Origin of the sequence: Methylobacterium carpenticola (assembly GCF_042748905.1) — a bacterium.
In the GTDB taxonomy this organism is placed as follows: Bacteria; Pseudomonadota; Alphaproteobacteria; order Rhizobiales; family Beijerinckiaceae; genus Methylobacterium; species Methylobacterium carpenticola.
Window position 1 is genome coordinate 1,014,664 of the sequence record NZ_JBHZEO010000001.1, and the last position, 52,185, is coordinate 1,066,848.

68 protein-coding genes and 1 pseudogene (1 of these 69 only partly in view) are annotated in these 52,185 nt (G+C 69.6%); 25 read left to right on the forward strand and 44 right to left on the reverse strand.

All coding sequences use genetic code 11. The annotated features are described in order from the left end of the window. Positions 1-85: 85 nt before the first annotated feature. The 6 genes from ACE101_RS04865 to ACE101_RS04890 form a co-directional block, all read right to left on the reverse strand. Positions 86-946, reverse strand: coding sequence for an N-acetylmuramidase family protein (locus ACE101_RS04865; RefSeq protein ID WP_379126431.1), 861 nt, complete (start codon positions 944-946; stop codon positions 86-88). A 76-nt stretch (positions 947-1,022) separates the two neighbouring features. After that, on the reverse strand, positions 1,023-3,683 hold the full coding sequence (locus tag ACE101_RS04870; protein WP_379126432.1) for a pectate lyase family protein: 2,661 nt from the start codon (positions 3,681-3,683) through the stop codon (positions 1,023-1,025). Between the two features lie 115 nt (positions 3,684-3,798). Beyond that, a complete protein-coding gene (locus ACE101_RS04875; protein ID WP_379126433.1) occupies positions 3,799-4,005 on the reverse strand; it encodes a hypothetical protein in 207 nt (68 codons plus the stop codon). Continuing rightward, positions 3,998-4,234, reverse strand: coding sequence for a hypothetical protein (locus ACE101_RS04880; protein WP_379126434.1), 237 nt, complete (start codon positions 4,232-4,234; stop codon positions 3,998-4,000). Before ACE101_RS04880 ends, ACE101_RS04875 begins: the two co-directional genes overlap by 8 nt. Then, entirely contained in the window at positions 4,234-4,752 is a 519-nt protein-coding gene (locus ACE101_RS04885) for a hypothetical protein (protein WP_379126435.1), read from the reverse strand. Before ACE101_RS04885 ends, ACE101_RS04880 begins: the two co-directional genes overlap by 1 nt. Further along, a complete protein-coding gene (locus ACE101_RS04890) occupies positions 4,749-9,188 on the reverse strand; it encodes a host specificity factor TipJ family phage tail protein (protein WP_379126436.1) in 4,440 nt (1,479 codons plus the stop codon). Before ACE101_RS04890 ends, ACE101_RS04885 begins: the two co-directional genes overlap by 4 nt. 100 nt (positions 9,189-9,288) lie before the next feature. Here ACE101_RS04890 and ACE101_RS04895 point away from each other — a divergent pair, with 100 nt between their 5' ends. Continuing rightward, positions 9,289-9,564, forward strand: a complete 276-nt coding sequence (locus tag ACE101_RS04895) for a hypothetical protein (protein ID WP_379126437.1) — start codon at positions 9,289-9,291, stop codon at positions 9,562-9,564. Positions 9,565-9,632: 68 nt separating this feature from the next. Here the strand turns inward: ACE101_RS04895 and ACE101_RS04900 are convergent, their stop codons facing one another. The 20 genes from ACE101_RS04900 to ACE101_RS04995 form a co-directional block, all read right to left on the reverse strand. Beyond that, a complete protein-coding gene (locus ACE101_RS04900; protein WP_379126438.1) occupies positions 9,633-10,037 on the reverse strand; it encodes a glycoside hydrolase in 405 nt (134 codons plus the stop codon). Beyond that, the gene (locus ACE101_RS04905; RefSeq protein ID WP_379126439.1) at positions 10,034-10,582 is read right to left on the reverse strand and encodes a DUF1833 family protein; all 549 of its coding nucleotides are present in this window, start codon (positions 10,580-10,582) and stop codon (positions 10,034-10,036) included. The genes ACE101_RS04900 and ACE101_RS04905 overlap by 4 nt, the downstream gene beginning before the upstream one ends. Before the next feature lie 3 nt (positions 10,583-10,585). Then, a complete protein-coding gene (locus tag ACE101_RS04910; RefSeq protein WP_379126440.1) occupies positions 10,586-10,963 on the reverse strand; it encodes a hypothetical protein in 378 nt (125 codons plus the stop codon). Further along, positions 10,963-14,400 carry a phage tail length tape measure family protein gene (locus tag ACE101_RS04915; RefSeq protein ID WP_379126441.1) on the reverse strand — a complete coding sequence of 1,146 codons (3,438 nt, stop codon included), beginning with the start codon at positions 14,398-14,400 and terminating at the stop codon, positions 10,963-10,965. The genes ACE101_RS04910 and ACE101_RS04915 overlap by 1 nt, the downstream gene beginning before the upstream one ends. Positions 14,401-14,687: 287 nt before the next feature. Continuing rightward, positions 14,688-14,999 (reverse strand): phage tail assembly chaperone, encoded by a 312-nt coding sequence (locus ACE101_RS04920; protein ID WP_379126442.1) that lies wholly within the window; start codon positions 14,997-14,999, stop codon positions 14,688-14,690. Positions 15,000-15,079: 80 nt separating this feature from the next. Next, the gene (locus tag ACE101_RS04925; protein WP_379126443.1) at positions 15,080-15,469 is read right to left on the reverse strand and encodes a hypothetical protein; all 390 of its coding nucleotides are present in this window, start codon (positions 15,467-15,469) and stop codon (positions 15,080-15,082) included. Between the two features lie 35 nt (positions 15,470-15,504). Then, positions 15,505-15,990 (reverse strand): hypothetical protein, encoded by a 486-nt coding sequence (locus tag ACE101_RS04930; protein WP_379126444.1) that lies wholly within the window; start codon positions 15,988-15,990, stop codon positions 15,505-15,507. Positions 15,991-16,066: 76 nt separating this feature from the next. After that, positions 16,067-16,501 (reverse strand): phage tail terminator-like protein, encoded by a 435-nt coding sequence (locus ACE101_RS04935; RefSeq protein WP_379126445.1) that lies wholly within the window; start codon positions 16,499-16,501, stop codon positions 16,067-16,069. A gap of 2 nt (positions 16,502-16,503) precedes the next feature. Next, positions 16,504-16,953: an HK97 gp10 family phage protein gene (locus ACE101_RS04940; protein ID WP_379126446.1), complete on the reverse strand. Its 450-nt coding sequence runs from the start codon at positions 16,951-16,953 to the stop codon at positions 16,504-16,506. Beyond that, positions 16,953-17,960: a phage minor head protein gene (locus tag ACE101_RS04945; RefSeq protein WP_379126447.1), complete on the reverse strand. Its 1,008-nt coding sequence runs from the start codon at positions 17,958-17,960 to the stop codon at positions 16,953-16,955. Before ACE101_RS04945 ends, ACE101_RS04940 begins: the two co-directional genes overlap by 1 nt. A gap of 4 nt (positions 17,961-17,964) precedes the next feature. Then, positions 17,965-18,150, reverse strand: a complete 186-nt coding sequence (locus ACE101_RS04950) for a hypothetical protein (protein ID WP_379126448.1) — start codon at positions 18,148-18,150, stop codon at positions 17,965-17,967. A gap of 80 nt (positions 18,151-18,230) precedes the next feature. Beyond that, positions 18,231-18,602, reverse strand: a complete 372-nt coding sequence (locus ACE101_RS04955; RefSeq protein ID WP_379126449.1) for a hypothetical protein — start codon at positions 18,600-18,602, stop codon at positions 18,231-18,233. After that, positions 18,602-18,985: a DUF4054 domain-containing protein gene (locus ACE101_RS04960; protein ID WP_379126450.1), complete on the reverse strand. Its 384-nt coding sequence runs from the start codon at positions 18,983-18,985 to the stop codon at positions 18,602-18,604. Before ACE101_RS04960 ends, ACE101_RS04955 begins: the two co-directional genes overlap by 1 nt. Positions 18,986-18,988: 3 nt before the next feature. After that, a complete protein-coding gene (locus tag ACE101_RS04965) occupies positions 18,989-19,372 on the reverse strand; it encodes a hypothetical protein (RefSeq protein WP_379126451.1) in 384 nt (127 codons plus the stop codon). Positions 19,373-19,422: 50 nt separating this feature from the next. Then, positions 19,423-20,370, reverse strand: coding sequence for a DUF2184 domain-containing protein (locus ACE101_RS04970; protein WP_379126452.1), 948 nt, complete (start codon positions 20,368-20,370; stop codon positions 19,423-19,425). A 58-nt stretch (positions 20,371-20,428) separates the two neighbouring features. Further along, a complete protein-coding gene (locus ACE101_RS04975; protein ID WP_379126453.1) occupies positions 20,429-20,875 on the reverse strand; it encodes a DUF2190 family protein in 447 nt (148 codons plus the stop codon). A gap of 69 nt (positions 20,876-20,944) precedes the next feature. Next, positions 20,945-22,162, reverse strand: a complete 1,218-nt coding sequence (locus ACE101_RS04980; protein WP_379126454.1) for a DUF2213 domain-containing protein — start codon at positions 22,160-22,162, stop codon at positions 20,945-20,947. A gap of 100 nt (positions 22,163-22,262) precedes the next feature. After that, positions 22,263-23,648 carry an SGNH/GDSL hydrolase family protein gene (locus ACE101_RS04985; protein ID WP_379126455.1) on the reverse strand — a complete coding sequence of 462 codons (1,386 nt, stop codon included), beginning with the start codon at positions 23,646-23,648 and terminating at the stop codon, positions 22,263-22,265. Positions 23,649-23,661: 13 nt separating this feature from the next. Further along, positions 23,662-23,994, reverse strand: coding sequence for a hypothetical protein (locus ACE101_RS04990; protein ID WP_379126456.1), 333 nt, complete (start codon positions 23,992-23,994; stop codon positions 23,662-23,664). A gap of 61 nt (positions 23,995-24,055) precedes the next feature. Then, on the reverse strand, positions 24,056-24,187 hold the full coding sequence (locus tag ACE101_RS04995; protein ID WP_379126457.1) for a hypothetical protein: 132 nt from the start codon (positions 24,185-24,187) through the stop codon (positions 24,056-24,058). Positions 24,188-24,452: 265 nt separating this feature from the next. Between ACE101_RS04995 and ACE101_RS05000 the strand changes: the two genes are divergently transcribed. Next, complete coding sequence (locus tag ACE101_RS05000) at positions 24,453-24,770, forward strand: translation initiation factor 2 (RefSeq protein WP_379126458.1); 318 nt, start codon at positions 24,453-24,455, stop codon at positions 24,768-24,770. A gap of 3 nt (positions 24,771-24,773) precedes the next feature. Here the strand turns inward: ACE101_RS05000 and ACE101_RS05005 are convergent, their stop codons facing one another. The 17 genes from ACE101_RS05005 to ACE101_RS05085 all read right to left on the reverse strand — a co-directional run bounded on the left by ACE101_RS05005 (position 24,774) and on the right by ACE101_RS05085 (position 38,812). Further along, positions 24,774-25,028 (reverse strand): Acb2/Tad1 domain-containing protein, encoded by a 255-nt coding sequence (locus ACE101_RS05005; RefSeq protein WP_379126459.1) that lies wholly within the window; start codon positions 25,026-25,028, stop codon positions 24,774-24,776. A gap of 124 nt (positions 25,029-25,152) precedes the next feature. Next, on the reverse strand, positions 25,153-28,413 hold the full coding sequence (locus ACE101_RS05010; RefSeq protein ID WP_379126460.1) for an anti-CBASS protein Acb1 family protein: 3,261 nt from the start codon (positions 28,411-28,413) through the stop codon (positions 25,153-25,155). 1 nt (position 28,414) lies between these two features. Further along, entirely contained in the window at positions 28,415-29,887 is a 1,473-nt protein-coding gene (terL, locus tag ACE101_RS05015) for a phage terminase large subunit (protein ID WP_379138482.1), read from the reverse strand. Further along, entirely contained in the window at positions 29,844-30,224 is a 381-nt protein-coding gene (locus tag ACE101_RS05020; RefSeq protein WP_379126461.1) for a hypothetical protein, read from the reverse strand. The genes terL and ACE101_RS05020 overlap by 44 nt, the downstream gene beginning before the upstream one ends. A gap of 153 nt (positions 30,225-30,377) precedes the next feature. Beyond that, positions 30,378-30,968 (reverse strand): transcription termination/antitermination protein NusG, encoded by a 591-nt coding sequence (gene nusG, locus ACE101_RS05025; RefSeq protein ID WP_379126462.1) that lies wholly within the window; start codon positions 30,966-30,968, stop codon positions 30,378-30,380. 54 nt (positions 30,969-31,022) lie between these two features. Further along, a complete protein-coding gene (locus ACE101_RS05030; protein ID WP_379126463.1) occupies positions 31,023-31,445 on the reverse strand; it encodes a Ros/MucR family transcriptional regulator in 423 nt (140 codons plus the stop codon). A gap of 63 nt (positions 31,446-31,508) precedes the next feature. Continuing rightward, positions 31,509-32,672: a DUF1376 domain-containing protein gene (locus ACE101_RS05035; RefSeq protein WP_379126464.1), complete on the reverse strand. Its 1,164-nt coding sequence runs from the start codon at positions 32,670-32,672 to the stop codon at positions 31,509-31,511. Then, positions 32,669-35,077, reverse strand: coding sequence for a DnaB-like helicase C-terminal domain-containing protein (locus ACE101_RS05040; RefSeq protein ID WP_379126465.1), 2,409 nt, complete (start codon positions 35,075-35,077; stop codon positions 32,669-32,671). The genes ACE101_RS05035 and ACE101_RS05040 overlap by 4 nt, the downstream gene beginning before the upstream one ends. Before the next feature lie 56 nt (positions 35,078-35,133). Then, the gene (locus ACE101_RS05045; protein WP_379126466.1) at positions 35,134-35,322 is read right to left on the reverse strand and encodes a hypothetical protein; all 189 of its coding nucleotides are present in this window, start codon (positions 35,320-35,322) and stop codon (positions 35,134-35,136) included. 4 nt (positions 35,323-35,326) lie between these two features. Continuing rightward, a complete protein-coding gene (locus tag ACE101_RS05050) occupies positions 35,327-35,995 on the reverse strand; it encodes a hypothetical protein (protein WP_379126467.1) in 669 nt (222 codons plus the stop codon). Further along, positions 35,992-36,516, reverse strand: coding sequence for a hypothetical protein (locus ACE101_RS05055; protein WP_379126468.1), 525 nt, complete (start codon positions 36,514-36,516; stop codon positions 35,992-35,994). Before ACE101_RS05055 ends, ACE101_RS05050 begins: the two co-directional genes overlap by 4 nt. 3 nt (positions 36,517-36,519) lie before the next feature. Further along, positions 36,520-36,906: a hypothetical protein gene (locus ACE101_RS05060; protein ID WP_379126469.1), complete on the reverse strand. Its 387-nt coding sequence runs from the start codon at positions 36,904-36,906 to the stop codon at positions 36,520-36,522. Positions 36,907-37,018: 112 nt separating this feature from the next. After that, positions 37,019-37,462, reverse strand: a complete 444-nt coding sequence (locus tag ACE101_RS05065; protein WP_379126470.1) for a hypothetical protein — start codon at positions 37,460-37,462, stop codon at positions 37,019-37,021. Between the two features lie 346 nt (positions 37,463-37,808). Then, complete coding sequence (locus ACE101_RS05070; protein ID WP_379126471.1) at positions 37,809-38,138, reverse strand: sigma-70 RNA polymerase sigma factor region 4 domain-containing protein; 330 nt, start codon at positions 38,136-38,138, stop codon at positions 37,809-37,811. After that, complete coding sequence (locus ACE101_RS05075; protein WP_379126472.1) at positions 38,135-38,287, reverse strand: hypothetical protein; 153 nt, start codon at positions 38,285-38,287, stop codon at positions 38,135-38,137. The genes ACE101_RS05070 and ACE101_RS05075 overlap by 4 nt, the downstream gene beginning before the upstream one ends. Before the next feature lies 1 nt (position 38,288). After that, positions 38,289-38,573, reverse strand: coding sequence for a hypothetical protein (locus ACE101_RS05080; protein ID WP_379126473.1), 285 nt, complete (start codon positions 38,571-38,573; stop codon positions 38,289-38,291). After that, a complete protein-coding gene (locus ACE101_RS05085) occupies positions 38,570-38,812 on the reverse strand; it encodes a helix-turn-helix domain-containing protein (RefSeq protein WP_379126474.1) in 243 nt (80 codons plus the stop codon). Before ACE101_RS05085 ends, ACE101_RS05080 begins: the two co-directional genes overlap by 4 nt. Between ACE101_RS05085 and ACE101_RS05090 the strand changes: the two genes are divergently transcribed. The 16 genes from ACE101_RS05090 to ACE101_RS05165 all read left to right on the forward strand — a co-directional run bounded on the left by ACE101_RS05090 (position 38,811) and on the right by ACE101_RS05165 (position 47,893). Then, positions 38,811-39,602 (forward strand): helix-turn-helix domain-containing protein, encoded by a 792-nt coding sequence (locus tag ACE101_RS05090; protein WP_379126475.1) that lies wholly within the window; start codon positions 38,811-38,813, stop codon positions 39,600-39,602. The two genes, ACE101_RS05085 and ACE101_RS05090, sit on opposite strands and share 2 nt — an antisense overlap. Positions 39,603-39,722: 120 nt before the next feature. After that, positions 39,723-40,004, forward strand: a complete 282-nt coding sequence (locus tag ACE101_RS05095) for a hypothetical protein (RefSeq protein ID WP_379126476.1) — start codon at positions 39,723-39,725, stop codon at positions 40,002-40,004. A 63-nt stretch (positions 40,005-40,067) separates the two neighbouring features. Further along, a complete protein-coding gene (locus ACE101_RS05100) occupies positions 40,068-40,283 on the forward strand; it encodes a hypothetical protein (RefSeq protein ID WP_379126477.1) in 216 nt (71 codons plus the stop codon). Further along, positions 40,283-40,684, forward strand: a complete 402-nt coding sequence (locus ACE101_RS05105; RefSeq protein WP_379126478.1) for a hypothetical protein — start codon at positions 40,283-40,285, stop codon at positions 40,682-40,684. Before ACE101_RS05100 ends, ACE101_RS05105 begins: the two co-directional genes overlap by 1 nt. Beyond that, positions 40,684-40,965 carry a hypothetical protein gene (locus tag ACE101_RS05110; RefSeq protein ID WP_379126479.1) on the forward strand — a complete coding sequence of 94 codons (282 nt, stop codon included), beginning with the start codon at positions 40,684-40,686 and terminating at the stop codon, positions 40,963-40,965. The genes ACE101_RS05105 and ACE101_RS05110 overlap by 1 nt, the downstream gene beginning before the upstream one ends. Further along, positions 40,962-41,279: a hypothetical protein gene (locus ACE101_RS05115; RefSeq protein ID WP_379126480.1), complete on the forward strand. Its 318-nt coding sequence runs from the start codon at positions 40,962-40,964 to the stop codon at positions 41,277-41,279. Before ACE101_RS05110 ends, ACE101_RS05115 begins: the two co-directional genes overlap by 4 nt. Before the next feature lie 5 nt (positions 41,280-41,284). Beyond that, complete coding sequence (locus tag ACE101_RS05120; protein WP_379126481.1) at positions 41,285-41,692, forward strand: hypothetical protein; 408 nt, start codon at positions 41,285-41,287, stop codon at positions 41,690-41,692. Then, a complete protein-coding gene (locus ACE101_RS05125) occupies positions 41,689-42,621 on the forward strand; it encodes a PD-(D/E)XK nuclease-like domain-containing protein (protein WP_379126482.1) in 933 nt (310 codons plus the stop codon). The genes ACE101_RS05120 and ACE101_RS05125 overlap by 4 nt, the downstream gene beginning before the upstream one ends. A 20-nt stretch (positions 42,622-42,641) precedes the next feature. Continuing rightward, the gene (locus ACE101_RS05130; protein ID WP_379126483.1) at positions 42,642-43,571 is read left to right on the forward strand and encodes a recombinase RecT; all 930 of its coding nucleotides are present in this window, start codon (positions 42,642-42,644) and stop codon (positions 43,569-43,571) included. A gap of 3 nt (positions 43,572-43,574) precedes the next feature. Further along, positions 43,575-44,039 carry a hypothetical protein gene (locus tag ACE101_RS05135; protein ID WP_379126484.1) on the forward strand — a complete coding sequence of 155 codons (465 nt, stop codon included), beginning with the start codon at positions 43,575-43,577 and terminating at the stop codon, positions 44,037-44,039. An 11-nt stretch (positions 44,040-44,050) separates the two neighbouring features. After that, a complete protein-coding gene (locus tag ACE101_RS05140) occupies positions 44,051-44,497 on the forward strand; it encodes a hypothetical protein (protein ID WP_379126485.1) in 447 nt (148 codons plus the stop codon). Between the two features lie 26 nt (positions 44,498-44,523). Then, positions 44,524-44,904, forward strand: a complete 381-nt coding sequence (locus ACE101_RS05145; protein WP_379126487.1) for a hypothetical protein — start codon at positions 44,524-44,526, stop codon at positions 44,902-44,904. Then, positions 44,904-45,131 (forward strand): hypothetical protein, encoded by a 228-nt coding sequence (locus ACE101_RS05150; RefSeq protein WP_379126489.1) that lies wholly within the window; start codon positions 44,904-44,906, stop codon positions 45,129-45,131. The genes ACE101_RS05145 and ACE101_RS05150 overlap by 1 nt, the downstream gene beginning before the upstream one ends. Next, positions 45,131-45,349 carry a hypothetical protein gene (locus ACE101_RS05155; RefSeq protein WP_379126491.1) on the forward strand — a complete coding sequence of 73 codons (219 nt, stop codon included), beginning with the start codon at positions 45,131-45,133 and terminating at the stop codon, positions 45,347-45,349. Before ACE101_RS05150 ends, ACE101_RS05155 begins: the two co-directional genes overlap by 1 nt. Continuing rightward, positions 45,346-45,654 carry a hypothetical protein gene (locus ACE101_RS05160; RefSeq protein ID WP_379126493.1) on the forward strand — a complete coding sequence of 103 codons (309 nt, stop codon included), beginning with the start codon at positions 45,346-45,348 and terminating at the stop codon, positions 45,652-45,654. The genes ACE101_RS05155 and ACE101_RS05160 overlap by 4 nt, the downstream gene beginning before the upstream one ends. Before the next feature lie 214 nt (positions 45,655-45,868). After that, complete coding sequence (locus tag ACE101_RS05165; RefSeq protein WP_379138484.1) at positions 45,869-47,893, forward strand: DNA cytosine methyltransferase; 2,025 nt, start codon at positions 45,869-45,871, stop codon at positions 47,891-47,893. Between the two features lie 70 nt (positions 47,894-47,963). Here ACE101_RS05165 and ACE101_RS05170 read toward each other — a convergent pair whose 3' ends face one another. Beyond that, the gene (locus ACE101_RS05170; protein WP_379126495.1) at positions 47,964-48,215 is read right to left on the reverse strand and encodes a hypothetical protein; all 252 of its coding nucleotides are present in this window, start codon (positions 48,213-48,215) and stop codon (positions 47,964-47,966) included. A 77-nt stretch (positions 48,216-48,292) separates the two neighbouring features. Between ACE101_RS05170 and ACE101_RS05175 the strand changes: the two genes are divergently transcribed. The 7 genes and pseudogenes from ACE101_RS05175 to ACE101_RS05205 all read left to right on the forward strand — a co-directional run. Next, the gene (locus tag ACE101_RS05175) at positions 48,293-49,615 is read left to right on the forward strand and encodes an adenine nucleotide alpha hydrolase family protein (protein ID WP_379126497.1); all 1,323 of its coding nucleotides are present in this window, start codon (positions 48,293-48,295) and stop codon (positions 49,613-49,615) included. 90 nt (positions 49,616-49,705) lie between these two features. Continuing rightward, positions 49,706-50,137, forward strand: coding sequence for a hypothetical protein (locus ACE101_RS05180; protein WP_379126499.1), 432 nt, complete (start codon positions 49,706-49,708; stop codon positions 50,135-50,137). A gap of 4 nt (positions 50,138-50,141) precedes the next feature. Further along, positions 50,142-51,029, forward strand: coding sequence for a phage Gp37/Gp68 family protein (locus ACE101_RS05185; protein ID WP_379126501.1), 888 nt, complete (start codon positions 50,142-50,144; stop codon positions 51,027-51,029). Continuing rightward, positions 51,019-51,351, forward strand: a complete 333-nt coding sequence (locus ACE101_RS05190) for a hypothetical protein (RefSeq protein WP_379126503.1) — start codon at positions 51,019-51,021, stop codon at positions 51,349-51,351. The genes ACE101_RS05185 and ACE101_RS05190 overlap by 11 nt, the downstream gene beginning before the upstream one ends. Next, entirely contained in the window at positions 51,348-51,509 is a 162-nt protein-coding gene (locus ACE101_RS05195) for a hypothetical protein (RefSeq protein ID WP_379126505.1), read from the forward strand. The genes ACE101_RS05190 and ACE101_RS05195 overlap by 4 nt, the downstream gene beginning before the upstream one ends. 38 nt (positions 51,510-51,547) lie before the next feature. Then, positions 51,548-51,661, forward strand: a pseudogene (locus ACE101_RS05200) (hypothetical protein); the annotation flags it as partial. 14 nt (positions 51,662-51,675) lie between these two features. Further along, positions 51,676-52,185 carry the start of a tyrosine-type recombinase/integrase gene (locus tag ACE101_RS05205; RefSeq protein WP_379126507.1) on the forward strand. 519 nt of this gene lie beyond the right edge of the window, so only the first 510 of its 1,029 coding nucleotides appear in the window; its start codon is at positions 51,676-51,678; its stop codon lies off the right edge, out of view.

Sequence of the window (52,185 nt, forward strand, 5' to 3'; positions counted from 1 at the left end):
TCCTTGTCTTGGATGGTGCGAGCGCTGGCTTGGATGGTGGCGCCGCTATCTTGGATGCGCGGCGGGCCCGGCCGGCGCGGGAAGGTCAGCCGAACAGGCGCGTCCAGCTGGAGAGCCACGCCCGCCAGCCGGTCTCGGCGGTGGGCCGCGGGGCGGGAGCGGGTACCGGCTCAGCCGGAGCCGGCGGCTTGGCGGCCGCAGGCGCCGTCGGCGAGAGGGCGGCCGGAGGAGGTAGCGGCTCCACGGCGACAGGCGGCGTCGGGATCGGCCCCGTCACCGTCTCCTCGCTCGGCGGGGACCAGGGCGTGTCCTTGATCTTCGCCCACTTCGCGTAGGCGGCGGCCAGCTTCGTATCGTAGCTGTTGGCCTTGTACTGCGCGCCGTTGTAGCCGCGAGCGAAGGCCGCCCAGTTGTGGGCGCGGAGTTCGTCGTCCAGATGGTTCGCCTTGATGAAGCGCACCATCGCCTGGAGGTGCTCGCTCTCCCCGCCATCGACGAAGGCCACCACCATGTGCTGCGGGCTGTCGTAGCCGGCGGAGACGTAGTTCTCGCCGAGGATCTGCCCGAGCCCCCAGGAGCATGCCTTCAGGGCAGCGGTCTCGTTGATCGCCATCGCGCGCAGCAGCTTCGGGTACTGCTCGCTCTCGGCCCCATAGGCGCCGGCCTTCCAGGCCTTGTAGGCGAGGCCCGCCTGCACGGCCCGGTCCCGCTCAGCGCCCACCAAGTTGCGGTAGAAGACGTGCGGCTCGAACAGGATCTTCGGGCGCTTCTGTGGGTCGAACCCGCCGCCGCGGGTCTCGACGTCGAGCACCGCGTGCATCTCGTCCTCACCGACGCCAATGAGGTAGCCGGCCGCGGGCAGGTCGATGTCTGCAAGCCGGACGGCGCGGCCGACAAAGCCGGCGGTGCGCACGCGCGCGAACGCGCCCGCGACAGAGGCGGTCATAAGTGTCTCCGATTATCGAGGAAATGAGGTCCGTCGTGAGAAAATCCAGCCGCGGCATGCGGCGGATCCCTTTAGTTTACTTGGCAACCCAGCCAGTATTCCAAGTGCCGCTAGCTTTGACATAGAGTGTCGTGTTCGATTCTCCATCCTCTCGCATGTAGATCGATCCGGGAGGTGCGGCCACAACCCCCTCGGGCGACCCTGTGCCGGAGGTCAGAAGCCGCCCGCCGCCGAACCGCATGTTGATGGCGTTGAGGTTGCGAAAGCGTCGATCGCTGAAGCCAAGGTCCTGGCCGCCATTGGTGACCGGGAAAATGTGACCGGCCTGCGTGATCGTCAGCCGCTCAACTGGCGCGGTGCCCTCATCAGCAGTCGAGATCACTATCTCGCCGCTGATCTTTCCATCGGCCGCCGTGCGGGCGCGCAGGGTGATCCACGCAGCGTCTCTCAGGTTGCCGTCCGAAGCCATGCCTACGCCGCGCAGCAGGAGGAGCGTGCCGTAGTCGCCGACCCGAGCAGGCGCCGATAGCGTCCCGCTAAAGCCGTAACCCGCGAAGGCGCCACCAGATGGCGACATGACGCCGAGGAGCGCTTGCGTGCCCGCATCCTCCGCCACCGTCATCCGGCGCGCGCCGGTGAGTGACGCGGGGAGCTTGATCGGCGAGAGCTGGGTCCGCCGCTTGTCACGGACCACGGTGGGATAGACGGTCCGAGGACAGGCCACCGTGCCCGTGAGGTACATCTCGCCCGAGCCGCCGCCCATGGTGACGACGCGATCGAGCGTCGCCGTCGCCGCTTCGCCCGCGAGGGACAGATCGCCGACCATCACCCGGCCGGTCGTATGGTGATTTTCGCCGTACACAAAGGCTTGTCCGTTATTCGCCAGTCCCGTCGCGTGCGGGATGCCCAGCACGGCCAACGTCGAACACGTGTAGATCTTGCCGAGATCGTTGATCGACGTCCCCTCGAAATCACCGTATGCGTAGCCGTAGCACCCGGCGAAGATGCCCCCGAACATGCTCGATTGATTGTTCGTTACGTTGTTCTGGCAATGCAGCTTCAGCTCGGGTAAGTAGAGGTTTTGGCACGGCTCGACGACAAGACCAGTCCCGCGCAGTTCCTCGATGTGGAGATTTTGCCAGACGATGTCGTTGCTTCCGCCGCCATCTATGAAGATTTCGACGGCAGGGGAGAAGACCACGTATTGGTCCGTCACGCCGGCATTAGTGGCCCGATCCAGGGTCGCGACGGCGCCGCTTGCATCGACGGCGGTGATCGTGGCCCGATGCGGGCGGCGGGGATTGCCGGGGTAGAAGCCGGATGCTGAGCTGTCCCGGGCGTTAAGCACGTAGACCACGCGGCCGACGTCCGCCTGCGTCAGCACGGGGGCATTGAGCGTCAGCGTCGTGGATCCGCTGGCGATCGTCCCGCGCACGCCCTCGAAGGTCAGGTTGACATTCGTGAACGTCGAGTAAGCAATCTCCGTCGTCGTGACGTTGCGTGCGTCAATCACGCTCTCGATCTTGAAGATCTGTCCGCCATTGATCGTCTGAGCGTAGATCGTCTTCCCGACGTCGTTTCCGTCGAACACATCGGCATTCGCAACGAGCGCCGTCGATCCGAACGTGCCGCTGATCTTGGCGCTGGTTTGCTTGTAGACGCGCTGGCAGCCTCCGCCCCAGACGATCCCCTTGTCCATTTTGCAATTGAACATGTCGCTGAAGCGAATGACCGTGTTGTTCCCGTAATGGCTCAGAAACCACGGGCCGTTCATCGCGAAATCTGATGCGCTGCGCAGTTCGATGAACACGGGTCCCGCCTGTCCCGCTGGGACGCCCGCGTGCATGCCGATCCACGGACGATCGAGGCAGACCGCCTGACCGCGCGTCGCGGGGTTGGTCGGGTGAGTGAACCGAAAGATGACCTTCTCGACGCCGAGGGTATCGACGTAGACGCGGGCTCCCTCCTCCCACCGGAGGGTCAACCGGACCGTTGCATAGGCTTCGATGCCCTTGGTGACGCGGTAGCCCTTGCCCTTTTTGAAGGTGAGCATCCCGCCGGTTGGCAGGGTGCGAAGATAATTGATGGCGGCCTGGATCGCGTCGGTATCATCGGCGAGGCGGTCGTTTTTCGCCCCGAAGTCTTCCGGCGCTACCTCAATCCGATCGAGCACACCTTGGACGCGGCTGGCGCCATCCGTCGCCGTGACCGCGGCAGCGCTCGCCGTGCTTGCAGACGACATGGCGGTGTCGCGCGCCTGCACGGCGGTGTCGCGCGCGCTGGTGGCAGTCGCCGCCGCCGCAATGGCCTCCACGGTGCTGTCGGCCTTATTGTAGATGGCCTGCCCCGGAGACCAGTCCGCGGCCGTATTTGTGTTGGCGAGCTTGGTGTAGAGCGTCCAGGGCGCCGGGCTCGTCGCAAGGAAGATGAAGCCGACCGGCTGCCCATTGTACTGGTCGCGCTGCGCGAGCGTACCAGCCGCATCCGCCTTGATCGGACCGGCCTCGAACTTGTTGATGAGGTCGGTGACGCGCTTGTTGACGAGCGCGGGCGAGTTCAGTGCCGGACCTGAATTCTGAATGACCCACCCAGTCGCGCCGTCGAGATCCGGCCCCGGCCAGGGCTGCTTTAGGCGTAATTCGCTGGTCGAGATCATCTTATCGATGACGACGACCTTCCCATCATACAAAAACAGGTCGTACTCACCCGCCACGAACTGCGTCAGGTAGCCGGTCACGACGAGAGACCCCGTCGCCACGGCGACGGAGTTAGCAGGATTAGCCATGCGGGGGTCTAAGCTCCGGAGACGGGGTCTCGACGGGGGCGCGGGCGGCGCAGGGCTGCCCGGGAGGTCAGGCGGTCGGAGAGGCGGCGGGCGCCGCGTCCGCGGTCTCGTAGGCGAATTCGACGTTCGCGATGGTGATGGAGCAGTTCATCTGCCCGGGAGCGACGATCGGGCCAGCGAGTAGGACCGGGATCGCTTCGCTGCCACCGATTTTCACCGCGACCGTCTGCCCAGCCGCGTTCTGAACCAGGGTCACTACCGTCTTCTCAGCCATTGCTCTCTCCTACGGTGGTGGCGCCGGGCTGCTGCTCCGGCTTCGGGAACTGGGCCTTCACGGCCTCGCATCGCTCCACCCACGCCATCGTCTCGGCGGGGATCGGGTGGCCCGCGTCCGCCAGGGCGCGCAGGCCCTTCTGGATCGCGTCCAAGGCATCGCCGGGAACCGGGTAGGCTGCGACGCGGTGCGCCGCGTAGGACGTCTCGTGGCGGATGACGGTCGGCATCAGGGCACCTCGATCGTCCATTCGCCGGGCGTATGCGGGGCGCTCAGCACGCGCACCCGGTAGGTGCCGGAATGGGAGAACTGCAGCTCGATCTCAGCGTCGTCGGCCGCGTAGACCGTCAGGCCGTTGACCGGATCTGAGATCTCCACCCGGCAGGGCTGGGGCGCGTTGCGGAGGGTGAAGCCGTCCAAGGTGGCTGGGCAGCGCGACTTGACCCGCTTGCGCGGGCCGCCCTCGGCGCCGCGGTCGACGTAGTGGGTGTCCCACTTGCCGGTCTCAGGCAGGATCCGGTCGCCCTGAATGCGAAGGGCCTGGATGTGGCCGATCGCCATCTCGCCGGTTGCCACGATCGAGCCCTGCTCGTCGTAGCGAATGAAGGGCGAGATCGCGAACAGCCGGGCGTCACCGCCCTGCCGCTCGCGCTGGAGATCCAGGGCTTCGCGCAGGATCCTGAGGTTCCCCTTACGGATCGCCTCGGGGTCCTTGTTGATGACCGGAAAGTCGTGAAAGCCCTTCATTTGTCGTACACCACCGCCTTCAAAGTCGCCCCGCCAACGACAGCCTGAGTGTTGTTGTAATCGTAAGTGAATGTTCCGAGGCCGGGGCTATCCTCGCCGTTCGGATTGAGACCATTGAAGAACTGGTTCTGCCCATCCATCGAGATGAGGTTGTTGACGGAGATGACCGTGGGTCCATTCCGGCGAGCGACGGTGATGGCCCCGATGGTGAAGACGCGTGGATGCGAGGTGCCGCCTGTCCCGAGGTACTGAACGAAGATCTCCACCCTGGCGGTCGGCGAACGGGTAGTGACCGTGATTGATCCGGTCGCATTGCCGGGCGCGATGTCCGTCTTCACTCGCTGCGTCACGCTGTCGTCGGCGAGGTTGCCGGTGCCGACGACGAGCGAGCCGATCTGCGCGCTGCTGACGATGAGGTTGGTCGCCGCCAGCGCCCGGCTGGTGACCGAACCATCCACGAACAGGTCGCCGCTGATGCGGACGCTGTAGGAGACCGACCCGTCGAGGCGGCGGATGCCCTGGAAGATGAAGCCGCCGGTCTGGCCGTCGATCTCTCCCGTGACGCCGAACTGGACGCTGAGGCCGTTGATGGATGCGCCATAGGTGGTGAGTGTCGAGGTGTGACCGCCGACCGTCGTGGAGAGCGCCTGCGTGGTGCTCGCGACCGCGTTAAGCCCCGTCTCGGTGTTGAAGACGCGCGTTTCCAGAGCCGCCGCGGTCGTAGCGACGGCGGTGATATCCCCTTGCAGGTTGGTGGCTTGGCTGCTCAGGAAGCTGATGTCCTGCGCATGGGAGAGGATAGCCTGATCCTGCACCTGCGTCAGGGTCTCCAGATTGGAAACGGCCTGAGAAGTCAGGTTGATCTGACCGCTCTGCGTGGACGTCGTGCTCTCCAGGGCGGTCAGGCGTCCGGCCTGAGACGTGTTCTCGGTCTCGGTCGAGCCGACGCGCACGGTGAGCTGGTCAAGGGCCGTCGCGGTACCGGTGATCTGCCCACCCTGGATCGACAGAGTGGCGCTGAGCGCAGAGATGTCCCGCCCCTGGCTCAGGATCGCGCTATCATGCACCTCGGTGAGCGTTTCGAGCAGGTTGATCGCGGTGGCGTTGGCTTGGATGCTGCCGCCCTGCGCCTGCACCGTGCTCTGCAGGGCCGTCAGCGCCGTCGAGATGGCAGAGACGTTGCCCTCGGTGACGGCGACCCGGGTGTCGAGCTGCTGGATCGCGGTCGCCTGCCCGGACAGGGACAGGTCGTTGGCGTCGATGCGCGAGCCGAGCGTGGTGATCGCCTGCGAGTGCGCGTCGATCGTCCCCTCGGCCGCGGTGACCCGCGTGCTCACGCCCTGGATCGCGGTCGCGTTGCCGACGATGTCGCCCTCGGCGAGGGTGAGCCGAGAGGCGAGAGAGGTGGTGATCGCAGCGTATGCCTCACCCTGCGCGATGCGGGCCACCGTCTCGCGCTCTATCGCCGCGAAGTTGGCGCTGGTGCCGACCTTGATCAGCTCGCGCTGCTCATAGGCGTCGGCCGCCGTCGTCGCAGCCTCGTTGGCGAGCAGGTCTAGCGCAGCCTGCAACTGCCGCATCCCGCCGCGCACGGTGTCGTGGGCGAGGTCGATCGCGCGGCGGGCATCCTCCAACGCCTCGCCCTGGATCTGATTGCCGTAGGCGAGCAGGCCGCGGCCGATGTCGTTCTGCGCCGTGATCTCCTTCTGCAACTGGGCGGACATCTTCGCGATCGTGAGCGAGAGGTCGTCAACCAAGGAGCCGTCCACGACCGGCGCGACCGTCGTGAAGGTGGTGGGGATCCACTCGCCATGCAGGCCGGTGCGCCCGTAGGCCCGCGCCCGCACCGTGACCGGCTGCTCGGACTGCCGCATCGGCGCGCGGCCGCTCGATGCCGGGCCCGTCGGCGAGATCGTCTCCCAGGTCACTCCGCCGTCATAGGACAGCTCGACCTCGTAGGTGCGCGCGCCGCGGGTGGGCGAGACGCCCCAGGCCACCTCGATCCCGGTCTCGATCCGGTAGCAGCGCGCGTGCAGCACCGAGATCTGCGGCACCAGCGGCTCGGCGAGGCTGTCCGCGTTGACCGGCGCGGGCGCGATCACGTCCTCGTCCAGCAGCTGCCAGACCCGGGCGTCGTCCCGCACCATCTCGATCCGCACGTGGTCGGCGTCGGAGGGGATCGCCGAGCGGGCGACGTAGGTCTCCTGCAACTCCACGAGGTCGCCCAGCACCACCGTGGTCGGATCCTGGGTGTCGCGCGCCAGCACGGCGGAGAGTTGCTTCCCGCTCTGCGCAGCCGCCGCGATCACGTCGTCCGGATGCAGCTCCAGCCCGCGGGCGCCCTGGCCGCGCATGCGCAGGATGCCCCATTCCCGGCCGGCCCGGGTCCGGATGGAGCCGTAGCCCCAATCGGCGGGCACGTTGGCGTCGACGTCGAGGGTGAGCAGGTTGCCGGCGGCGCTCGCCACCCCGTAGACCTGCTTGCCCTGGAGAAACCACAGGTCCGAGAGGATGTGGTCGCCCGGGTAGACGAGGCGCCCGTCCCACTCCGTCGTGACCGCGCGCTCGGCGCCGCGGAACACAGCCACGGCCGCGAGCCACTTCGCGTGCTTGAGGGCGTGCACGCCATCCGTGATGCCGGCGACGCGGTAGCGCTTCGGGGTGCGCGAGGGTGGGCCGTAGCTGTAGCGGACCTCGTCCGGCCGGCGCGGATCGCCGTCGCGGTCGAACTCCACGATGACGTCGCCGCCCTCGACCTTGGTCTTGTAGGTCGCGCTCGCGCTGTCGCGCACGATCTGGCGGCGGGTGAGCACGTGGCGGGGCTCGGCCCGGCTCTCGTCGCGCACGAAGCTGTGCACCGCCCCGACCTTGATGGCATCGGCCCGCATCGGCAGCAGCAGCTGGCCCGCCGCCTCCCAGAACGAGGACACCTCCGGCAGGGCGCCGTCGTAGGTGTCGTTCGCGGTCAGCAGGTTGGCGTAATAGAGCGCCTTGTCGGCATCGACGCCCGAGGGGGCGGCAAGGCCGTAGCTCGCCCGCACGAGGTCGCAGTAGGCCCACACCGCCTTACGGGTCGGCTGCTCCGTCCACGTCGAGCCGTCCCACACCGGCAGGATCCGGGTCGCCTGAACGGTGATGTCCGAGTAGGCGGTGATGGTCAGGCCCGGGCCGGCCCGCACCCGGATCACCACCTCCGTCGTGAGCGGGCGGACCCTGATATCGTCCTCGAACGCCATCAGCGTGTCCCAGGTCACGTCGTTGACCTGGTTGATGTTGACGTTGGCGGGGTGGAGGTTCTGGGCGCGCACCTCATAGGCGCCCTGCTCGGGCCAGCGGACGAGCGCGCTGCGCCGGAGCGGCGTGGTGGCGAGGACGAGGCCTTCGTCCTGGCGCACGATGTCGAAGGGCTCGCCGATCGGGTTGCCGGTGATCGGATCGATCCGGCGGGCCTGGAACACGGCACCGGCCGCGCCGGGCACCTGCCGGCCGGCCGAGGACTGCCGCTCGACCCGCGGGAAGGTCCAGTTGACCTGCACTTGGTCGGTGGTCACGCCCTGAGGCTGGGCGCGGAACCAGGGCGTCCACTCGGGATTGCCGCCCGGGCGCGGCAGCTGCTGGCCCGCCACCGCGTCGCTCGACACGACGTCGCCCGAAGCGAGCGTCGACGGCTGTTCGTACAGGATCTCGACGGCGGTGCCCGCCGGGCCGCTCGTCGTGGTGCTGAAGGGCGGCTGGATCCCGCCCTCCGCGGTCCAGAACAGCGCGTCGCCTACCTTGATCTGATGCACTTGGTACTTGCCCAGGCCAAGCGTCATGCGCTTGACCAGCACCATCGTGTCGCCGTCGTAGCCGATGTAATCCTTCTGCGAGAGCGGCGGGGCGGTCCAGCAGCGGCCGTAGAGCAGCGGCTTGCGCGCGCCCGGGCGCGGGACGTTGCCGCCGCCGGTGAGGCTGTAGACCTCGCGCTCCTTGCGCGTCTTGGCGGCCGAGGAGGCCTGCGCGGCGATCGAGAGGCCGATGCCGCCGAGGACCATGCCGGCCTGGATCGCGAAGGACAGGGTGCCGGTGGCCGCGCCCGACAGGCCGAGGGCCGCGCCGGCCAGTGCGGGGGCAGCGTAGGGCGCGAGCGCAATCAGCGCGATCGAGGCGATGGCGAGGCCGATCGAGGCGAAGCCCTTGCCCATCGGCACGGTGGTGATCAGCACCACGTCGCCCGGCCCGACAAGCGTGTGCTTCCACTGCGCGCGCAGCCGCACGGTGCGGTCGTTCGGCTGGTAGACGTCCGTGCCGCCGCGGTGGACCGACACGATGAAGCGCCGCCCGTCCGCCGGCTTGTGACGGGCCACGATCGTCGATAGCCGGCGCCGCCGGTTGGGGAGCCGAACCGGGGTGTCGCGGACCTGCCCGACGATGTTGGCGGTGACGACGAGGGTCATGCGCAACCGTGCGAAGTGGAAGGAGTGAGCCGGGCAACCTTGTGTAGATCACCCGGCCCGTTCACCATCGGAGGCGCCAACCGAACCGATGGGAAGCAAAATGAATGAAGTCGAGAAAGACCTGTTCAAGCTCGGAACGATGCTTTCCGCAACCGAGATTGCACTTAGAGCATCACTCAAGCGGCTCGCCGAGGCGTCAGGGCCACAATCGAAGCAGGCGCTTGATGATTTCGAGAGGGCGTGTGTAACCGGCATCAAGAATATGACGCCGACGCCCAATGTGCCCGACGCCGTCATGCAGTCGAGCGTCGAGGCTGCCCTTCAGTTGGTTCAGGGCGCTTTCGCGAAAGTCAGAGGGGACCTCGGCTTCCGGTAGTAGCCTCAAAGTGCCTTCGGCCACCTCGAAGCCTCCGAGGTGGCCGTCTATGCAGCCATACATGCGCATCACCGCTCTCCCACGGGAACAAGGTAGGTGAGCCGCCACCGCCGGGCCTGGACGATCTCCAGGGGCGGATCGAGCACGACACCGTGCGGCTCGTCGGTGTGCAGGATCAGGCCGCCGTCATCGGCCAGCCACGTCCCGCAGTGCTCCTCCTTGCCGGGCCCGCGGCCCATCAGGACCAGGGCGCCGTCGACCGGCGCGGCGATCTCGCGCCAGTTCGCCCGCTCGGGGTGGGTAGCGAGCACCCGCACCCGCTCGCGCACATCCGCCACCAGCGCGGGGTCGGCGACCGGCAGCACGCGCCCGAACAGCGTCCACTGCGTGAGGCTCGCCAGCTGCCAGCAGTTCAGGGCGTCGCGGTCGTAGGGCTTGCCCCGGACCGCCCGCAGGAAGTCCGCCCGCGTCACGAGAACAGGCTCGGGTACTCGTCGCGGTCGAAGAAGGCGTGCGGCCCGGTCGGCACGTTCTGCTGCCGGCCGTCCGGCCAGGACAGCGTGCCCTCGGCCTGCGCGGCGGTGACCTCGAACTGGGTGAGTTCTAGCCCCGACAGCGTGTCGTCGTCGGGCCCGGTTACGTCGTCCAGATGGCCCGGGAGCACCCGGTAGGCCCGGAATGTCACCAGCACCTCGGCATCATAGCCGACGGCGTTCTTGAGCAGGTCGTGCAGCAGGTCCGACGCGTTGTCGATCTGGAGCTTGCCGTCCGTGGGGCCGTCCTCGTCGGCGCCGGGCCGGATCACCCCGAAGGCGCAGAGCAGGTGCGGCACCTTGGGGCCACCTTCCACGATCGGCAGCCCGATGGTGTCGCCCGGGTCGCCCAACGCGCTGTCGATGTTGCACGCGAGGTAGATCGGGGCATCGAGCGAGGGATGGTCGATCTGCACCGTGTCGATGATCACGCCTTCCTCGTCACCCGAGGCGTAGGCTTCCTGGAGCGCCAGTTTCAGCGTCACGGATCACCAATCCTGGACCAGCAGGGTGAAGGAGACGAGCGGCCTGGTTGGCGTCCAGGCGGACCACGCGACCGCGCCTGTGATCCGGCACAGCCGGGTGCCGACCGTCTGGAAGTCCGGCAGCAGCACCGGGGCGTTGAAGCGCCGGGCGCCGCGATTGAGGTCGGCGAGGTAGAAGTTCTTGAACGTCACGAACTGGCTCCCGGTCATGGGAATCGCCAGCGAGAGCGGGGTCTCGTTGAACAGCGAGCGACGGCGGGCGCGGTTCGGCCCGTCGTCGAACTGCGTCTCCTGCGGCGCCGGAAAGAGCTCCCGGCTGCCGGCGTTGGGGGCGAGCCCGCGCAGCTTCGGCAGGGTGGTGGGCCATGCGGGGACTGCCATCAGCCGACCCTCGACCACGGGCCGGCGGCGGCTTGCCGGAGCGGGCCCTTGCCGGCCGCCGCGCGGGCGCCGAGGCCGCGCTCGACGGTCCGCAGCGCCTGATCAATGGAGCCGTCGGCGCGCCGCTGCGGCGGCCCGTCCGCCTCCAACTGCACGCCCGGGGGCGAGATGAAGTTGATGGCGGGCATGGCCGAGCCGTTCGCGTTCGCCGCGCCGCGCGGCGGGCTCGGGTAGCTCCCGGGCCCGACATAGCCGCCGTCCGCGTAGCCCTTCAGCTGCCCGTGCAGCGCCGACAGGGCGCCGACGCCGATCCGGTTCACCGAGGCCGCGTCGAACACGTACTCGCCGCGGTGGACGATGCCGGCGGGCTCCATGCGGCCGCCCCAGCCGGTATAGCCGCCGCTCGCGAAGCCGAAGAACTTGCCGAAGCCGGAGAACAGGCTACCGAGGCCGCCGCCAGCCCCGCCCTTGCTGTCAAAGAATGCGGACACGAAGCTGTCGATGGCCTTGTTGGTGAGCCGGTCGATGACGCGGCCCAGCGCGTTCTGGAGGGCCTCGGTCGCCGAGGCGCCCTGCCGGAGGTCGCTCACGAACCCGCCCAGGGCGTCCTTGGTGATGTCCTTGGTCTGCTTGAGGTTGTCGTTCAGCGTCGCCGTCGCGATCGCCGCCTCGGCCGCCGGGCTGGTGATGTCCCCGTAGTAGCCGCGCACCCGGCTGTAGATCGCCTGGTCGGCGTCGCTCCGCCCGAGCTGCTCGCGATCGAACCGGAGGTCACCGCCGATCCGCGAGGTCGCGAGATCTCGCGCCGCCTGCGCGGAGGCCCGGGCGTTCTTCTCGACCGCCCGCCGGTAATCGTCGGTGATGTCGACACCCCGGAGGGTGGCGCGCTGCAACTCATCATCCGCGAGACGGCGCGCCTCCAACGCGACCGCATCCCGGCCGTAGAGCTCGATGCTGTCCTGCACCGCCCGCTTCTGGCCCTCCAGCGCAACGGTTCGCTCGCGCTCGGCCCTGATCTGCTCGTCCGCACCCGGCGGCTTAGTCTGGATCGTATTGACGTAGTCCTTCGTTTGGTCGTTCAGGCGAGATACATCACCGCCGCGCTGCAACCACTTCTGGGTCGCGCCCTCGCCCATGTTGTAGCCGGCCAGCATGTTCGTGACATTGCCGTTAAACATGCCGCTGAGCACTTGAAGATACTTCGCCATCCCGAAGATAGAGGACTCCGGGTCCCAGGGGTTGACCCCAAACCGGGCCGCAGTTGGTGGCATGAACTGCGCGATGCCCTGTGCCCCGGCCGAAGACGTCAGGTTCGGCCTGAACCGGCTTTCCTTCCAAAGCATGGAAGCCATCAGGTCCGGGTCCTGCCCGTACTCCCCCGCCGCCCGCAGAACGATGCCCCGGTACTGCTCGGGCACGTCCGCGATCGATTTTACGTAGCGGCCGGAGCCCTGGGCGGCGCGCTGGACCGTGTCCTTGTTGACCGTGTCGGTGTTGAGCTTCAGCGCCTCGGCAAGACCTTCGCGAGTAACGGCGTTCGCCACCGCCGCGTTACGGGCCGCGGTTAAAGCTGCAAGGTCACGCGAGTCGGCGTTGGCTATCCGGCTACCGTAGTCCGCCTGCACCTGAGTGGACGACGGGCCATTGGGATCAATGCCCCGGCTCCTTAACTCGTTGATGTAGTTCTGCTGGTTCTGGGCCACCTCACGGGCGTAGGGCGAGAAGCCGGCTGTGCGGTTGTTGAATTCAGCCTGCCGGACGGCGGCGGCCACGGATGGATCGCCGAAGCGGGCGATGTCATCCGCCATCGACTTGGCGAGGCGGCTCATCCGCTCGAACGCCTGCTCGGTCTGGACCAGCTGCGACCGATCGAGCCCCCACGTCACCGGGTCGGAGATCGCCTTGCGCAGCGCCTCGGCGGTGTCCTGGGTCTTCTTCAGCTCCTGCCGGCCGGGGTCGAGGGACCGCACCAGATCCCCGATCACGAGGCTGTTCCGGTTCGCAGAAGCCTGCGCGAGCCCCTTGTCGCGCTGATCGACGAGGTTCTGGATGCGCTGGAGCGCGGCCTCGGCCGCGGCGAGTTCGTCGCTCGTGCGCTGGGGGAACAGCGAGCCCAAGATGCCTTGGCTCTGCGCCCGGGCCGCCGTGGCCCACTTCTGCGCGTCCGCTAGCTGCTGGTCGAGGCCGCCGCCCGTCAGGACGCGATCGACCTTCCGGCCGAGTGAGTCCCACAGGTCGCCGATCATGGTGCCGGCGGCCGTGGTGAGCTTCGTCCAGCCGCTGGTCGCGTCCGAGGCCTTCACGAGGCTCGACGTGTAGGCGTCGAGCAGCACGCGCTGGGCACCGAGTTTGTCCCCCTGCGCCTGAAGTCGCTGGACGGTCTCGCGCGTCCGGTCGTTCAGGAAACCCAGCCGCTCGTTCAGCGCATCGGCCCCGCGGGACGGATCGGCGAAGGCGCTCGCGAGATCCTTGATCGCGTCGGGCACCTCCTGGCCGGTAGTGACCGCGAAGTCCTTGGCCGTCTTGATGACGCCCGAGAACATCTGCTGGCTGATCTGGCCGGTGGCGGCGAGCGTGCCGGCGGCCTCGCGGTATTCCCGCTGCGAGAGGCCGGCGGCACCCGCGTTCGCGGCGGCATCGGCGGTGATGCCGGCCACCGTCGCGCCCGAGGCGCGGCCGGCACCGGACAGTTGCAGCTGGAGCGCCTGCTGGGCGGAGCGGTAGGAGATCGCGGCAGCGGCGGCCGAGCCGACCGCCACGGTGAGCAGGCCGAGCGCCCCGCCGACCACGCCGACGCGCGCCGCGAGCCCGCCGAGCGCCTCACCGGCCTGGGAGGCGACGCCGCGGACGCTCGCGCCCATCAGGCTCGGCAGGATCTGGCCGCCCTGCTGTAGCGCGATCGTCAGCGGGCTCATGCCGCTGGCGGCCGACGCCACGATGTCCGTGCCCTGATAGGCGAGGTTCTGGATCTGGTGACCGGACAGGCGACCGCCCGCCGCCGCGGCGGGCCCGGTCGGCACCCCGCCCGTGCTCGACAGGCCCCCCAGCCGCGCCGCCGCCTGGGCGTTGCGGTCGTAGTTCTGGACCGCCTGGCGCCCGGCCTCGCCGAGCGCCCGCCAGCCGGCCGCCTGCCGGGCGAGGGCTGCGGTCGTGTCGTTGACCGCGCGCGTGGCGTCGTTCGAGCGGCCGACGAACTGCGTGAGGCCGGTCCCGGTGACACCGATCGAGGCGGACAGGTCACGGTGCGCGCCGGCCGCCTCTCGCACGCCCGCCGTCGCCCGGGCCATCGCGGTACCGGCGCGCTCGGCGGTCGCTTGAAGCGCCCGGGCGGCGGACTCGGCGCCGCCCGCGGCCTGCTGGAGATTGCCCAGCGCGGTCGCGGCGTCTACGGCGGGCCGTGAGTCAATCGCGAGACCGAGGGTTGCGAGGTCAGCCATGAAGTGGGTGCTTCTCTGGACGGTGATAGGGGCTAACGGCGCCCTAACAAGCGGATCAGCCGATTTTAATACAGTTGATGCTTGTTATTCCGCCGAAAAGGCTCTCGTATCTATGTATAAAGATAATTATCTTAGAATTTTAAAAGCGGGGCAAATGCCAATACACAACGATGTGAAAACTATCTGCGTTCATTCCGATAAGGGCGACTTAATGACGGCCGTCAGCCCGCCGACAAGATAAATACGGAATATCAAAAAGCCCGGATAATTGCGCCGCATATCAAATATTATCCGGGCTCGACGTCGACCACCTCGGCGAAGGTGCCGAGCATCCGGTCGATCGCGTCGTAATCGCTCATCGAGACGCGCCGGGTGATCTTGGGCGCGTCCTCGTCTTCCTCGGGAGGCGTCAGGGCCTTGCGGCGGGCGCGGTCCATCGCGAGGAGGACCCGCACCTCCCACGGCAGCGGCAGGCCGCCCATGAGGCGGCCGTAGGCCTCGATCTCCCGGTAGGTGATGGGGAGCGGGCCCCACCCGGCCTGCCGGGTCTCCTCCAGCTCCCAGAACATCTCCCAGAGGTGGGCGCCGCCCGGCGGCACCCGCTCCAGGGACTTGTCGAGGAGGCGGTCCGCGGTCTGCGCGAGGGTGATGCGCCGGACCTCGGCGCACAGCCGCTCGGTCAGCCGCGCCCGAAGTTTCCCCGGGCGGCCGTGAAGGCCAGCACCTGATCTGCGAACCAGGGCCGCCGGGTGCCGAGGTCAACCGCCGCTTCGAACGAGAACTCGATCGCGGCGCCGCCGAAGCCGACATTGGTCCAGCCGGTGATCGCCGCCGCCGCGTTGCGGGCCCGGGCGAGCAGCATCTGGTTGTCCTCGTCCGCCGGCTCCTTCTCGGGCGCCGCCGCCACCATGTCGCGGATCCGCCGCAGGTTGGCGCGGTACTGCGCCGAGTCCTGCCCGATCACCCGCACCTTGGCGTCGGTCGCCTCGGCGGTCTTCGGGTGGCGGATGGTCATCTCGGCGCCGCGCGAGGCCTCGGCGTCGAGATCGATGTCGGCAAGATCGAGCATACGGGTCACTTCCCTTCCCTTGTTCCGGCGGACCATCAGGTCGCCGCCACCCGGTAGACGGTGGTGTTGATGCCGACGTTGACGGTCAGCGAAATCGGGTTGTTCGCGGACAGATTACCTTCGCGAGCCGACATGACTTGTCCCGCGAAGTACCGCTTGGCGGTCGTGCCGCCCGTCGTCTTCTTCACCGGATATTCGATGTAGAAGGCATAATCGAAGTTGTTGGCCGGGTCCGCCGCCGCCGCCGCCGCCACCTGACCCGGATCGCCTTCCTTGTAGTCGAACACGAACGCGGGCGTGCCGGCATCCATCGTGCCCTTGCCCTTGAGGGTGCGGTTGCTCCCCAGCTGGTTCGAGGTGATGGCCGAGGCCTCGTCGCCGATTGCGCCGAGATCCTTGGCGCCCTTGATCTCGACCCAGCCGGTCAGGGCCGTGAGGACGGCGACGCCCGTGATGGTGTCGACGTCGATGGCCGGGCCGATGAAGACCTTGGCGCCGTTGGCGGGGGTGAAGCCGGGCATGGTGGTGTCCTCCTGGACATGCTGAGAGACCGCGCTCGGGCGGCGGGGACGGGCTCGGGCCCGAATTCAGGGGCGATCAGGCCGCGGCCGAGACGCCGACGCGCCAGCGGATGGTGACGGGGACGCGCAGCCAGGGGCCGTCATCCAAGGGGGCCCCGACCTCCGGGGACTCGTCGATGCAGACCGTGACGGGATCGCCCTCCAGCCGCGTCCCGGCGGCGAAGGCGCGGCGCACCCGGGCGGCCACGTCGAGCGGCTTCACGAGGCCGCCACCGGCCGACCACACCACCGTGACCACGAACAGGCCGATGTGCGTCCGGTCACCGTCGAAGGCGAGCCCGTCTAGGCGGCTGGTGTTCGGCAGGTAGCTCGCGGCCAGATACGGCTTGCCGGTGACGGGCGAGTACCCGATGCCCGGCAGCGCCAGAGGCAACGGCGGATCGAGCGCGAGCCCGGTGAGCGCGGTGAGCAGCGCGTCGAGGATCCGGGCCTCAGGGCTGGTCGCGGCCATCGTCAGGGCGTCCCGGTGGCGCGCGATTGCAGCTCGCGGCACACGTCGTTCACGATCGCGGGCCAGCGCTGGACCGCGAGCTCGACGAAGTGGCGGCCGGATTGGTTGTAGGTCCGCCCGAGCGCGTCGGTCCCGACGAAGCCATAGTTGATGCGCGGCGCGTAGACGGCCGAGTAGGAGGCGAACAGCCGGTCCCCGATCTGGGCGCCGGCAATCGCGACGGTCGCCGCGGTCGGATTGTACGGGTAGGCCGTGCCGGCGGCGGGGGAACGGTCGGCGGGCACGGGCGCCGTCGTGGACACCTGAAGCGACGACTTCAAGAACCCGGTATCGACGGGGACCCGGCCCTGCATCTCGCCGATCACGCGCTGGGCGGACTCGCGGAACACCGCCTCGGCGCGCGCCTCGGTCTGCCGGCACCATTCGGTGATCTGGCTCAGGAAGTCGCCCATCAGCGCACCCCGGCGAGGAAGTCGACGCGGACCTCGACCCAGCAGCGGCAGTTCACGGTCTCGCCGGCCGGCGCCTGCGGGTCGCCCGGGTAGCGCAGCCGCGCGCCGCTCGGGCTGACGAACGGCTGGCCGCGGCGCACCCGCTGCCCGTTCATGGCCCGGTGCGTGTCCCGCACCCGGCCGTCGATGGTGGCGTGCCAGATCTCCTCGACGTGCACCGGGTTGATCTGGCCGCGGTTGATCGCCTGCTGGGTGGCCTCGTCCTGGCTCTGGTGCAGGGCGGCCATCGCCTCGGTCCGGCCGATGGTCTCGGCCCGGTAGCGGAGCGCCCGGTTGCGGTAGGCGGTCAGCATCTTGGCGATCTGCTCGCCGCCGAGCGGCTTGCCGGCGGCGATCGCCTTCTTCACGGCGCCGTCAAACCGCTTGTCACGCAGCTGGCGGGTGAGCGCCGCCGGATCGAGCCGGGCGAGCTGGTCGGCGTAGCGCCGGGCCCATTCCTCCTGATGGGCGGTCAGCCCGAGGGTGCCACCGGTCCGCTTCTTCGTCGCCGGATCGATGCGGCCGACGAGATCGAGCGCCACGTCCCGCGGGTTACGGCCCGCCACCATGCCGGCGGTGAGGGCCGCCCGGATCATGGTCCGCTGATCCTCGACGATCTCGGTGACCTTCCTCGAGGAGTGGTCCCGCAGCCAGTCTTCCGCGGACGGGTTGCGCACGTCGAAGCGGATGCGGAGGCGATGGCCGTCCGGCCCCCGCGCGGGCGGGAAGCCGTCGACCGTCGCGTTGCCGCCGGCCTCGAAGGCCTGCGCCGTCGCGGCATCCAGCACGCGGAAGGCGACGGGATCGAGCCCCACCGCCGTGACGGCGCTCTCGATGTCCCCGCGGGCGATCATGGCGGTGATCACGCCGATCTGCGCGCGGTCCGCGATGTCGGCGATGGCCACCAAGAACGCGCGTTGCAGCTGCGGCGCCCAGGTCTCGATGAGAGCGGCGAGCGCCGTCGCCATCGGCTCAGGCCTCCGCGCGCTTCCAGCCGGCCTTCTCGAAGTCCGCGACCTCGTAATCGCGCACGGTTATGGCGATCGGCAGCGGCGACTCGTCGATGGTCTTCGTCATCCGCACCTCCGGAAGCGCAGCGGGATCGCGCTTCGCCGGGGCCGCGGCTTTGGGCTTGGCGGGCGAGGTGGTGTCGGCCATGTGTGATCTCCCGTGATGATGATGGGATCTTCACGGCGCTGATGCCGTGAACTTGCCGGCGCCGGTCGGGCGCGCGTGGCTCAGACCCGGCAGCGCAGGACCCAGGCTCCGCGGCCCGGGTCGGCGCTCACGGCGGGCGCGCTGCCGCCGGCCGAGGAGATGGTGAGGGTGATGCCGTTGAGGGTGATGCGGCCGCCCTCGACGGGCTCCACGTCGAGCGTCTTGGTCAGGACCAGCACCTTCCAGTCGGTCGCCGCAACGTTGCCGCCCTGGCGCTCGTAGGCGCTCCACTCGTCGCGCTGGGCCTTGCAGGGATAGTCCCGCGGCGTGGGCGCGGCCGGATCCCAGGCCGTGCCGCCGTCGCCGGGCTCGTCCACGGTGTAGGTCGCGTCCGCGTACATCCAGCCGAGGCCGGCGGCGAACACGTCGGACAGCACGTCGCCGAGGTCCATCAGATCACCAGCACGCCGGGGAATCGGGACCGGATCAGCGCGAGCAGCTCGCGCCCGTAGACGGTCTGGGCCAGCGGATCGCCGGACGCGGCTGCGGCCGGATCGTCCGCGCGATCGAGGGACAGCCCGCCGGAGCGGAACGATTTGAAGCCGAGGGCGCCGGCCGCGGCCAGCTTCGCCTCGACCCCGCCGCCGATCCCGCGGGTGGTCATGTCGTGGGCGGCCTGGAGCATCACGGCCTTGCGCCGGTCCGCGTCAGGCCACCCATCATCCGCCACCGACGCCGCGTCCTCCAGAAACCCGGCGACCTGCTCGTCCGGCGCGGTGCTGAAGGCGGGGAAGCGGAGCTTGAAGTCCGCGGCGGTCGGGGGCGTGTAGGCCATCGCTCAGGCCGCCTTCTCCGGGGCCACGTCCTTGACGGCCTCGGCTTCGGTCAGCAGCCGCTTGCGCTGCCAGTTGCCCGGGGTGACGCCGCGGGCGGTGAGGAAGGCGCGCAGCTCGTCGTCGGTGAGGTCGTCGAGCGGCTTGGGCTTGTCGCCGCCGCCGTCTCCCTCGCCGCCGTCGCCCTTGTCCCCCTCGCCGGCCGCCGCCGCCGACCCGATGACGATCTGCCCCTCGGCCACCCAGGCCTTCAGGATCCGGTCCTCGGGGTTGAACAGCGTGACGTCGGCGGTCTCCCCCTTGGCGAGGGTACGCTGGACGGGGTTGCCGCCCTCGTCCTTCACCCAGAGGATGCGCGGGCCCGCGGCCCGGTTCGTGACTTCCACCATGTCGGTACCCTCCTGCTGTCGCTACGTGGGGCGAGGCGCCGCGAGGCGCCTCAGATCCCGTCGAGGTAGCGGAAGGCGCTCGGGCGCCGGATGTCGACGCCGCCCAGGCGGAAGGCGCCCGGCACGTCGAAGCGGAAGGGGCCGGTCTGCCACGCCGGGAAGAACCGGAACGGCATCGGGAGCCACATCTTCACCACCGCCGGGTCGCGGCGATAGGCGACCATGCGCGCCGTGCCGCCCGCGCCCGCAGTCTCCAGCCCGCGCACGCCGAAGATGTTGAGCGGCTGCCCGGTCTCCAGCGTGTAGACGTTCTTGAGCTTGATCCAGTCGAGGATCGTCATCTGGCTGGTCGGATCGATCCGGCGCAGGCTCAGCGCGACCATCTGGTCGTAGGGCAGGAGCACGGTGTCGGCGATCTCGACCGTGCCGGTACCGGTGAAGATCCCGGTGAGCACGCCGTTGACGTCGGCCAGCACCTGCTCCGCGGTCTTGCTCGCGAAGGTCGTGGCGCTGCCGGTCCCGGTCGCGGAGGCCGAGCTGGCGGTGACCGCCTGGCTGTTCACGAGGCCGGAGTAGCCCTTGGCCGCGTCGCCGAACAGGGCGACCCGGTCGATGAACTCCTCCGAGCCGCGGCGCGCCGCCTCGGCCTTGTCCGCCGACAGGTTCATCCCCATCAGCTGGGCCTTGCCGAGCTCCTCGAGGTCGTAGCCGTAGCCGATGCCGGCCATCGAGACGGAGGTCTCGAACTGGTTGCGCAGCACGTCGGCCCGCGGCACGTCATGGGCGTTGCCGGTGATCCAGCGGGCCGCCCCGACCTGATCCATCGAGAAGTAGGTGACGGAGGGCACCCACTCGGGCGCGTTGGTGTCCACCGGCACGAGCCGCGGGTAGCGGATCTCGGGGTACTGCGTGCGGTAGACGGTGGGCTCGATGAACGCCTGCTGGCTGACCAAGAAGGCCAGAGCACGGGGTGCATCGACAAGAAACTGGCCGGTCATGGGCAGTCGTTCCTTTCGAGGAGCTTCGATTGTGGAGGAGGACCCGGCTGCGGCCGGATCAGGGGAGGTTGAGCTTGATGCGCGAGAGGCCCTGGTCCGCGGCGGCGGTCTCGAAGATCGCCTTGATCGCGGTGTTGCCGGACGCGGTGGCCGTGAAGGCGCCGGCCGACGTGAGGTAGACCGGGGCCCCGGCCGTCACCGCGCCCGACACCTTCACCCACATCGTGCCCTTCTGCATGATGGAGACGGTGTCGCCCTGGGCGATGTTGTCGTTCCCCGAGGGGTTCGGCCGCGCGAAGTGGTCGCCGACGACGATCCCGAGGAGCACCGAGCCGGTGGTGGCGCAGGCGTGGTCAACGCTGCCCTGGTAGGCCGGCTTGCCCGGGGCGATGCCGCCCGCGGTCTCGATGGTCTTCGAGATGATGTCGGCCGGCGACATCGAGGACTGCTGGCCCTCGTAGCCGGCGGCCTGGTTGCCGGGATAGGTGCTCTGAACGGCAGGCATTGCTGCTGTCTCCGTGATGCTGGCGATGGGTGGGAGGCCCCGTGCCGGGGCCGAGGATGGCGCCGCCGATCAGGCCGCCGGGCGGGTCTTCCAGGCCTCGGACATGCCCTTGACCATGTCGCCGTAGGCCGCGTCCTGAACCGACGTGCCGCCGGCCGGGCGGACGCCGCCGGCGATGGCATCGCGCAGCGCGTCACGGGGCTTGGCGGTCCCAGCGAGGGCGAGGAACGCGCCCTCCACGGCGGCGTCCGACATGTCCTTGGCCGCGTCGCCGAGGCGGCTCGCCACCACCTCGCGGCGGATCTGGGCGTCCGTCTTGCCGGCCGGGGCGAAGGCGTCGCCGAGGACGGTGCGCGCGACCGTTACCACCGCCTCGCGGGCGACCAGGGCGGCGTCGAGCGCGGCCGGGGACACCGCATCCGCGAGCTGCTGCTTGAGGGCGGCGATCTCGCCGTCCTTGGTCTCGACGGTCTTGCGCAGGCCGGCGATCTCGCCGTCCTTGACCTCGATCGCCCGGGCGTGGGCGCGCTCGGCGTCACCGAGGCGGGTGGTGAGCGACAGGTTGTCGGTGGTCAGCTGGCCGATCTGCTTCTGCAGGCCGCCGACCGCGATGGCCGCGGCGTCGCTCATCTCGACGGAGTGGCCGTCGACCAAGATGGTGCGCATGGTCATGGGGCGCGTGTCCCTCTGCTGTTGCTGCTGGTCGGAGAGCACCCGCATGGTCTTCGCGTCGGCGGGGTGCTGATCGCCGATGCGGCAGTCGGGGCCGGCCCGGCCGCGATTTACGATCGCGACGTGATCGACCACGATGTTGGTCTGCCGGGCGTCGTAGGGGCGCCCGTCCGGAGTAGTGCCCGGGGTGAAGTCGAGGTCGCAGGTGTAGCCGACCGACAGCTCCCGATGGCCGGCCTGCACCGCGTCAATCGCGCCCTGGTCCGCGATGAGCATGGGGATGCGGACGAACTCGCCGTCGCGCAGCACCTCCTCGCCCACGTGCCCACGCGCCACGCTGCGCCACGTCGCGGTGGTGACGGGCGCGGCCGGGTGATCGAGCGTCACCGGCTTGTGGCCGAAGGTGCGCAGGGACTCCGCCCGGAACACCTCGTCGGCGTCGCGATAGACCCGCACGATGGCTTGCCCGGGCTTGCCCACCTCGGCGCCGAGGTAGTCCTGCACGTTGCCGCCACGGGCGGCCTTGGCTTGCACGACGAGCGAGCCGTTGCGCATCTGGCGCGCGCCCGCGATCTCGGCCGCTTGGCCGAGGTTCAGGTAATCGAAGAATTGCATCAGGTCCTCGGAAGGTTGGGCCCGGCGAGGAAGGGGTCAGGAGCCGCCGCGCGGGTCCGCGGCGCCGAACCGGTGGTCCCGGATCTGCACAGCGGCGCGGCTAGTAGAGCCCGCCCGTCACCGCCGGCAGCAGTGCCGAGAGGGCAGCCTGCTCCTTGGCCGCGATCAGCGCGTTGCCCGCGTCGGAGGGGTGGGCCTGATCGAAGGTCATCGCCGCCGGAAACTGCGCCTGCCCGGAAGTGACGCCGTCCGAAACGACGATGTCCGCGTCCGCGACGTAGAGGGTGCCGGCGGTGCCCCGCACCCGGATCTCGTCGTTGTAGGCGCGGCGCAGAATGTCCGAGGAGCCCACGTTCTTGATGGAGACGTTGATCGGGACGCCGGTGGTGGTGATCACGGGTATGCCGGCGGATCGCGCCATGCCCTGGCCGATCGCAGACATCTGGCGGCAGGCATCGATCTGCGCGGCGGTGATCGGCGAAGAAGCGCCGCCGGTCCCATTCCAAGTGAAGCTCGGAAACGCGAGAAGATCGATTGGGAAGGGCGCGCCCATCGCGTCCTTGAGCATCGCCATGATCTCGGCCGCCGTCGCGCCCTGCCACGCGAGGTTCGAGAACTCGACGGCGAGTGCAGATGTGGACAGGTTCACGCAGGCAGGGTGGATGAAGCCCTGCCCGATGGTGGCGAGCCCCTCGTAGATGCTGTCGCCAAGGCCGACCACGTTCACAACCTGCTGGCGGCTGTAGAAGATGACGCCGATCAGCGGACACTGCGTGGTGAGGCCGCCGGCAGCGCCGCCGCCGAGGCCCACCTCCCTCTTGTCCCCGCTCTGCTTCCGGCACTGCCACACGCGCCCATCTGGGCGCGCATTCCAGACGGCATTGAGGTTGCCATAGACGCCAGCCTGAGCGCCCGCCGCTCCCATGCAGGAGATCGTGCCGGCGCCGTTCGTGCCGGGCCCCTGCACCCACAGGCGCGCGTTGAGGATGGAGCCGGAGCCGCCATCCGAGCGCGGCACGGACGAGATCGGAAGGATGTCGCTGATCAGGAAGCTCTTGCGCCGCGTGGCGGCGAACTGCGTTTCGTTCGGGATGGTCAGAGCACCGACGGCCGCCCCGCCGAAGGTGGGGTATCCGGCGGTTCCCGCCGCGGCGCCAGCGGTGAGATCCGAGACGGCGAAAGCCTTCACCTGAACGGTCGAGCCCGCGGCAGTGCTGGCCGCGAAGTTGGCGATGCCGCCGTTCGTGTTGGACTGCGCGAAGACGAGGCGGATCGCGTCGAACTGCGTCGCCAGGGCGATCTTCACATCCCAAGTCGTGCCGGCACTGGATCCTGTTCCGACCGCGTCGAGCGCGAAATCGGACATGAACCCGCACGGGCCGAGGCGCATGCCGATGTTGCCGGGGCGTCGGATGGCCCCCAGCAGGGCGTTGGCCTTCGCCCGGGTCAGTGGGCTCGTGACGTTCGGCAGCCGGCTGAGGCTCATCTCGCGCCTCCCGTCAGACGAGCACCACGGCGAGCTTGTCGCCGGGCTTGCAGGGGATATGGCGGGTCTCGCCGGCGCCTACGGGCACGCGGGCGGCACCGTCCGTGCCGATCGTCTGGGACGCATCCGGCGTGGCGCCGACCGCCACGTAGCAGTCCTGCTGGGCGCGCACCTCGAAGCACGGCGAGGCGTCGCCGCGGATCGGAGAACTGAATTGGAGCCCGACGGCCGCGTTCGTGGTCGTGCCGGACGCCGACAGGGTCTGCGACCAGACCGCACCGAACAGGCCGACGTCGCCCGTCGTGAAGGCAAAGCCAAAGGCGACATGGACACCTGAGAAGGCCATGACGGTCTCCGAAATTGAGGATGAGGACGTGGCAGTCGAGGCGCGGGCGGTGCGGCGGTGCTCACCCCTGCGCCGAGATGAGGCCGGCGAGCAGGTAGCCCGCGGCCACGATGCAGCCGGCGGCGAGCAGCGCCCAGAGGATCTCGCGCAGCGCCCGGCCGTAGCCGAGGCCGCCTCCGGTGAGGCCGGTCATGGCTCTCTCCACATGTCGCTGTGTAACCCACCAGCAACACCACACTTACTCACAGGCACAAGGGTTGCAGTGCCGTTGCGTAGGGTTGTGCGCTCAGCCACAAATCACCCTGCTCCGCCGGAAAAGGCGGACAAAGGGGGCATGAATGCACTTCAGGAAATTGGCCGCCGCCGTATTGCTTGCGGCGAGCGTTGGCGCGTGCGGGTCTATCGCGCGCGGAACGACGGAGCGGATGGCGTTTGTCTCCGAGCCTCCGGGCGCTCAGATGACCACGACCAAGGCGTACGCCTGCCCGGCGACGCCATGCTCTCTGGAAATCGAGCGATCCGACGAGTTCGACGTCACGTTTTCGAAGGCCGGCTACCGGACCGAGATCGTGCCGGTGCGCACGAAGGTGGTGGGCGCGGGCGCGGCCGGCATGGCGGGCAACGTGCTGCTCGGCGGCGTGATCGGAATCGGCGTCGATGCCTACACGGGGGCGGCCTTCGACCACACCCCGAATCCGGTCAGCGTGACCCTGGTCCCGGACGCGCTCCCGAGCGCGCAGCGGGCGAAGCGTCGGAAGAGCGCACCGACCTCTTAAGGATCACGGCCGGGCCGCGTCCTCCGGCAGCGAGACGCGGCCCGGCCGGAACACCGCCCGGTTGAGGGCCATGAAACCCTCCTGGATGTGCGTCCGGGCGATGGCGAGCCACCGGTCATCGTGGCCGGTGCCCTGGAGCCGATCGAGCTGCCGCAGCAGCCGCTCCTCCATCGCCTTGTGCTCGTTCACGAGCGCCACGTTGGCGTCGTTCTGCGGCCGGTAGCCCGCCACGGGCAGGCCCTGGTGCTGGTCCGTCATCGCGAACTCCCGGGTCATGATTGCCGCGTCGTTGAAACCTGACCGCGACGCTGTTATCTTTTGCTCAGCCGCCAGCCGTTTCGGACGTTCTGTCTAGGCCATCGAGCACAAGACATGGCGGTGCTCATCTCTTCCACATCGTGACCATGTCGATACGGCGCTTCCCACGCCGCACCTCGCCCACGTAGGTGAAGTGCTCGCCGCCGATCGCCTTCTCAATCACGATGCGCGGCTCCCCGTTTCGGCCCCGATCCGCACCGAGCGTGATGCGATCGGGGCGCGCCACGATCTCGCGAGCCTTCGGGAAGTCGGCGGGGGTGATCGGTTTCTGGCCGCGCGGGAACTCCGTGGCCGCCGAGCCGTGCACCTTCATCGTGTGCCGCACGGCCTGGCTGTCCAAAGCGTGGGCGAAGCCTTTTACGTCGATCTTCGTCAGCCCACCGATCATCGCCGGACGCGTCACCTTGCCGAGGATCGTGCGCTCGACCGCACCAGTACCAGCGGCGCGGCCGACGAGGTCGGCGACGGCCTGCGCACCGGAGGTCCACCGCCCTCGGCCGTCGCGGCCCTGGTTCGGATTGTAGGCATCACCGAAAGGGAGGGTGGCGTTCGGCCCACCTCCGAGATCGTCCCGTTTCCTGACCCGTGATGAGCGTGAGCCGTGGGCGGCCCGGAGATAATCGGCGCCCTCCGGCGGAACGTGGATGAGGTGGACCTTCTCACCGCTCGCCCTCAGGAAGAACTCAGCGCGCCGGTTGCGCGGGTCGCGCGGGTCGGTGATCTGCCCGAGGATCGCGAGCCGCTTTCGCTCCAGGGCCAGCATCGCCTCGTTGACCTCCGCGGGCGACATGCCGGTCAGCCGGTTGCGCACCACCTGGATGCCGACCGAGAACTCATCGGGCCCGATCGCCGCGTGGGCCTCGCGCAGCACGCGCTCCTCGGTCTTGGTCGGAGTCTCCACCTTCCGGCGGGCCGGCGGCGGCTCCGGCTCGGCCGCAGCCGCCTTGGTGGCGCGGCTCAGGGGCTCCGGCTTGGCGGCGGCAAGGCCTTCCTCGAGCGCGGCCAGCGGGTCGTTGCGCCGGGCCGGCGCCGCGAACCCGATCCGCCCCGCCTTGTGATCCGCCGCCAGGACCCGCAACGCATGCGCTCGCCCGCGCGGGTGGGCCGCCACGAAGCTCTCGACGGTGTCGTGGCCCTGATACTTCCTCACCCGCGGCGAGCGCACCACGATGGCGTGATCCCCGCCGACGTTGCTCTCGGCGAGGGCCCGGCCGCCCCGGGTATCGGCGTCGGGCTTCGCGGCGAACCGACCGCCGGGGCCGCGGGGGTGCTTGCCCTCCTCGAAGCCGCCACCGCCGCCGCGCCGCCGCACCCGATCGAACAGCCTCAGCAGCCCGGGCCGGCTGTCGCGGGTACGGCGGCCGGCCGTGGCGCTCGCCAGCATCTCCTCGCCGAACAGCGCCCGCAGCTCGTCGTCGGTGACGGCGGCTATCTCGTCCTCGTCCTCCTCGTCGTCGAGCGGGGCGGCGTCCGCGGTGGTGAGCGTCTCGCGCCAATCCTCGTTGACCGTCTCGAAGGTCTCGGGCCCGAACACCAGCGGCCCGTTGTAGGCCTGGAGCGCCATCACATCGACGTCCGGCGCGTCCCAGGAGAGGGTGACGTGCGGCTGGTACTCCGGGTGATCCCAGGACGCGCCCGCGTCCCGGATCTCCTGCCAGCGCCACCGCAGCTCGTCGCTCGCGAACAGCAGCACCAGCGCGTCGCCGAAGCGCTCCATCACGCGCGGGCCGCCGGCCGCGATCTTCAGCTCGTCGCCCTGCCAGGTCTGCCCGACCTTCATCCAGTCGAGCGGCTGCCGGCTGTAGGCGATCGTGACGTGGAGCGCGTCCGCGGGCATCAGGTTCGGGATGCCGGCCGCGCGCGCCCAGGCGAGCAGGTCGGCGCCGTTGATGAGCTTGCGCGAGACGTAGAGCGTGCGCGGGGCGGCATCGGTGGCGTAGCGGCCCGGGAACGGCACCACGTTGGTGCCGGTGTAGCCCTCGGCCGGGTATCCGTTCTCGTCGAACTGGTCCGCCTCCGGCTTGCCTGCGGTGAGCGGCGCGTCGCCGTGCGCGTCGTAGGCGGCGTCGATGCCCGGCAGCAGGCCGCTGTCGGTGAGCACGCCCTTGGTGCCCTGGGCCAGGATCTCGCCGGGCACGAGCGCGGTCTCGGAGAGCGCCTTGATGGCGGTCGCCATCACCTGCAGGGTGTCGGCCTTCTCCTTCTGCGTCGGCTGGTAGAGCGGCGCCCACTGATACCAGACCTCGGCCGGCCGCTCACCGAGCGCGTGCCGGATCAGCAGCTCGTCGAGGCGGGCGATGGCCGGGGTGAGCACCACCCGCTGCTCGGCGGCGCACCGGTCGTAGTAGTTCCGGATGTCGCTGTCCCCGGTGGCGTTCTGGCCGTCCGGGCTCTTGCCCAGCAGTCGCGTGGCCGGGATGTCGGCGGCGCCGGCCGCGATCGACAGGAACAGCCGCACTACGTCGGGCAGTCCCGTGAAGCTGAGGATCTTCTGCTCGAACACCTCTCCGGTCGAGGTCTTACCGTCGCCGTCCAGCAGCAGCATCCCGAACATGGATTTCATCTGCGCCGCGTAGGCGAAGCGGTCGGTGAGCGCCTTCGTGCTCTCCGCGGTCGCAAGGTGCCTCGACAGGCCCGGGACGCTGATCACGTCCTGCTTGGCCTCGGGCAGCATCGCGTTCAGGTAGGCCGGCGAGCTCGTGGCCTGATCGACCGCGGCGAACACCGCCTGCAGAACGCTATCGCCCCAGCCCTGCTCGTTGGAGGTGGCGATGATGTCGAGCAGCGGGGCGCCGATCAGCCGGATGACGCGCGAGGGGTGGATCCGCTGCACGCCCGCGGTGCCGGTGTTCATCGTCCACTCGACCGGCTCCCCGAACCAGGGCGAGGCCAGGTCCATGTCGATCTGGCCGGCCGTGATCTCGTAGCGGCCGAGGACGTGGACCCAGCGGATCCCGCCCTTCTTCATCCGCTCGGGCACGAGCGGCTGTACCGGGTCCGGCGAGCCATCGCCGATCAGGAGCGCCGCGCCGCCGTCACGCCGCGCCCGGCGCAGGGCGTCGAGCAGCTTGCTCTGGAGCCCCAGCGCCTTCTCGGCCGCCTCGATCGCCTCGATCTGAGGTCCATCCGCCTGCCACGCCCGCCACTCGCGCAGCATGTCGAACGGCACGATGTCCACGATCTTGCGGGCGATCCAGTTGCCCCGGTAGGCGGCTTGGATCTCGGCCGGCGTGCGGGGCACGAAGACGTGGACGTTGCCGACCGTCTTGTCCTTGGCCGTGCCGAGGCCAGAGACGAGGTTCATCAGGGTGTCGGCGAGCCGCATGTCAGTCGATCACCCCGAGCATGCCGTAGGTGGGGGCGGACAGCTCCTGGAAGGCGCGCGAGAGGGCGTCGACCTGATCCTTGAAGCTGCCGCTCGGAAAGGATGAGACCTCATCGAGGAAGGCCTCGTTCCAGGCGCCCTTGATGAGGGTGATGTTGCCGGCCTCGGCCTGGGCGGAGACCGGGACAGCCCGGGTGACCTTGTCGCCGCTCTCGGGGGTGGCCCGGGCCGCGAAGCCGGCGAGCGCGCGGACGAGGTACTGAGCCTGGAACTTGCCGGCGCCGCCCGGGTCCTGCGGGAGCGAGATCCGGACGTCGGCGCCGTCGTCGCGGGCGGTGTTGAGGATCATCGCCTCGAGCTTGCCGCTGGAGACGCGATCACGCCTCACGTCGGCGATGTAGAACGTCCCGTCACGGGCGCGGCCGAGGAGCAGGCCGGCGGTGTAGGCCGGCTGCGAGTTGCCCTTGGCCTCGCTCGCCGCCAAGTCCCAGGCCCGCACCCATTCGCAGCCGGCGGGGGCGGCCCGGACGATCCCGAACCAATGCCGCTGGAACAGGCCGCCCTCGCGCGGGGCCGGCCGCTGCTGGTACTGCCCGGCATAGGCGTAGGAGCCGGCATCCCGCTTCAGCGCCTCGACCGTGGCGCGCGGGAATCGGACCGGGTCGAGCAGCTCGCCGTCCTGAGTTCGCGGGTCCGAGAAGTACGGCGTGACGCACCGCCGCTCGGGCTCGAACTCCATCGGCAGGCAGAGGTGCGTGTAGCCCATCCCCAGCTTCAGGATCGTGCCGGAGATGTCGTCCTCGTGCAGGCGCTGCATCACCACCACGATCGCGCTGCGCTCCTGATCGTTGAGGCGGTTGATCGCGCCCTCCCGGAACTTGCGGGTGGTGCGGTTGCGCTCGGCCATGCTCTCGGCCGTCTCGGTCGAGTGCGGGTCGTCGATGATGAGGCGGTCACCGCGCTGCGAGGTGAGCGAGCCGAACGGCACGCCCTCGCGGGTCCCGGTCGAGGTGTTGGCGAACGAGGTCTCGCCGGCCCGGGACAGCACCACCTCGGGCCAGAGCCGCCGGTACCAGGGCGACAGGACGAGGTCGCGCATCTTCCGGGTGTCGCGCGTGACCGGCCCATCGTTGAAGGCGGTGGCGAGGTAGCGCATCGAGCGCCGCCCCTTCGGCCCCCATTCCCAGGCCGGCCAGATCACCGAGACGATCAGGCTCTTCGAGGAGCCGGGTGGGACGTTGATCAGCAGGCGGTTCAGGCGTCCTGCCGTGATCGCCTCAAGGTGGACGCAGAACGCGTCGAGGTGCCAGTTCCAGACCAGCGGCGCGTTGGGCTCCAGCACGCCCCAGGCCGCGCGCACGAACCCGGCCAAGGTCTCGCAGCGGGCCCGGATCACCTCGGTGTCCCGGTCCAGCCGCTCCCGCTCCGCCTCAGCCGCCCGCCGGGCCCTCTCCGCCCTCACCATCCTCAGCATCGCCGCCGGCGGCGCCGGCAAGCGGACCGAGGAGAGCTTCGAGCGCGTCAAGCTGCTCATCCGAGGCCTTGGTCAGATCGGCGGTGAGGATCGGGCCGTTGTTCGGGCCGGTGTGGGCCACGGCTTGCAGCCGCGGGTGCATGTAGGGGGCGGCGTCCTTCGCCAGCGCCGCAGCATCGTCCCAGCGGTTCGCGCCGACATGGCGCCGCATCGCGGTCAGCATCACCTCAAGCGGTGAAATGCCCTCCGCCGAGGCCTTCGCGACGATCTCCTGCGTGCGCCGCGTGACGGAGCCCTTCTTCCGGCCGGCACCGGCGCGCCTACCGCCGTGCGCCATCTTGAATAGCCTTGATTGATTTCATCCGGGCGCAGAATCCGCCCATCGCGGTGGTCGGGAGATCCGCCACCCAGGCCGGCAGGCGCAACGTCTGAGGTCGCAAGCTCACGGTCCGGTCGTCTGCCCGCATAGATTCAGAGCCCTCTCCCTGAGTCAAGCGGCGTCGAGCTGATCGGGTGTGAACTCCACCGGGGTCATTCGACCGAACAGCCGGACCCCAGCCTTGATCACGCCGCTCTCCAGCACTTCCTCAACCTCCGCGAAGAATGACATGAACGGGCCATTGACGATCCGGCGCATCTCGCCGACCTGAAACCGGGCCGCCGCGGCACGCCGTTGGCCTTCCTCGGTATCATCCCGATCGTGACCGGCGAGCCTGTCGGCGAGGAGCTGCAGGGCATCCGAGGGGAATGGCAGGGGCTCGCGAACCCCAAGCACGCGCAAAACGTGCTCGCAGTTGAACAGGACGCTCGTGCCGAGCCGGTTCATCAGGGCGCCATCAATCCCGACGAAGACGTAGCTCGCGAACCACTTCTCCTCGGCTTCGACGATGCGGCCGCGACGCTTCACCGTGACCCGGTACTGCGGGAGCCACGTGTCGACCCCCTCCCGCGCCAGCGCCTCCACGGCCTTCCGCTCGCGCAGCGGCAGGGTCTGCACCACGAACCAGGTCTTGGCTTGGTCGATCATGCGGCGCTCCTCGGTGCGACGGCGATTGCGGTTGCTGCGGGACTTGCGGGCCATGCCTGGGCTCTTCGAGGCGACGGTGGGCCGGCACCACAGCGCCGGCCAGGAGGATCACGCCACGGCGGCGAGGGCCGGCTTGCGCCCGAGCCCGATGCTCTTCGCGAGCTCGCTCCGCTGGGCCGCGTAGTTCGCCGCGACCATCGGGTAGTCGATCGGCAGGCCCCACTTGGCCCGGTACTGCTCCGGCGTCAGTCCCCGCCCCGACAGGTGCCGCTTGAGCGACTTGTAGGGCTTGCCGTCCTCCAGGCTGATGATCGCGTCCGGCGTGACGGTCTTGCGGATCGGCACCGGCGGGACGAGCGCCGGCGCCTCGGGCTCGGTGGGCCGGCCCAGCGCGACGATCGCGCCGTGCACCGCCGCGATCAGGGCGGGCAGCTCGGTGGTCGGGACGGCGTTGCGGGCGACGTAGGCCTCGACGATGCGGGCGGTCAGGGTGGCGTGGAGGTCGGATCGGGTCGTGGGCGTGTCGGTCATGGTCGGTCTCCGGTGGTGGGGCGGCAGGGCCGCCCGGGGATGGCCCGCGGGGCGGGGTTCGGGTCAGGCGGCTTCGCTGATCAGCAGGCGGGCCGGGATGCGGCAGCCGGGCTGTCCTGGCGGTGGGCCGACGAGGTGCTCGATCCATGCCGTCGGGTCGCTGCGGTGCTTCTCGACGAACACCCGCAGCACGGCCTCGCCGTAGGCGCCGTAAGGGCTGCCGAGGTCGATCAGGTCCTCGGGCTTCGGCGGCGCCGGCGGCTTCGGGTTGAGCCCGCTGGCGGCCCGGGCATCGCGTTGGGCCTGGACCCGCTCGGCGACGGCGTTGGCGACGATGGGCCAGGTCCGGATCGGCGTGCGGCGGCAGGCGATCTCGCGCAGCGCCGGGACGATCTCGGCCTCGAGGTCGAGGCCGTCGCGGACGAGTTGCACCACCGGCCGGGCGTCAGCCTCGACGGCGAGCGGCCATGTCGACGGAAGGATCTCCCGGCAGCGGGCGGCAATCCGGTCGAAGCCCGCGGCGGTGTCGCATTCGCGGACCGTCGAGGCGGCCGGCGGCGCGGCGGGTGGCGGCTCCGTGGGGGGTACAGGATCACAGGCCGCCGCCTGTAGATTCTTCTCTGTACTGCTATGCCCTGCTATGGGTGAACGTAACGATCCACGTGACGTCGCCATCTGCAGACCGTCACGTTGCTCGTGACGTACTCCGTGACGTGGTTCGTCGCGTTGCTCGTCACGTTCCTCGTAACGATCAACGTCACGTGGACCGGTTTTGTTGATTCCATTGAGTTTTTTGCCCCCGGACGGGGGGTCGTCATCGTGATCGACGCGGGCAAGGCGCGCTTTCGTCGCCGCGGCTGTGCGCATGCGGCGGTCCTCGCGGGTTTTCGCGGCGCGCATCACGTCGGCGCACAGAACCCGATGATAGAGCCGCCCATCCGAGCAAAGGACGAAGCCACGGAGCGCCACCTCGCGGACCTTCTTCCAGCGCGCGCCAGCCCCCGAGAAGGCCGCCAGGAGCCGCTCGTCGTTCGGCAGCGACCCGGCTGGAACCTGCTGCCAAGCGCGGCCCCACAGCGCCACGGCGGCCTTGAATTCCTCGCCCGTGGACAGCGCCCAGAGTTCCGAGGCGAACAGGCGCTCGACGTCGAGCAGGAAGGCCGAGAGGCCGCCGATGTCCGTGTCGGGCGGCACGAGCGGCGCGGGAAGGTCGGACGGCGTGCTCATGCAGGCCCCCTGGCGTGCGATGCGATGGTGGAGGAGGCGACGTCGACCCACAGGTCCAGCGTCGGCGTGGGGCCCGCCCGGTTCTTGCCGAGGATCATCTCGAGCGCGTTGCGCTTCTCGATCAGGCGGGCCGAGAGGTCGGCGTCGTTGGGGTTCGCCTTGACCTTCTTCTCGAGGTAGTAGCCCTCGCGGTAGAGGAAGAGCACGACATCAGCGTCCTGCTCCAGCTCGCCGGAATCGCGCAGGTCCGCGAGCGATGGGCGGCGATCGGCGCGGCCCTCGGCCTCGACGCCGCGGTTGAGCTGCGTGAGCAGCACCACGCAGATGTCCTCGGCCTTGGCGAGGGTCTTCAGCGCGCCCGAGATCTCGCCGACCTCCAGCACCTTGTTGCCCTTGTAGCGCTCCGACACCCGGATGAACTTCAGGTAGTCGATGAACACCACGCCGAGCCGCTGGCCGATGCGCTCCAGGCGCTTCTTCTCGGCCTTCACGCCGGCTTGGATCTGGGCGATGGACACGCCCGGCTCGCACTCGATGCGCAGCTGAAGCCGGCTCAGCCGCTTCTGCGCGTCCTCCAGCCGCCACAGGTCCTCGTCGTCGAGGTCGACGGCGTGCATGATCGACCCGAAGGTCAGCGGCCGATGCGCGGCGTAGCAGAGGTCCGCGAGGTAGCGCGCCATCATCTGGTCGCGGGTCACCTCCAGCTGGAAGACCAGCACGCCGTTGTCGCGGGCCGCGTAGCGGGAGAGGGAGGTCAGCGTGACCGTGTTGTGGGTCACCACGTGGTCGTCGGTGATGTAGAGGCGCGTCGGGTGCGAGACCGCGATGCAGCGGCATGGGGCCTCGCCATCGGGCGAGATGGACTCGATCGTGAGCACCCTGAACCAGGACCGATCCTTTAGGCGCTCGGCCTTGCGGGGCAGCGTGAACGCCGTGGCGATCGCGCGCCCCGTGATGCAGACTTGGTGAGCGTCCTGCTTGCGGACGCGCCCCTCGGCCATAGATCCGAGATGGGCCTCCTTGGTCGACGAGGTGGCCCAAAAGCCGAGCGAGCGTGCCAGCTCGACGATATCCCGGGCGAGGCGCGGTGAGGCGGTGGAGAACCGCGCCGACCCCTGGCGCTCAACCCATCCGGCCGTGTCGAGCAGTCCCTGCAGAAGGGCAAGACGTTGCTCGCGGCTCGCGTCCAGATAAGCCCGCGGCAGGAACTTGCTCTCGGCCCGCGATCCCAACAGCCCGAGATCGGCGAGGATCGCCCTGACGCCGTTGCGGCGCCCCCCGCTTGTCACGAGGTAGTCGATGCCGCCCTGAGGGCTGAGCACATGCCCTTTAGGCAAGGCGGACGCGACGCGCGTCCTGATCTCCGCGTCCGGCAGGGAGATCCGCACCCGTCCCGTCGAGAGGCCGCCATCGCCAATAATGACGCCGAGCAGCCAAGGATCAAGCGGCAGATCCGTCGAGGTGCCGATCTCTCCGCTGTGGAGCCGAACCATCAGCCGCCCGCGGTATCGGGCGCGCCCAAGCATCTCGATCAGCTTCGAGGTTTCGAGGACGCGCGCGGCCGGCCAATCCCGGTAACGCACCTCCCACAGGTGCTCGGCGCAGCAGCGCGTCTCGCGCCCGTCCGAGAACGCGATGCGGTAGACCGGCTTGGTGCCCTGGTCGAAGACGCCGATGACCTGTGACGGCGCCCCGTCAACGGACGATACAGCGTCGCCGACGTTGAGATCACCCATGGCGCGCCAGCCCGCGGGGGTATGCACCTTCGCGTCGAGCGGCTGCGCCTTCCCCATGCCCGGGCGACCGGCGAGCAGCCACAGCTGGCCCCGCCCGAAGCCGCCGGCCGTGGCGCGATCAAGCTCCTGCAGCCCGGTCGGGATCGTCGGGACCTGGATCTCGCCGGCCCGCATGCCACGGATGCGCTCGATCATCCATGCCGCACCCTCACCCGCCGTCATGCCGGCGAGGTGGGCCTTCGGCGCCGAGGCGCGGGCGTCGAGCAGATCAAGCTCGGCCTCCTCGATCATGGCGTCAGGCGTGACCTCGGGCCCGTCGAACCGGGCGCGGTCCATCAGCCGCTTGCCGGCCTGGACAAGGTCGCGCCTGATCGCGAGTTTCCGAATCGACTGCGCATAGCCAGCCGCGCCGATCACGGTGATCGCCTCGGCGTGCAGTCGAGCAAGGTACTGACTTACCGTGAGGCCTCCGAGATCGGCGTCGCCCAGGTATGGCTTCAGGGTCGCCACGGTCGCTGGGATGCCTTGCTCGGCGAGCCCAGCGAGCGCGCGAAAGATGCTCGCATGTACCGGCTCGAAGAAGTGCTCCGCTCCAACGATCGGGCTTACAACGGCGAGCGCGTCGTTGTTCTGAAGCAGCGCGCCCAGCAGGGCCTGCTCGGTCTCCACGCTGTGCGGGAGCGTCTCGTCGAGGGCCGCGGGGGCGAAGGGGACGACGCGACTGCTCATCGCCGCCCCCGCTCGCATTCGAGCTGGCGGCTCACGGCCATCCACGCGTCGAACGCCTCGACCGCGGCGCGCATGTCGATGAGGCGGCCGGAACTGCGAGCGATGAGCAGTGCGGACCGGAACGCCTCGAACGCGTCGATCTCGCGGCGGTCGGGCTGCGGCCGGAGGTGAACGAGGTCGCCCATGGCGCTACTCCGCAGCGAGAAGCGAGGGCGCGGCCGGCACCGCGAAGCGCGCCACGTCGCCGGGACACGTGAGCCGCCGCCGCTGGCCCGGCGGGATCATCTGGATGCCGGTGCACAGCGGATCCGCGGCCCAGCAGAACCACGCGTAGGCCGTGGCCGTGGTGCCGTTCGGCTCCCAGCGCCCACGGTGCATCGGCACGCGCTCGACGTAGGGGGCGAACAGGGTGACCGGCCGCAGCCGGAACAGGCGCTCGTAGCGGCCTGCACCCTCCAGCCAGGACACGCGGCACAGCAGCGCCACGATGGGCGCAAGCGCCAAGGCGCGCAGCGCGAAATCGGCAGCCGCTTTGAACGGGGGGTTGGTCACGATCGCGTCGACCGTGTGTGCCGGAGCGCCGGGCCCGGTGGCGAGGAAATCGCTGACGTCGTAGCCGCGGCCATAATCGAAGATGTCGGAGGCCAGCACGGCCGGTACCGTCTCGCGCAGGACCTCGGCCATGTGGCCCTCTCCGCAGGCGGGATCCCACGCGCTGCGAATCGGCTGAGGCGAGAGCAGCGGCAGGACGTGGCGCACGAAGGCGCGGGTCGCCCACGGGGCTGTGGGGAAGTAGTCGAGGGACTTGGGCGGCTCGCGGCGCCCCGCCATCACGGCGCGGTGGTTGAGGGGGATCATGCCGCGCTCCGCGGCCGAGCACCAAGCGGCCCTGCCATGAATCGGCCGGCGTGGTTGGGGGCGAAGTGGCAGACGGCTCCGACCCATAAAGCTAAAGAATCGGCCTCGTCATCGCGCTGCACATCCCAGCCATACCGGCGAGCGACGTGCATCATCATCTCTTTGTCGGCGCGTCCATGGCCGGCGAACTGCTTCTTGTTCGTCGAAATGTTTTGCTCGACGCATCGGATGTTGGCGCGATGCGCCACCATTTCGGTCACGCCGGACAGGCACATCAGCTTGCGCGCCGTCTTGATGTGCGTCTTCGGGCCCCGGTGGATCGGGGCCTCCAGGATGATCAGCGCGATGTCCTCGCCCGCGATCTTGAGGTTCAGCCAGTCTTGGTAGAGCGCCAGGAGCTTGCCGATGTCGTCGCCGGTGTCTGGCAGTCCGTAATGGCCGAATCCCGGGTCGCCATCTGGCGCGCCGAGCGCCCAGCCGGTCGACTTCACCGAGATGTCGAGGGCGAGGATCTTGCGCATGGCTCAGTGCACCGCCGGCTCGAGCTTCTTCACGCCGGCCTTGATCCGCTCGGCGTTCTCCGCGCCCTGAGCGACACCGGGATCCACCTTCGGCGGATCCTCGAACATGTCGGCTTGGTCGTTCAGACCGAGCTTGTCGCAGTAATCGGCGAGCGAGCGCATGAAATCCCGGCGCTTGTCGGTCTCCATGCCCTGCAGCTTCATGGCGAGCTTGAAGGCCGGGCGGTTGATGCCGTGCGTCTCTTCGGCGTCCTTGATGGCGGAGCCGAGCTCGCCTCGGGCCTCGTCCAGGTCCGCCTTGATGCCCTGGCACTTCCCGACCAGGGACTTCAGCACCTCGGGGTGGATCCCTTTCGGCTTGGTGCTCTTGCCGCCAATCTTCTCGGCCACGTCGTCGCTCCACAGTTGGGCGGCGCGCAGCCGCCGGGTTAATCAGGAATCGGAGAGGGCATCGGCCCGGCCGGGCGTGCAGGGGGCGAACGTCGCCGCGGCCGCGGCGCGCTCAGCCACGGCTCACCGCCCCCGCCGATCCTCCCGCTCCGGCCGCCGCTCGCGCTCCCAGAGCCGGGGCATCCATTCCCGCGGCAAGCGCATCTGCCGCGCCAAGAACAGCCTGAGCCGCAACAACAGCAGGGTGGTCAGCCCCGGTGATCTCGGCGGTGACGGCGAGGTCATGGGCGAGTTTCCTCAGTTGCCGCTCTCTCTCGGCGGCGTGGGCGGACTGCAGGGTCTTGAGAATGTCCGACCAGACCCGCTTCGGCGGGCGGTAGCGCAGCGACCACTGGGCGCTGTAGGGCACACCGTAGCGCGTCGAGATCCGGCGCATGGCGTTCGCGGTGTCGCCCGGACCCCGCGTCTCCCAGGAGAGCAGGTCGGCCGCGAGTGATTTGGCGTAGATGACGTCCGCTTCAGGCATTTGCGTCACCCGCAAAGGCTTTTTGCACATCTGCAAATCCGCTCCTGTTCTTATGTGAACGGGAGAGGAGGTCATGCGGATGGAGGTTGATCGGGTACGCATATACTACCGAGCCACCGCGAATGCTTGCCGGCGAACGGCGGTGGCAAGGAAAGGACAGGCCCGGCCGGGCCACGAAGGGGGCGCAGAGGTCCCGGCCGGGCCGCTCGGCCGCGCCAAGGGGGCACGAGGCGCGGCGGGAGGAGATGTGGAGGGAGAGGTTGCGCCCGGTCCGGTGCAGACAGGGGCCGGTTGCGGCCGGACCGGGCGCGCCGCCGGATGGGCCAGGATTGCTGGGCCGGCGGGTCTCGGAGACGAGGGACGCGCGCATCGCGGCTCACTCCCCGTCCTGATTGCACGAGGGACGACGCCCGGCTGGCGCGGGGCTGTCGCCCAGCACGGCACGCCGGATCGCCAGAGCGGCGGTGCGCTGGGTGATGCCGTATCGCTCGGCGATCTCTGGCAGCGTCATGCCGACGTGGTGCAGGAGAGCGATCTTGCGCTCGGGATACAGCGTGCCGCCCGGCATGCGCGACGTGCCGCCGAGACACTTGACCGTGAAGGGCGAGACGCCGACCGCACGGGCGGCGGCGCTGATCGTGATGTGCCGCTCCAGCGCCTGAGCGATCGCGGCCCGGGACACGCGGCGGGAAGGCTGCGCTGTCATGGGCGCGTCCCGAGCACGATCACGCTCGGCCCGTTCGGCTGGACCGGCACCGCCCGGGTCTCCGGCCGGGCTGCCAGCACCACGAACACCACCAGCGCGGCGGCGATGGCGTGGCCGGCGAGGATCAGGCCGAGGTCGTCCTGGCGCATCTCAGGCCTCCCGCTCAATGAGGAGGTCGCCATCCGCGGAGAGACGGCGCTCGCCGCGCGCCAGCACCGCCGACATGCCGCGGCAGGGCCGCGGGCGCGGGTCGCGCGTCGCGAGGCTGGCGGCACCGCCGCGGCGCTCGTCGAGCAGGCGCCACAGCTGCGCCTCGTGTTCAGGAGCGAGGATCACGGTGGCGATCTCGCCCGCGGCGGGGAGCGCCAGGAGCAGGAGATTTCCGACAGAGCCTGCTTCCAGCGGACCGATGGTCTTGCGCGAGTGGCGGGTCATGCCGCGGCTCCCGCTGCTCCTGGATTCATTGCGGCGCCGGATGGCGCGTCTCGATCACGCAGCAGATCCGCCGCCGTGACGAGCCCGCCGGTCCCCTCGACGATCTTCCTGATCGTCGCGCCGCGCGGGTCGCGCTCGCCGCGCAGGATGCGCGTGATGGTTGACGCAGGCACACCGATTCGCGCCGCGAAATTCGCAGGCTTCAGGTCGTGCTCGGAGAGGTAGGCCGCGAGATCCATGCCACAGGATTTTGCCATATGGCAAGGAAAGTCAAGCGTGATTTGCCAACAGGCTCTGGAGCACGGACAAACTTATCCGCACTTTTGCCGCATGGCCCTCTCGGAACTGAAGCGTCTGCGCGAGCAGAAGAACCTGTCGCAGGAAGCGCTGGCGAATGCCGTCGGGCTGTCCGTTTCGCAGATCTCGCGCTTTGAGAGTGGAAAGCGCGAGCCGAGGCTGGTCGACCTCGAAAAAATGGCGGAGGTTCTAGGAGTCGCGGTACAAGAGATCCTGCACCCCGACACCAAACCCTCAAACCTCATTCAGGTTGGCCTCTTGCCCGTTCCAATTATCGGCCGCACCGCAGCAGGCGTGTTCCGAGAAGTTGTCGAGTTCGACGATGCGGAACCTGAGTACATCTTCGAGCCGGAGGATGAGGAGTTTCCAAAGGCACGGAGATTCGCTTTGTTGGTTGAGGGCGACAGCATGAATGCTGCCGATCCGCCTATGCCCGATGGCGCGCGTGTCGTATGTGTGGACTTCGGATCGACAGGGCAGCCGTTCCAGGACGGCATGATCGTTGTCATCGAGCGCACCCGAGAAGGTGGCCATCTCCGAGAATGGTCAGTTAAAGAGATAGAACTGCACGATGACGAGGTGTGGTTCTGTCCACGCTCGACGAACTCGCGTCACAAGCCGATCAAAATCTTGAATGATCCATCCGATAAGGGGTGGTCGTCATTGGAGGTTATCGGGCTTGTTAGGGACGTCTCGATGCGCGTCCGTCCTAAATATCTCCGCAAGCGCTGAAATACACGCGAAAAGCGTTATCCCCATCATCCACAGATTGTTAATTGGCGCAGAAAGGAATCGACAGGCCGGGTACGAGTGAGAACATAATAGGAACATTCCACCTGGGAGGTGCGCTGAATGTTCGACGAGGTTCCCACGGTCCGCGCCCGGTTCCTGATGGGGCTGCGCTGTCACAACTGCCACCACATGACGAAGCGGGTGATCGAGTCACCCGATCTCGAAGACGCGCCTTGCTCAGTCGATGAGCTGCTTCAGAGCGCGTGGCTACAGCGGCAGAGCTTCAGCTGCGCCGAGTGCGATAACCCTGTTGCGACCCTCGTGAGTGTTAAGCAGCTGGCGCTGGACGACGATTTCGTACCCGTTGCCCATGAACCTTGCCATATGGCAAATAGCGCTTGACCCGTATTTTGCCATTTGGCAAGATTGCTCCATCGCCTCTCACCGACGCGATGGAGACCCCCAGTGCTCACCCGCCCCCAACCCGACCTGATCGCGGCCGCCGGCCGCAAGCCGTGTATCGAGCGCTCACCCTGGCCCGGTGAGGACCTGGCGCCCCTCAACGACAACGAGCGCCGGCCCGGCCTCGCCCTGATGTTCGGCACCATCGTCGTTATGGGCATCGTCGGCATTGGCGCGCTGGGCTGGGGCGTGGCGGTGCTGGTCGGGGGTGGGCTGTGATGGCCGCCGCCAGCCGCACCACCGCCCGCGCACTCGCCGCAGCGCGCCTCTCCGCCGCCTACGATGCGTGGTGCTCCGCCGAGCGCTACCTCGACGAGGTCACCGTCGCGCTCCATGCCGGCGACACCGGGCTGTCCCGGACCGGCGCGTCCGACGACGCCGTGATCCGCGAGGCCCGCGAGCGCGCCTTCGCTGCCCGCCGCGCCTACGACACGCTCCGCTTCGAGCTGCTGACGCCGGAGGAGCACAGCCTCACCCCGAACGACGAGGACGACATGGCCTCGGCGCTGCGGCTGCGGCTGCGCGCCAACGAGGACGCCGAGGCGGACGTCGCGGGCGTCGATTTCCTGACGGCCGGGCGGGACGAGTACGTCCTGCAGGTGACCGGGCGGGGGCTGTGATGGCGGCCACCGTCATCCGCCTCGACAGCCGCCGGGCCGTCGATCCGGCCGCGCTGCCCGCCTTCGCCGGATTCCAGCATCAGCTGCGCGCCGCGGCGGCGGCCGAGCACGCCGCGCCGCTCCTGCTCATCGCCAGCGATCTCGCCCGCCTCAAGGCGCTCGCTGCGCAGGCCGAGCCGGCGCTCGCCCGGCAGATCCTCGACGTCCTGTCGCACACGGCGGGCGTGATCATCCCCGAACTCGACGCGGCCGCGTCGCACCTGCGGAGCGTGGGGCGATGACCTCTGCCCAGCAAGCCGCCACCGCGGCCCATCTGCACCTGCTCGACGCCCCCACGCCCTGGTGGTCGCTGGCTGCGAGCAGCCGGTGCATCGCCGACGCCCAGGGCCGCCCGCGCGTCCTGATCCTGCCCGTCGCCGGCGGGTCGCTGGCGGAGGACGTCGCCCTCGCGACCGCCGTGGCCCGCCTCATCAACGAGGCCGCCGGCGTGCCCGACGCCCCCGTCGAGGCGTCCCATGATCCCGATCACCTCGACGCCGTCGGCGCCGAGAGCGCGCATTTCCGGCGGCGCGTTGGCGCCCGGGCGGGGGAGTGAGGGCGATGCTGCCCGTTCACACGCCGGCTCCAGCCGCCCTCGCCAAGCCGCCCTACGGCTCGCCCTGCAACAACTGCGGCCTGTGCTGCCGGGCCGAACTCTGCCCGCTCGGCTTCGCCCTGTTCGGGACCTGGAAGGGTCCCTGCCCGGCCCATGAGGCGGGCGAGCACGGCTTCACCTGCGGCCTCGTCGCCAACCCGCAGCGGTATCGGCCGGCGCGCGTCCTGGCCCGCGGGCGCTCGGCGCTCTCGCAGGCCGCCTTGCGCCTGATCGGATCGGGCGTCGGCTGCGACGCCCTCGCGGAGGGCGAGCGGCCCGACCCGGGCGAGCGGGCGCGGTTCCGGACGGCCATGGAGGGGCGGGAGCGCGAGATCCGCCGGGCGAAGATCCTCTGGGGCGTGGGTGATCGATGAGCACGCACAGCCCGGCCAGCTTCGCCGACGGCATCTACTTCGGCCTGGACGAAGCGCCGTACCACGCCGACCCGGCGCTCGGCTCGTCCGACCTGAAGCGCCTCGCGGCCGAGCCGGCGGACTACTGGTTCGGTTCGGCGCTCAACCCGAACCGGCCGGCCGAGGAATCCACGCCGTCGCAGATCATCGGCAAGGCGGTGCACAAGCTGGTGCTGGAGGGGCAGCAGTCCTTCGCCGCCCGCTTCGTCCGCCGGCCGGATGACCTCCCGCGGCTCGACGCCAAGGCCCGTGCCCGGCTGGCGCCGAACGGCGAGGACGTGCTCCCGGGCGAGGAGTTCGACCGGGTTCAGCAGGCTTCCGCGGCCGTGCTGGCCAACCCGCACCTCGCCGCATCCTTCACCGGCGGCATGCCCGAGGTGTCGATCTTCTGGACCGACGCGGTGGACGGCGAACCGGTGCGGCGCAAGGCGCGGTTCGACTACCTCAAGCCGCGCGCGGTCGTCGACCTCAAGAGCACGCGGCCGAGCCGCCCGACCTCGTTCCGGGCCAACTGCCTGCGGGCGATGGCCGAGTACGGCTATCCGGTCCAGGCCGCGGCCTACCTGCAGGCCCGCGCGCAGCTGGCGCGGCTTGCCGCCGAGGGCCGGGTGCATGGGGACCACGACCCCGCGTGGCTCGCCCGGGTCGCGGCGGCGCCGGCCTATGCCTTCGTCTTCGTGTTCTGGTCGACCGGCGACGCGCCGCTGACGTGGGGCGTGTCGCTCTCGCCCGGCAACGAGGTGCTCGCGAAAGCCGAGAAGACCGTCGAGCTCGCCCTCTGGAACTACGTCGCCGCGCGCCGCGAGCACGGCCTCGACGCGCCTTGGGTCAACCACGACCCGCTCACCGAAATCGACATCACAGACCTGCCCGCGTGGTGGGCCCGCTGACCCCTGACAGGAGGACCTTCATGGCTGCATCCACGGTCGTCGCCGAGCGCAACCCGAACGCCAACCCACTCGTGCTGGTGCGCGAGCAAATCCAGAGCCGCGAGGCCGAGTTCGCCGCGGCGCTGCCGGCCCACATCCCGGTCGAGCGCTTCAAGCGCGTGCTCCTCACCGCGGTTCAGAACAACCCGGACCTGCTGAAGCTGGAGCGGCGCTCGTTCTTCAACGCCGCGATGCGAGCCGCCCAGGACGGCCTGCTGCCGGACGGGCGCGAGGGCGCGATCGTCGAGTTCAAGGGCCGTGCCCAGTGGATGCCGATGATCGCCGGCATCCGGAAGAAGGTCCGCAACTCGGGCGAGATCGCCACCTGGGAGGCGAACGTCGTCTTCGAGAACGACCACTTCGAATACCAGCTCGGTGACGAGCCGAAGATCGTCCACACGCCGGTGCTCACGAACCGCGGCAAGCCGATCGCCGCCTACTCGATCGCGGTGCTCAAGAGCGGCGAGCGCTCCCGCGAGGTGATGACGATCGAGGAAATCGAGAAGGTTCGCAGCGTCAGCCGGGCGAAGACCGGCGGGCCGTGGTCGCAGTGGTGGGAGGAGATGGCGCGCAAGACGGTGGCGCGCCGGCACAGCAAGGTGCTGCCGCTGTCGTCCGACCTCGACGACCTGCTCCGGCGCGACGACGAGCTCTACGATTTCGGCCAGCGCCGCGGGCAGCAGGACGGGCAGGTGACCGGGCTGTTCCAGCCCGTCGCCAACCCGCTCGCGGACACGATCGAGCATCAGGCCGACGCGGAGGCAGGCGCCGTGCTGCCTACGGGCGCCGAACCGGATGAGGACGACCGCGGCGCCGATGGCGGTCCGGCCGAGGACGAGGACGACTTCCCGGGCAACGACGCGATCGACGCAGCGCAGGCCGGCCGGCGCTCCCCGCGGCGGGAGGGCTGACCCATGCGCGCCCTCCCCATCACCATTAGCGCGGACGGTGACAGCGCGTTCGGCGTGACGGTCGCTGACCAGCACGCGACGCTGCTCGGCTGGGAGGAGATGATCGGCCTTGTCGCCGTTCTGACCCACGCCGAGATCCGCACCGGGCGCTTCGGCATCAGCAAGGCGGCGGCGCTCGTCGCCGCGGAAGCGCCGTGCGTCCCGCGGCGGGAGGCGGCCGCGGCGGCTGAGGCTGCAGGCGAGCCGGAGCCCGCGGTGCTCCGCATGGAGGCGACCCGGGCCGCAAACCTCGCCGCGCAGCTGCGCGAGTTGGCGACGTGGCTCGACGGATTCCGGGCCTGCGCCGGGGACGATTCGACCCGGATGCCGCCACGCAGCGTGGATGCGCTCAGCGATGTGGCCTTCGAGCTGTCGCTCGCCGCAGTCCGCGCCCGCGGCGACGACCTCGACGACGCAATTCCCTTCTGAGGAGCGCCACCATGCTCGCCGCCTCCACGCCCTGCCAGGGCTACGCGCCGACGCGCGGGCGCCGCAGCCGCGCCGCGCGCCAAGACGCTCAGCGCCAGGCCCTGCCGCTGCCCGAGATCATCGTGGTGGAGGCAGGCGGCTACGACACGGCGGTGAGCCGGCCCGACGCGGTGGTGCTTGACCGGACCTACCGCTGCCTGCGGTGCGGCCGCCACCGCCTGGACCTGCGCTGGCGGGGCACGTTCGACCTGCTGGCCTTCGTGCTCACCACCCACGTCGGCCTCGCGGTGAGCCGCGCCGACGCGATGGCCGCGGCCCGCCCGGGCGAGCGGATGAGCGACCCGCTGCAGGCCCAGCTGCTGCGGCGCGCCAACACCGTTCTCGCCCCTCTGCACCTGCGCATCGAAACGATCTGGGGCGGCTCGCTCCGCCTCGTCGCCATCCCGGGAGACGCCTGACCATGAGAGCCGCCGACCTTCGCGATATGGACCTCCCCTCTCTGCGGCTCGCCGCCGACATCGCCGCCCGGAATCAGGGCGACGTCGCCCTGCTCGCGGCCCGATTCGTGGCTGGCGTCGACGACAGCATGCGTCACACCCGGCGCGCCGCCGCGCACACCGACGCGCAGGCCCGCGACATGCTCGCGGTGGCGGGGCTTGTCGGGCTGGTCGAGCGCCACGCCGACCGGCTGCTGCCGATCCTCGAAGCGCTGGAGGCGGGCCGGGAGGTCGTCATCCGGCAGAGCCGGGCGGCGGAAATGGTCCGGCCCCGAGCGGCGCCGACGCGGCCGCACTGGCCGGCGATGCGGCGCTCGGGCGTGGCGGCCGGGCACCTCGCGGTCGCGATGCAGGCGGAGGTGCGGTGATGGCTCAGCCCACCCCCATCGCGCCCCGCTATCAGCTTGTCCGCTGCACCTGCGGGTGCGGGACGATCTCCCTCTGGCTGCTGACCGGAGCCGGGCAGCCGATCGCGAGCATGCCGATGACGCCGGGCGCCGCGGAGTACCTGCGGGACGCGCTGACGGAGACGCTGGACGGCGCGCCGGACGGGCGTGGCCCGAGTGAGCGTCCGGCGGCGGGAGGGCTGCATTGATGGTGGCCGCCCCCACCCCGCTCCCCGCGGGCGCCTGGAGCCTGCAGCCCGTCCCCGCCGCCGACGGCTCGGTCCGGCTCGACGTCCAGTTCGGCACCGACGACGGCCCGACCTCCGTCAGCATCCACCTCACCCGCGACGAGGCGCGCAACTTCGCCCGGGCCACGCTGGCCGCGGCGGGGGATGCGTTCGAGCGGACGCAGGGCGGCGGGCGATGACTCGCACGCTCAACATCCCGATGCAGGTGGTCGACGCCGCCACGGGCGAGGTGATCGAGGAGCGCACGGCCGAATTCCGGCTGATGCCGCCGGCTGACCCGCAGGCCTGCCAGACCTGCGGACGCCGCCACCCGCCCGAACAGCCGCACGACGCGACCCGGCTGCACTACCAGTACAGCTTCCGTGCCGAGCACGGCCGTTGGCCGACCTGGGCGGACGCGGTCGCGCACTGCGCTGAGCCGATCCGGGAGGCGTGGGAGGCCGAGCTGCGCAGCCGCGGCCTTTGGCCGGAGGCGCAGTCGTGACCCGCTGGCCTCTCCCCTGGGACCCGCCGCCGGTCCTGGCCCGCACCGGGCAGTGCCTCGTCCCCTCCGACCTCTCGTGGCGCCGGTCCGATCAGCTCGTGAAGCTCGGGCTCGCCACCCTCGATCCGCATCACCGCCGCTGGCTCGGTCTGCTGACGCTCACGGAGGCCGGCCGATTCGCCCTTCCGATCCCCCTCGTGACCAGGTCCGCATCATGAAGCGCAAGCTGCTCGTCGCCGACCTGCTCTGCGGGGCCGGCGGTTCCTCGACCGGTTGCCAGCGCGCGCTCGCGGAACTGGGGCTCGAAATGGAGCTCGTCTGCGTCAACCATTGGCCCGTCGCCATCGCGACCCACGAGCGCAACCATCCCGAGGCCCGGCACTACGTTCAAGACATCGCGACGGTCCGCCCGCACCTGCTGGTGCCCGAAGGCTACCTCGACCTCCTGATGGCCTCGCCGACCTGCACGCACCACTCGGTCGCGCGGGGAGGCAAGCCGACCTCGGATCAGCAGCGCTCAGATCCCTGGCACATCATCACGTGGCTGACCGAGCTGCGGGTGAAGCGGATCATCATCGAGAACGTCTGGGAGTTCATCAGCTGGGGCCCGGTCGACCATCGCACCGGCAAACCCGTGGCCTCGCGCAAGGGTGAATACTTCCGCGCATGGATCGACACCATCAAGCGCCTGCGCTTTCGGCCCGAGTGGCGCAAGCTCAACGCGGCCGATTTCGGCGACGCCACCACCCGGACGCGCTTCGTCCTGATGGCGCGGTCGGACGGCAAGCGGCTCGTCTGGCCGGTCGCGACCCATCACCGCCGCGGCGCCGCTGCGGACCTGTTCTCGGGCGCGAAGCCCTGGAAGCCGGCCCGCGACATCATCGACTGGTCGATCAAGGGCCGGTCGATCTTTGCTCGGAAGAAGCCGCTCGCTCCGAAGACGCTCGCGCGCATCTACGCTGGCGCCCAGAAGCACGGGTGGCCCGAACCCTTCCTCGTCGTGCTGCGCAACCACATGGCCGCGCAGGGAATCGACGCGCCGCTGCCGACGATCGCCGCCGGCGGGCAGCACATCGGGCTCGCGCAGCCCGTCATCCTCAAGCAGAGCGTGGACGAGCCGGCGCCTACGGTAATGACGCAGGCGCGGATCGGCATCGCCGAGCCCGTCATTGTCAACATGAAGGGGCGCTCGACGGCCACGCCCTCGGCGGAGCCGCTTCCGACCCAGACGGCACACGCCGCTCACCTCTACGCTGCCGAGCCGATCATCCTGTCCCAGCACACCACCGGGGCGCCGCGCACGGCCGCGGATCCTCTGCCGACCGTGATGACGGGTGGCGCGGCCTCGGAACGACCCGGCTGCGCCAGGCCGATGCTGGTGGAGCCATTCGTCCTCTCGGCCGCCCACGGCGTCGATGCCGGCGAGGCTGACCCGCACAGCCGGCGCAGCAAGAGCGTGGAGGAGCCCTTGGGCACCGTGCACGCCGGCGGCGGCAATTTCGGCGTGGTCGAACCCTTCGTGCTCTCGCGCCACGCTGAAGGTGCGGCACGCTCGGTCGACGAGCCGACGCCAACCCAGGTCGCCAAGCACTCGCACCTGCTGATCTCGCCCTATTACGGCTCGGGCTCAGGCGAGACGTGCGTGACCGGTGATGTCCCGCTGCCGACCGTTACGTCCAAGGGCCGCTTCGGCATGGTGGTGCCGGTCACCCAGTCGGGCGAAGGTGCGGCGGCCCGGGACGTGGCAGATCCGGTCCCCACGATGACGACGGCCAAGGGCGGTGAGTTCGCGGTCGTCATGCCGATCACGCATCACGACGGGAGCGACCGGGTGCGCGATCCCTCGGTCGATCCGCTGCCAACGATCACCACGGCGCACCGCGGGGAACTGGCCTTCATCGCTGCGCAGTTCGGTGAGCGCGAGGGGCAGGCGCCCCGAACCCACGACCTCGACGCGCCGACGCCCACCCTCTGCGCTACCGGCCGGGTCAACCTCGTCGAGGGCACCGAGACCTACGACATCCTGTTCCGGATGCTGGAGCCGCACGAGCTGGCCGCTGCGATGGGCTTCAACACCGACGAGGCGCGCTACGAATTCACCGGCACGAAGACGGAGCAGATCAAGCAGATCGGCAACGCCGTCTCGGTCGCGAAGATGAAGGCCTGCGTCAGCGCCATCATGGCCGACGCCGCCCCGGTCCGCACCGCCTCCGCCCAAACCCTCTTCGCGGCGGAGTGACGGGATGACGGTGCGCATCCTCACCGGCGACAGCCGCGATGTGCTCATGGTGCCGTGCCACCCATACCTGCTAATGCAGCGTGAAGCTTTTCATGTCGTAGATGAGAGTCATCTTCACGACCATCTCTGTGACAATTCCAAGCAAAGCCTCGCGAATCGCCTCCGATCCGCCGTTGAAATGCAAATAAAAGCAGGAAATCTTATTCTCGTCTTTGGGGCGCCCAAAGTGGAAGCTCGCGATACATTCGCCGCCGGGGAGGCTACGGGCTTCAGAGAGAATGATCGCTTCGATCTGAGCCCGGGATTTCGGCATGCGCTGCATGGCAGGCACTCCCATTGGAGAGCCCGTTTGCGCTCCTCCAGCACGGGCGTCGCCCACATTAATCAAGGTTGCTGCCGATGAGCGCGACCCGGCTCGCCGACCTGTTCGCGGGGGACGCGGCCCGCCTCGTTTACGACGAGGCGGTAGCGCTCACCCTGCAGTCGCTCCTCGCATACGGCCCACTGCACCGCCACTGGGGCATCGCATGGTCCGGCGGCAAGGACTCCACCGCGATCCTTACCCTGGTCGTGCACCTCATCGAGAGCGGTCAGCTGCCCCCGCCCGAGACGCTGACGGTCTACTACGCCGACACCCGCATGGAGCTGCTCCCGCTCTCCATCGCTGCGGCCGAGATCCGCCAGCAGCTCACCCGCTTCCCCTGGATCCGCACGCGCGTCGTGATGGCGCCGCTCGACAAGCGCTTCCTCGTCTACATCCTCGGCCGGGGCGTCCCACCGCCCAACAACAACACGCTTCGCTGGTGCACCCGGCAGATCAAGGTCGACCCAATGGCGGCAGCGATCGCCGCCGACCTCGACGCCCTCACTACACCGGATCTCTCGGACGCGCTGGTTGATGCGATCGGCCACAACGGCGGTCCCGCCCTCGCTGACGTCCCCGAGGACTTGGCGCCCGAAGCCCGCGACACGGTGCTCATGATCACCGGGGTGCGCCAGGGCGAGAGCGCGATCCGCGATCGGCGGATCGAGATGTCGTGCGGGCGGGACGGCGCCGAGTGCGGCCAGGGCTGGTACCAGCTGGCGGTGCCTGAAGCGCGGGGCGTGCGCGGCCGGATCTTCACCCTCGCGCCGCTGCTGCACTGGCGGGTCTGCCACGTCTGGGACTGGCTGCGCCTCTACGCGCCCGCGCCGCAGTACGGCGAGTGGTCGACCGCGATGGTGGCGGACGCCTACGGCGGCGATGAGGCCGAGGAGCTTGCGGCGCGCACCGGCTGCATCTGCTGCCCGCTCGCCAGCAACGATCGAGCGCTCGACACCGTCATCCGGCATCCGGCCTGGGCCTATCTGGCGCCGATCAAGCGCCTGCGGGCGATCTACGGGCAGTTGCGCCGGCCGGAGCATCGGCTGCGCAAGCCGGGCGCGGAGACCCTGAAGGACGGCTCGATCGCCAAGAACCCGCAGCGGCTTGGGCCGATCACGCTGCCGGTGCGCCTCGCCGCGCTTGAGGAGATCCTCGGTATCCAGGCCGAGGTGAACGCTGGAGCGTCAGCCACGGGCCGGCCGGCCATCAACATCCTGAACACCGAGGAGGAGGCGCGCATCCGCGCGCTGATTGCTGCCGGGACCTGGCCGGACGGCTGGGCCGGCGACGAGCCGACCGGCGATGTGCCGCTCGATGCCGTCTTCCCGGACGGTTCGGTCCAGCCGCTACTGGTGTGAGGCGCAGATGCTAGCCACCGTTCCCCGCCCGTTCCCGAACAACCTTGATCCAGGTCAGACTTTGTCGACCCGGGGGCTTTGGAGGTTCGCGTGACGTTCGCACCAGCCTTCACCCGCTTCGACGGTGCGGAGATCTGGCCCACCCTCTCACGCCAGGAGCAAGCTGAGATCGGCGCCATCGCGATCGAGATGGTGGCCGCCGCACGGCTGAGCCGCCGCGTCTACGAGGATCAGCTCGGGCCCGTGCTCGAACGAGCGGCTGAGGCCGCCGAAGGCCTGCTGGCCCACCTGCTCGACGGCGCTGTGGCGGACGCACTGCCCGACGGCGCCCTGGAGGCCAACGACGGCGTGACGCCCCGCATCCCATCCCTGCTCGGCGGCGTCTGCCGCACCTGCGGCTGCACCCAGAACGACGCCTGCCCGGACGGCTGTGGCTGGGCAGGCCCGGATCTCTGCACCGCGTGCGTCGGCGACGGGTCGCCCGTAGCCGCGGACCTCGAACCCTCATCCGCTGGAGCCTGACGCCGTGGCCGTGAACAGCAAGATCGAATGGTGCCACCACACCTTCAACCCGTGGGTTGGCTGCACGCGGCTCAGCCCGGCATGCGACCACTGCTATGCCGAGGTCTGGTCGCGCCGGACCGGGCAAGCGCACCTCTGGACCGGTGAGCGCCGTCGCACCAGCTCCTCGAACTGGCAGCAACCGCTGAAGTGGAACCGTGCCGCCGCGGCGGTCGGCGAGCGGCACCGCGTGTTCTGCGCCAGCCTCGCCGACTTCTTCGACAACCAGGTGCCGGGCGAGTGGCGGGACGACGCGTGGCGCCTGATCGCTCGGACTCCGCACCTCGACTGGATGCTGCTGACGAAGCGCCCGCAGAACATCGCCAAGATGCGGCCGGTGATGGACAGCAGCGCTCCGGGCTATCAGCCCTGGAACGAGCGATGGCCCTGGCAGAACGTCTGGCTGGGGACGACGATCGAAGACCGGGCGCGGCTGAGGAACCTCGACGCGTTGCGGGCGGTCCCCGCCCGTATTCGCTTTATCTCCTGCGAGCCGCTCCTTGAAGACCTCGGCGAGGTCGACCTCACCGGCATCCACCTCGTGATCGTCGGCGGCGAGAGCGGCCCCGGCGCCCGGCCGATGCACCCGGATTGGGCGCGCTCGCTGCGGGACCAGTGCGCGGCGGCCGGGACCGCCTTCCACTTCAAACAATGGGGCGCCTGGGCTCCGAAGGCCATCGGCCCGGACTGGATGATCCTCGACCGGGAGGGCGGCCTCGACATCCCGGATGATCGCTGCGCGGACGAGGAGGCAGGCGAGATCGCCGTCACCTGCGTCGGCAAGAAGGCCGCCGGCCGCCTCCTCGACGGGCGCACCCACGATGAGATGCCGGAGGTGGCCCGTGGGTCGTAGGCCGCCGCCCCCGACCGCCGAGGAGCGCCAACGGGCCGCCGAGGCCGCCCGCACGCTCCGGGCCATCATCGCCGGCAAGGCGCCGCTCGGTGCCCGGGCCGTGATGCACGTCGACATGAGCCGGCCGCGGCGGTCCGCGTGGATCGAGACCTGGGAGGGCGCCCCCGGGCTGGCGCGGGTCAACGGCGCGTGGACGCACGAGCTCCTACCGGGCTGGCAGTACACCCGCGCCGAGGTCCGGGCCGAGCTGATCCCCGACCTCGAAGCGCTGGCGGAACGCGGCGAGCTGCCGACCGAGGCGACGAGCATGGAGGCGTCATGAGCACCTTCGACATCATCCTGCTCGGCGCCGTCGCGCTCTACGCGCTGTTCTGCGCCACCCCCTACGGCTGGCGCGCCGTGCGCTGGCTGGGCTGCGCCATCGGCTTGATTGGGCTCGCACTCGCGAGCATCGGACGTGAGAAGGGGGAGGGGCGGTGAGCGCAGGATCAGCACCGACGGACGTCATGACCCTGGCGATGGTGGCGGAGCGCTGGTCCTGCTCGGAGCGCAACGTTCGACGCTTGGTCGAAACTCGTGAGCTGGAGGCCTTCCGACTCGGCAAGAAGCTGATCAGAATCCCACGGCGGGCGGTGGAGGAGTACGAATGTCGGATGAGCCTTACAGCATCGGGAAGCTCCGAGGCGGACTTGCCCTCGTCTTCTGGCGAGACGGCAAGCGAAAGCGCTTCGCGCTCGACACCGATGACCCGGCTGAGGCTCGCCGCCGTGCGCCAGCGCTATACGCAGAACTGACGCGGCCGAAGGGCGGCACCGTCGCCGCCCTCTGGGAAGGCTATCAGGTCGAGATGGCAGGCCGCGCCGTGCTCGTCACCATGCACCACACGTGGAAGGTGCTCAGGGACCGCTTCGGGCCGCTCCAGGGCGAGGCCATCACGATCGCGGACTGTCGCGCCCACACCGCCGATCGCCGTGCCGCCGGCATCAAGGACGGCACGATCCACACCGAACTCGGCCACCTGCGCATGCTCCTGCTCTACGGGCAGAAGCACAAGCTGATCCCGTCCGCGCCCGAGATCGAACGCCCGCCCAAGCCGAAGCCGAGCGAGAAGTACCTCACCGCGCACGAGGTGCGCGGCCTGGCCGAGGCCTGTGAC

Excerpts from the sequence above, each read along its gene's own strand:
- ACE101_RS04865 (WP_379126431.1), bottom strand. The coding sequence starts at position 946 with ATGACCGCCTCTGTCGCGGGCGCGTTCGCGCGCGTGCGCACCGCCGGC.
- ACE101_RS04875 (WP_379126433.1), bottom strand. The coding sequence starts at position 4,005 with ATGGCTGAGAAGACGGTAGTGACCCTGGTTCAGAACGCGGCTGGGCAG.
- ACE101_RS04880 (WP_379126434.1), bottom strand. The coding sequence starts at position 4,234 with ATGCCGACCGTCATCCGCCACGAGACGTCCTACGCGGCGCACCGCGTC.
- ACE101_RS04885 (WP_379126435.1), bottom strand. The coding sequence starts at position 4,752 with ATGAAGGGCTTTCACGACTTTCCGGTCATCAACAAGGACCCCGAGGCG.
- ACE101_RS04890 (WP_379126436.1), bottom strand. The coding sequence starts at position 9,188 with ATGACCCTCGTCGTCACCGCCAACATCGTCGGGCAGGTCCGCGACACC.
- ACE101_RS04895 (WP_379126437.1), top strand. The coding sequence starts at position 9,289 with ATGAATGAAGTCGAGAAAGACCTGTTCAAGCTCGGAACGATGCTTTCC.
- ACE101_RS04910 (WP_379126440.1), bottom strand. The coding sequence starts at position 10,963 with ATGGCAGTCCCCGCATGGCCCACCACCCTGCCGAAGCTGCGCGGGCTC.
- ACE101_RS04915 (WP_379126441.1), bottom strand. The coding sequence starts at position 14,400 with ATGGCTGACCTCGCAACCCTCGGTCTCGCGATTGACTCACGGCCCGCC.
- ACE101_RS04925 (WP_379126443.1), bottom strand. The coding sequence starts at position 15,469 with ATGCTCGATCTTGCCGACATCGATCTCGACGCCGAGGCCTCGCGCGGC.
- ACE101_RS04930 (WP_379126444.1), bottom strand. The coding sequence starts at position 15,990 with ATGCCCGGCTTCACCCCCGCCAACGGCGCCAAGGTCTTCATCGGCCCG.
- ACE101_RS04935 (WP_379126445.1), bottom strand. The coding sequence starts at position 16,501 with ATGGCCGCGACCAGCCCTGAGGCCCGGATCCTCGACGCGCTGCTCACC.
- ACE101_RS04940 (WP_379126446.1), bottom strand. The coding sequence starts at position 16,953 with ATGGGCGACTTCCTGAGCCAGATCACCGAATGGTGCCGGCAGACCGAG.
- ACE101_RS04945 (WP_379126447.1), bottom strand. The coding sequence starts at position 17,960 with ATGGCGACGGCGCTCGCCGCTCTCATCGAGACCTGGGCGCCGCAGCTG.
- ACE101_RS04950 (WP_379126448.1), bottom strand. The coding sequence starts at position 18,150 with ATGGCCGACACCACCTCGCCCGCCAAGCCCAAAGCCGCGGCCCCGGCG.
- ACE101_RS04955 (WP_379126449.1), bottom strand. The coding sequence starts at position 18,602 with ATGGACCTCGGCGACGTGCTGTCCGACGTGTTCGCCGCCGGCCTCGGC.
- ACE101_RS04960 (WP_379126450.1), bottom strand. The coding sequence starts at position 18,985 with ATGGCCTACACGCCCCCGACCGCCGCGGACTTCAAGCTCCGCTTCCCC.
- ACE101_RS04965 (WP_379126451.1), bottom strand. The coding sequence starts at position 19,372 with ATGGTGGAAGTCACGAACCGGGCCGCGGGCCCGCGCATCCTCTGGGTG.
- ACE101_RS04970 (WP_379126452.1), bottom strand. The coding sequence starts at position 20,370 with ATGACCGGCCAGTTTCTTGTCGATGCACCCCGTGCTCTGGCCTTCTTG.
- ACE101_RS04975 (WP_379126453.1), bottom strand. The coding sequence starts at position 20,875 with ATGCCTGCCGTTCAGAGCACCTATCCCGGCAACCAGGCCGCCGGCTAC.
- ACE101_RS04980 (WP_379126454.1), bottom strand. The coding sequence starts at position 22,162 with ATGCAATTCTTCGATTACCTGAACCTCGGCCAAGCGGCCGAGATCGCG.
- ACE101_RS04985 (WP_379126455.1), bottom strand. The coding sequence starts at position 23,648 with ATGAGCCTCAGCCGGCTGCCGAACGTCACGAGCCCACTGACCCGGGCG.
- ACE101_RS04990 (WP_379126456.1), bottom strand. The coding sequence starts at position 23,994 with ATGGCCTTCTCAGGTGTCCATGTCGCCTTTGGCTTTGCCTTCACGACG.
- ACE101_RS04995 (WP_379126457.1), bottom strand. The coding sequence starts at position 24,187 with ATGACCGGCCTCACCGGAGGCGGCCTCGGCTACGGCCGGGCGCTGCGC.
- ACE101_RS05000 (WP_379126458.1), top strand. The coding sequence starts at position 24,453 with ATGACCACGACCAAGGCGTACGCCTGCCCGGCGACGCCATGCTCTCTG.
- ACE101_RS05005 (WP_379126459.1), bottom strand. The coding sequence starts at position 25,028 with ATGACGGACCAGCACCAGGGCCTGCCCGTGGCGGGCTACCGGCCGCAG.
- ACE101_RS05010 (WP_379126460.1), bottom strand. The coding sequence starts at position 28,413 with ATGCGGCTCGCCGACACCCTGATGAACCTCGTCTCTGGCCTCGGCACG.
- terL (WP_379138482.1), bottom strand. The coding sequence starts at position 29,887 with ATGCTGAGGATGGTGAGGGCGGAGAGGGCCCGGCGGGCGGCTGAGGCG.
- ACE101_RS05020 (WP_379126461.1), bottom strand. The coding sequence starts at position 30,224 with ATGGCGCACGGCGGTAGGCGCGCCGGTGCCGGCCGGAAGAAGGGCTCC.
- nusG (WP_379126462.1), bottom strand. The coding sequence starts at position 30,968 with ATGGCCCGCAAGTCCCGCAGCAACCGCAATCGCCGTCGCACCGAGGAG.
- ACE101_RS05030 (WP_379126463.1), bottom strand. The coding sequence starts at position 31,445 with ATGACCGACACGCCCACGACCCGATCCGACCTCCACGCCACCCTGACC.
- ACE101_RS05035 (WP_379126464.1), bottom strand. The coding sequence starts at position 32,672 with ATGAGCACGCCGTCCGACCTTCCCGCGCCGCTCGTGCCGCCCGACACG.
- ACE101_RS05045 (WP_379126466.1), bottom strand. The coding sequence starts at position 35,322 with ATGGGCGACCTCGTTCACCTCCGGCCGCAGCCCGACCGCCGCGAGATC.
- ACE101_RS05050 (WP_379126467.1), bottom strand. The coding sequence starts at position 35,995 with ATGATCCCCCTCAACCACCGCGCCGTGATGGCGGGGCGCCGCGAGCCG.
- ACE101_RS05055 (WP_379126468.1), bottom strand. The coding sequence starts at position 36,516 with ATGCGCAAGATCCTCGCCCTCGACATCTCGGTGAAGTCGACCGGCTGG.
- ACE101_RS05065 (WP_379126470.1), bottom strand. The coding sequence starts at position 37,462 with ATGTGCAAAAAGCCTTTGCGGGTGACGCAAATGCCTGAAGCGGACGTC.
- ACE101_RS05070 (WP_379126471.1), bottom strand. The coding sequence starts at position 38,138 with ATGACAGCGCAGCCTTCCCGCCGCGTGTCCCGGGCCGCGATCGCTCAG.
- ACE101_RS05075 (WP_379126472.1), bottom strand. The coding sequence starts at position 38,287 with ATGCGCCAGGACGACCTCGGCCTGATCCTCGCCGGCCACGCCATCGCC.
- ACE101_RS05080 (WP_379126473.1), bottom strand. The coding sequence starts at position 38,573 with ATGACCCGCCACTCGCGCAAGACCATCGGTCCGCTGGAAGCAGGCTCT.
- ACE101_RS05090 (WP_379126475.1), top strand. The coding sequence starts at position 38,811 with ATGCCACAGGATTTTGCCATATGGCAAGGAAAGTCAAGCGTGATTTGC.
- ACE101_RS05085 (WP_379126474.1), bottom strand. The coding sequence starts at position 38,812 with ATGGATCTCGCGGCCTACCTCTCCGAGCACGACCTGAAGCCTGCGAAT.
- ACE101_RS05095 (WP_379126476.1), top strand. The coding sequence starts at position 39,723 with ATGTTCGACGAGGTTCCCACGGTCCGCGCCCGGTTCCTGATGGGGCTG.
- ACE101_RS05105 (WP_379126478.1), top strand. The coding sequence starts at position 40,283 with ATGGCCGCCGCCAGCCGCACCACCGCCCGCGCACTCGCCGCAGCGCGC.
- ACE101_RS05110 (WP_379126479.1), top strand. The coding sequence starts at position 40,684 with ATGGCGGCCACCGTCATCCGCCTCGACAGCCGCCGGGCCGTCGATCCG.
- ACE101_RS05115 (WP_379126480.1), top strand. The coding sequence starts at position 40,962 with ATGACCTCTGCCCAGCAAGCCGCCACCGCGGCCCATCTGCACCTGCTC.
- ACE101_RS05120 (WP_379126481.1), top strand. The coding sequence starts at position 41,285 with ATGCTGCCCGTTCACACGCCGGCTCCAGCCGCCCTCGCCAAGCCGCCC.
- ACE101_RS05125 (WP_379126482.1), top strand. The coding sequence starts at position 41,689 with ATGAGCACGCACAGCCCGGCCAGCTTCGCCGACGGCATCTACTTCGGC.
- ACE101_RS05130 (WP_379126483.1), top strand. The coding sequence starts at position 42,642 with ATGGCTGCATCCACGGTCGTCGCCGAGCGCAACCCGAACGCCAACCCA.
- ACE101_RS05135 (WP_379126484.1), top strand. The coding sequence starts at position 43,575 with ATGCGCGCCCTCCCCATCACCATTAGCGCGGACGGTGACAGCGCGTTC.
- ACE101_RS05140 (WP_379126485.1), top strand. The coding sequence starts at position 44,051 with ATGCTCGCCGCCTCCACGCCCTGCCAGGGCTACGCGCCGACGCGCGGG.
- ACE101_RS05145 (WP_379126487.1), top strand. The coding sequence starts at position 44,524 with ATGGACCTCCCCTCTCTGCGGCTCGCCGCCGACATCGCCGCCCGGAAT.
- ACE101_RS05150 (WP_379126489.1), top strand. The coding sequence starts at position 44,904 with ATGGCTCAGCCCACCCCCATCGCGCCCCGCTATCAGCTTGTCCGCTGC.
- ACE101_RS05155 (WP_379126491.1), top strand. The coding sequence starts at position 45,131 with ATGGTGGCCGCCCCCACCCCGCTCCCCGCGGGCGCCTGGAGCCTGCAG.
- ACE101_RS05160 (WP_379126493.1), top strand. The coding sequence starts at position 45,346 with ATGACTCGCACGCTCAACATCCCGATGCAGGTGGTCGACGCCGCCACG.
- ACE101_RS05165 (WP_379138484.1), top strand. The coding sequence starts at position 45,869 with ATGAAGCGCAAGCTGCTCGTCGCCGACCTGCTCTGCGGGGCCGGCGGT.
- ACE101_RS05170 (WP_379126495.1), bottom strand. The coding sequence starts at position 48,215 with ATGCAGCGCATGCCGAAATCCCGGGCTCAGATCGAAGCGATCATTCTC.
- ACE101_RS05175 (WP_379126497.1), top strand. The coding sequence starts at position 48,293 with ATGAGCGCGACCCGGCTCGCCGACCTGTTCGCGGGGGACGCGGCCCGC.
- ACE101_RS05195 (WP_379126505.1), top strand. The coding sequence starts at position 51,348 with ATGAGCACCTTCGACATCATCCTGCTCGGCGCCGTCGCGCTCTACGCG.